We start from the raw sequence: 57,671 nt of genomic DNA, 5'->3' as shown, positions 1-57,671 counted from the left end.
AAAGAAGCCGAAATCATTGCTCAGGCCGGTCGCCCAGGCGCGCTGACCATCGCCACCAACATGGCCGGTCGCGGTACCGACATTCTATTGGGCGGTAACTGGGAAGTCGAAGTGGCGGCCCTGGAAAACCCGACCGAAGAGCAGATCGCACAAATCAAGGCTGACTGGCACAAGCGTCACCAACTGGTGATCGAGTCCGGTGGGTTGCATGTAATCGCCTCCGAGCGTCACGAATCCCGTCGTATCGACAATCAGCTGCGTGGTCGTTCAGGCCGTCAGGGCGACCCGGGTTCCAGCCGTTTCTACCTGTCGCTGGAAGACAACCTGATGCGTATCTTCGCCTCCGACCGGGTGAAGAACTTCATGAAAGCGCTGGGCATGCAGTCCGGTGAAGCCATCGAACACCGCATGGTCAGCAACGCCATCGAGAAGGCCCAGCGCAAAGTGGAAGGCCGCAACTTCGACATGCGTAAGCAACTGCTCGAGTTTGACGACGTTGCCAACGAACAACGTAAAGTGATCTACCACATGCGCAACAGCCTGCTGGCTGCCAGCGACGTGGGTGACACCATCGCCGACTTCCGTCTGGAAGTGCTCGACAGCACCATCAACGCCCACATTCCGCCGCAATCGCTGCCAGAGCAGTGGGATGTTGCCGGTCTGGAAAGCGCGCTGTTCAACGATTTCAGCATCAAGTTGCCGATCCAGCAGTGGCTCGACGACGACGCCCAGCTCTACGAAGAGCCGCTGCGCGCCAAGATCCTCGAAGCGCTGCTGCTGGCCTACAACGAGAAAGAAGACGCCGCCAGCGCCGAGGCCCTGCGTACTTTCGAGAAGCAGATTCTGCTGCGCGTACTGGACGACCTGTGGAAAGACCACCTGTCGACCATGGACCACCTGCGCCACGGTATTCACCTGCGTGGTTACGCGCAGAAGAACCCGAAGCAGGAGTACAAGCGCGAGTCCTTCACCCTGTTCCAGGAGCTGCTGGACTCCATCAAGCGCGACACCATCCGCGTGCTGTCCCACGTTCAAGTGCGTCGCGAAGACCCGGTCGAAGAAGAGGCGCGCCTGCGCCAGGAAGCCGAAGCCCTGGCCGCTCGCATGCAGTTCGAACACGCCGAAGCCTCGGCGCTGGACGAGCCCGAGCTGGAGCCGGAAGGTGAGGTGGCTGTGGCCACTTACGCCCCGGTACGTAACGACCAGAAGATCGGCCGCAACGAACTCTGCTACTGCGGTTCGGGCAAGAAATACAAACACTGCCACGGCCAGATTTCTTAAGCCTGCAATGTAAAAACTGTGTGATAAAACGCCGTGAACGAATTGCCGTTCGCGGCGTTTTTGCTTGAATTTATGCTGCGCCGAACAGGCGCGGTCACTACTCGGTTTCTGCCAAGGAGCTCATCCCATGCCTGTTGGTCTCGGTCCTCTGCCTACGCTGCACCCTGTTACCGGTTTTGAATTGGGTATCTCGTCCGCCGGTATCAAGCGCGAAGGTCGCAAGGACGTGGTGGTGATGCGCTGTGCAGAAGGCTCCAGCGTTGCCGGGGTGTTCACCTTGAACGCGTTCTGCGCGGCACCGGTAATTCTGGCCAAGAAAAACGTGGTAGGCGAAGTGCGTTACCTGCTGACCAACACCGGCAACGCCAACGCCGGTACCGGCGAGCCCGGTCTGCAAGCCGCGGCCCGCACCTGCGCCAAACTCGCCGAGCTGACCGGTGTACCGGAAACCGCCGTACTGCCGTTTTCTACCGGCGTGATCGGTGAGCCGCTGCCGGTGGAAAAAATCGAAGGCGCGCTTGTCGCTGCCCTGGCCGACCTGTCTGTGGATAACTGGGCCGCTGCGGCTGCTGGCATCATGACCACCGACACCCAACCTAAAGGCGCGAGCCGTCAGTTCACCCACGACGGCGTCACCGTTACCGTCACCGGCATCAGTAAAGGCGCCGGCATGATCAAGCCGAACATGGCCACCATGTTGGGTTACATCGCCACCGATGCCAAAGTCTCCCAAGGCCTGCTGCAAGACCTGCTGCGTGACGCTGCGAACAAGTCGTTCAACCGCATCACCATCGACGGTGACACGTCCACCAACGACTGCTGCATGCTGATTGCCACTGGCCAGGCCGCGTTGCCGGAAATCACCCAGTCCAGCGGCGCACTGTTCGCCGAGTTGAAGCAGGCCGTGCTGGATGTGTCGATGGAGCTGGCGCAAGCCATCGTCCGTGACGGCGAAGGCGCCACCAAGTTCGTCACCGTGCAGGCCAATGGCGGCGCGACCCATCAGGAATGCCTGGACGTCGCCTACGCCGTTGCCCACTCGCCGCTGATCAAGACCGCGCTGTTTGCCTCCGACCCTAACTGGGGCCGCATTCTGGCCGCTGTGGGCCGTGCTGGCGTGGCGCAACTGGATGTAAGCAAGATCGACGTGTTCCTGGGTGACGTCTGCATCGCCAGCCGCGGCTGCCGCGCCACCACCTATACCGAAGAGCAGGGCGCTGCGGTGATGGCTAAGGAAGAGATTGGCATCCGTATCGAACTGGGCCGCGGCACGTGCAGCGAAACCATCTGGACCACCGACCTGTCCCACGAGTACGTGCGTATCAACGCTGAATATCGCTCCTGACACAGTGCATGTAAGCAACATCGGCCGCCGCGTCTGCGGCGGCCATTCCCCCGACTCATGGGGGCATGAACAATCGGAATTTGCCCTGAGCCCACGCGCTGCCTATTGTCGCAGTTCATCAATCGGGCTCAACAAAGGACGACGCACATGGCGCTCTCTCTGGTAATCGGCGACAAGACTTACTCCTCCTGGTCACTTCGCGCGGCGTTGGCGCTCGAACTCGCCGGCACACCCTATAGCGAGCAGGTCATTCGCCTGAATCAGCCCGATACCCGTGCGCGCATCCTCGAGCATTCGCCCACCGGCAAAGTGCCGCTGCTGAAAACCGCAGAGGGCTCGATCTGGGATTCCCTGGCCATTAGTGAATACCTCGCCGAAACCTTCCCTGAGGCTCATCTGTGGCCGCGCGGCGCCTATGCCCGCGCCATTGCCCGTAGTGTGTGCGCCGAGATGCACAGCAGCTTTGTGCCGCTGCGTACGGCAATGCCGATGGACTTGTCCCGGGACGAGGCGCTCGCTGAAGTGCCGGCGGACGTGCTGGCCGATATCGAACGCATCAGCGCCATCTGGGCACGCTGCCGCAGCGAGTTCGGCCAGGACGGCCCTTACCTGTTTGGCCACGTAAGCCTGGCCGACGCTTTTTTTGCCCCAGTCGCCGTGCGTTTTCGCGGCTACCGGGCGGCGCTGTCGGCCGAGGCCGCGGCCTATGTTGAAACCATCTACCAGTGGCCGGCGTTTCAGCGCTGGCAACAGGCAGCACGAGAGGAACACAGCGCGTGAAACGAGTGCATGTGGCGGCAGCCGTTATCCGAGGGGCCGATGGGCGCATTTTGCTGGCCCGTCGTCCAGACGATAAACACCAGGGTGGCCTGTGGGAGTTCCCCGGCGGCAAGGTCGAGGAGGGCGAGTCGGTACGCGCCGCCCTGGGCCGCGAGTTGGCCGAGGAATTGGGCATTCAGGTGACGGCCGCACGGCCACTGATTCAGGTGCGGCACGACTACCCGGACAAACACGTGTTGCTGGATGTCTGGGAAGTCCGCGACTTTACCGGCGAGCCCCACGGCGCCGAAGGTCAGCCGTTGGCGTGGGTCAGCAACCGGGAGCTGAGCGACTACGAGTTCCCGGCTGCCAACCGCCCCATCGTCGCGGCAGCACGCTTGCCTGAGCACTACCTGATTACGCCGGACAACCTTGAGCCTAAGGAACTGCTGCTAGGCCTCAAGGCCGCGTTGGAAAGCGGCATTCGCCTGGTGCAGCTACGTGCGCCGAATATGTACGACCCGCAGTACCGCGACCTGGCGGTGGATGCCGTCGGCCTGTGCGCCGGCCGTGCGCAACTGATGCTCAAAGGGCCGTTGGAGTGGCTAGGGGATTTTCCGGCTGCCGGTTGGCACCTGACGTCCACTCAGTTGCGCAAGTTGGTCAGCGGTGGTCGGCCGTTTCCGGCACATCGTTGGTTGGCGGCGTCCTGCCATAACGCTGAAGAGCTGGCGTTGGCAGCAGAGATGGGTGTGGACTTCGTTACCCTGTCGCCGGTGCAGGCGACCCAGACCCACCCCGAGGCGCAGCCGTTGGGATGGGGCGCGGCGCAGGAGATGATCGGCGCGTTCAATCAGCCGGTGTTTCTGCTCGGTGGCGTTGGGGCAGGGGATACCCAAAGGGCTTGGGAAATTGGGGCACAGGGTGTGGCGGGGATTCGGGCGTTTTGGCCTTCCGTCTAACCCTCACCCCAACCCTCTCCCGCACGCGGGAGAGGGAGCTGAAATGCATTGTGCTGGTCTCCCCTCGCCCGTTTGCGGGAGAGGGGCCGGGGGAGAGGGCCAGCCTCACTCCGGCTTCGGTGCCGCCTGCCACAGCACCTCATTAATCTGCATCCGCCGCCCAATCAAACGCGCGGCAACAAACAGCAGATCCGACAAGCGATTCACATACGCCAACCCCACCCCACCCAACGGCTCAATGGCATTCAACTGCTGACAGCGCCGCTCCGCAGCACGCGCCTGCGCCCGGCAAACATGGGCCTGGGCTACCAGCAATGAACCACCCGGTAGAATGAAATTTTCCAGCGGCCCCAGCTCTTCATTCCATAGATCGATGGCCGCTTCCAGGCGCGCTACCTCCGCCTGATTCAACGCCTGATACTGCGGCATCGCCAGCTCGCCACCGAGGTCGAACAAGCGGTGCTGGCAGGGCGTCAACACATCGATCACCTCACTCAACCCCGGCCACATCACTTCATGTTCAGCGAGGCCCGCCAGCAGCAAGCCGAGCTGGCTGTTCAGGCTATCCAGCTCGCCCATGGCTTCCACGCGCGGGTGGTCTTTGGGCACGCGGCGGCCGTCGGCCAGGCCGGTTTCGCCGGCGTCTCCCGTGCGCGTGTAAATCTTCGACAGGCGAAAACCCATGGTCAGCTCTCTTCGTGGGTGTCAGGGGGCGTTGCCAGCGGCAAGCGCAGGGTGAAGCAGGTGCCGTGGCCCAGCGCCGACTGCACCTCCATCTGCCCTTTGTGGTTGTTGGTGATGATGAAGTAGGAAACCGACAGGCCCAGGCCCGTGCCCTGGCCGACTTCCTTGGTGGTGAAAAACGGCTCGAAGATGCGCTTGCGCACCAGCTCCGGCATGCCGATACCGTTGTCTTCCACCTGAATCTCGGCCCACGGCTCAGCCAGTCGCGTGCGCAGCACAATACGCCCCGGCTCCAGCAGCGAGCCCGGTTTGGCTTCGCGCTGGTGAATGGCTTGCGCGGCGTTTTTCAACAGATTGAGCAGCACCTGTTCCAACTCGTTGGCGATGCCCGGCACCAGGCCGACCTGCGGGTCAAACTCGCGGTCGATATTCAAGCCTTTGAAGTCGAAGCCTTCGGTGAGGTCAAAGTCGTTGCCGGCGATTTCTACGGCCTGATCGAGCAGGGCGGGCAACTGGCAGGGCGCCAACTGGCGATTGCTCATGCGGCTGAAGCTGAGCATATGGGTAACGATCTTCGCTGCCCGCGAGCCGGCCTGGGCAATGCCGTCGAGCAACTGCGGTACTTCGCGGCCTTGCAGATATTGATTGACGGTTTGCAGCGACACACCGACGGCGTCGGCTACCTCCTGGTTGCGCGGCAGTTCGGTGGACAGGCGTCGGCGAATGTTCTGCACGTTATGCAGAATGGCACCCAGCGGGTTGTTGATTTCGTGCGCCATGCCGGCGGCCAGACCACCCACCGAGAGCATTTTTTCCGACTGCACCATCATTTCTTCCAGCGACAGGCGTTGGGTGATGTCGTCGATACGGATTACCACGCCGCGACCCGCGCCGCCCATCAAGGGGTAGAAGGTCAGCGCGTAGTGGAATTTGCTATCGCCGCGGGTCCAGGTCACCCGTTCGATTTTTTCCACCGTATGCCGCTCGGCTGTGCGCTTGAGCTGCGGCAAGTAGGGTTTGAGTGGCGGAAAGGCGAGAAATACCGGCTGGTTCAACGCTTCGTCCAGGCGCGTGCCGGACAGGGCGCTGGCCTCCTGATTCCACTGGCTGACGTACAACTGCTCATCGAGGGCGATAAGTGCCGACGGCATGGAGTCGATGATGCTGTTGAGGTAGTTCTGAAAGCCGGTGAGCTTTTTCTCGATCTTGCTGCGTACCTGCACTTCCAGCTCGAGTTTACGGTTGGAGTGGCGGGTTTCTTCGGCCAGGTGCTGGGCCTGGTCAAACGACATCTGCGCGTCATCGCGAGCGCGTTTGAGCTGCTGCTCACGGGCTTCGATACGCGACAGCATGGTATTCACCGCTTCGGCCAGGCTGCCGATTTCATCCTGGTTCCCGCGCTCGGCGCGCAGGGCGTAGTTCTCTTCCCGGGTTACCTGGCGCGAGAGCTCTTCCAGGCGGCGAATCGGGCGCGTAACCAGACGGCGAATCTGCCGCGCCACCAGCGACCAGAGCAGTACGCTGCAGGCCAGAATCACCAGGCTGGCGGTCAGGGTGCCGGTGTAAAAGGCGCCGGGCAGTTCGCTGGACGCCACCAGCAACAGGTGGCCTGGCGGCTTGCCTTCTTGCGGCAACTCGAACAGTTGGTTAGTGCGAAATTCGCCGTAACGCCAGGTGGAAAGCTGCTCGATACGCCGCGGTAAATGCAGTTTTTCGCCGTGCTCCAATTGCGCCAGGCGCCGGCCATCGCTGCCATACAGGGCGGCGGCGCGCAGCGGGCTGTAGCTGTCCAGGCGTTGTAGCAAGTCTTCGGCAGTGGCGCGCGAGCTGAGCGCTTCATTACTCAAAGCCGGGGTTGAGAGCAGGCGGCCCACGGTCTGCAGGGCCTGTGGCGCCATGTTCTCTTGGGAAATCCAGTATGCGGCGCTGATAAACGCCAGGTTAGCCACCAGCAGCACGGTGGTCAGTAACGCCAACAGAGCGGCCAACAGTTTGCGGCCGACCGACAGGTTTTCCAGGCTGGTGCGCAGGGACATAGGCAAGGTAAGACCTTTCTAGAGAGGTTGGCAGGGTAACGCCCTGGCCGGGGATAGCTCAACGATCTTCACCGGGGCGTGCGGTGCATTGACGGTGTGCCCTGCGCATCACGGCGCCTTCTGGAGATTCTGGGTGCGCGCCTGCGCGGGGACGACGGAGACTTCTCAGCTACTACCGTCATTCCCGCGCAGGCGGGAATCCAGAAGTTACCAGCGAGCGGGGTTGGAGCAGACACCACGCCCTAGGTGGTCGGCAGGCCCTTTAGCGCCAGTTCGGCCTGCAAGCGCTCCAGCAACACCTGCAAATGCGGCACCGCGCAATTGTGCCGCTGCGCCACTGCGCAGGCATGGCCGATCAGGTAGCTGATTTCCGTGCGCCGCCCCTGCGCCACGTCCTGATGCATGGAGGAATAATTGGCGGCGGTGGCCTTGATCACCCGCTGCACTTCCTCCGCCAGATGTTCGGCCGCAGCCGGTTGCCCGCAGACGCAGAGCAGCTCGCTCAATTCCGCGCACAGGGTGGTCACTTGCGCGGGGTGCGCCTGCAGACCGCCGTTGCGGCAGTCGTGCAGCACGGTCAGCGGGTTGATGGCGCAGTTGAGCGCCAGCTTGCGCCACAAACGGCTAAGGATATCGGGCGTCCATTCGTGGGAGATACCGGCGCTTTGCAGGTCTTCCAGCCATTCAGGTGAGGTCGGATTTAGCGGGTCGCCCAGCCAGGTGTGGCCATGGCCGGCAAACACCACGCGAAAATCGCCGTCGCGAAAGGCGCCTTCAGTGCTGGAGGCCGGTATGCAGCGGGCTCGTGGCAGGCGCGCGGCTACCGCGTCCTGGCTGCCCAGGCCGTTTTGCAGCAGCACCACGTGGGCATCAGGCGTCAGACGATGGGCCACGCTCGCGGCGGCAGCCTCGGCGTCGTAGGCCTTGCAAGCCAGCAGCAGCAAGCGGATGGAGCTGGTGTCGTCGACGCTTTGCGCGGGCACCGGATACAGGCTGGCCTGGCCCTGTTCAACCAGCGTCAGGCCGCCGAGAAGGCGGTAACTGGCCAGGCGTTGACGGTCACGCAGCAGCAGGGTGACCGGTACGCCGGAGCGGGCCAGACGGGCGGCCCAGAGGGTGCCCAGACTGCCAGCGCCCAGCACGTGCCAGTGCATTTACTTGTACAGCGGCAGACGTACCGCAGCGACGCGCCCACTTCCATAGGCTTCAGGTAGCAACGTGGCCGCCTGGTCGATCAGCGCTTGCGGCTGGATAGGCAGTGCCTTGGCGTCCATGCCCACCAGGCTGATGCCGGCCTTGAGGGTGATAAAGCCTTCGCTGGTCTTGAAGGCTTTGAGGTTGAGGCCTTCGTGCAGGCGTTTGAAGCTACTCGGTGAGCACTCTTGAAGGTCTTCGAGCAGGGTCAGCAGGCCGAAGTGGTGGTCGTCCAGGCGCACCAGCACGTCCAGTGGCCGCACCAATTGCTGCAGACGGCGGGCGACGCCATGCAGTAACTCGTTGTAGAACGCTTCGCCGTATTGCTGGCGAAGGTTGGGCGCGTCTTGCAGGCCAATCAGCAGGTAGCACACGGCACCGCCACGGGACTCCACCTGGCGGATGCTGTCCAGCAGCATCTGGTGCAGGTAGCGCGGGTTGCCCAGGCCGGTCAGGGGGTCGACCAGGTTGCGCTGTTCCAGGCTGGAAATGTTCTGCGTGAGCATGCGGTTTTCCTGCAACAGGCGCTGCAGCGTGTTGCATAGACGGTCCGCGGCGTACACGCGCGGCACCAGTTGCTCGCTCATGGCCGACTTGCTGACAAAGTCATCGACGCCACGGTCGAAGGCTTCGCTCAGCACGTTCTCGCCTTCCTTGCCGGTGAGCAGCATCACGTAGGTGTAGTGGTCAGCCATTTCGTCGAGCTGGCGCACGCGGCCGGTCAACTCCAGGCCGTCGATTTCCGGCATGAGCCAATCGGCCAGCAGTACGCTGGCGGGGCGTTGTTCCAACAGCGTCAAGGCCTCCAGCGCGCTGCTGGCAAAGCGCACGTCGAGGTAACCGGCTTGGCTCAGGGCGCGGCCGATCATGGCGCTGGAGAACTTGGCGTCGTCCACCACCAGGATGCTGAGATGGGGGTTGGGCATTGGCAGACTCGAGAGAAATAATGATGGCGCTGGCGGTTCGCCGGGCGGTGTTTGTATCGGCAGATATATAATGATCCGGCATTTTAACCGTCAAGCTTGGCGTGCGTTGTCTGTAAGACTATTCGCGCCGTCTATCTGGAGAATTCCCATGCCCTCGTTCGACGTGGTGTCCGAACTGGACAAACACGAAGTAACCAATGCCGTCGACAACGCCGTCAAAGAGCTGGAGCGTCGCTACGACCTGCGTGGCAAAGGCACTTTCGAGTTCAAGGAACTGACCATCAACATCACCGCTGACGCCGAGTTCCAACTGGAACAGATGGTGGAGATTCTCAGACTCAGCCTAGTCAAGCGCAAGATCGATGTGCAGTGTCTTGAGCTCAAAGATGCTTATCCATCGGGCAAGAGTGTGAAGCAGGAAGCAGTTCTGCGCGAAGGTATTGATAAGGAGCTGGCCAAGAAAATCGTGGCCCATATCAAGGACGCCAAACTCAAGGTGCAGGCCGCCATTCAGGGCGAGCAGGTGCGGGTGACTGGCAAGAAGCGTGATGACCTGCAAGAGGCCATCGCGGCGCTTCGGGCGAAAGAGTTTGGCATGCCCCTTCAATTCAACAATTTCCGCGATTAAAGCAACCGCGCTCGGCTATCGGGCGTTGGAAACAGGTTAAAAAATGCTCATTGGCTACGGCAACTCCGCCTTTTTCACCTGTTTCCGCCTTGCCTCTCCTTCGCTCGCTACGTTCTAAAAAAACCGTGTTCACACGGGCGTGGGCGGGTAACTGATGGGAACCATCCCACCTACAAGACGTCGCAACCTACATCAGCTGCTTTTCATGACCGGCGTACGGGCGGTCAGGCAGCGGGGGAGTGGGTTATGGATTTCGACGCACAAGTGGATCACCTGATTGACGCTTCACAGGCCTGGCTGCCGGTCATCATGGCCTACAGCGGCCGAGTGTTGTTGGCCGTTGTGGTATTGGCAATCGGCTGGTGGCTGATCAACCGCCTCACGCAAAACCTCAGCGCGCTGATTGGCAAACGCCTGGGCGACCCCGCCTTGCAGGGCTTCATCGGCACCCTGGCCAATATCATTCTCAAAGTGCTGCTGGTGATCAGCGCCGCCTCCATGATCGGCGTTGAGACCACATCGTTTATCGCCGCCATTGGTGCAGCCGGTCTGGCCATCGGCCTGGCGTTGCAGGGCAGCCTGGCCAATTTTGCTGGTGGGGTGCTGATTCTGCTGTTCCGCCCGTTTCGCATTGGCGACGTGATTGAAGCGCAGGGTGTAACGGGGACTGTGGATAACATCCAGATTTTCCACACCGTGCTGCGTACCGGCGACAACAAGACGGTAATCATGCCCAACGGCGGCCTGTCCAACGGTATCATCACCAACTACAACCGTCAGGCCACGCGGCAGGTGGTGTTCGATATCGGCATCAACTACGACGCCGACCTGCAGGCGGCCAAACAGGTGCTGATGGATATGGCCGAGGACGAGCGCGTACTCAAAGACCCGGCGCCAGCCGTGGTGGTGGCGTCGTTGGGCGATAGCTCAATCAAGATGAGTTTGCGCGTGTGGGTAAAAACCGCCGACTACTGGAGCCTGACGTTCAAGTTCAACGAAGAGATTCGGGACCGGTTGCAGGAAGCGGGCATTGCCATTCCGTTCCCGCAGCGGGTGATTCGCATGGTGCAAGAACAACCGGCCTGATGCCTTAAAAAGCGAAGCTCTAAAAAAGCCGGCGATTGCCGGCTTTTTTGTGCTCAGACCTGTTCAGTCCGCGCTTTTTCCTCGGTCACCGCCACAGGCGGTTCTTCAGCCGGAGCCGCCGGCTGGCTCGCCATCCGCTGCCATTGCCAGCAAATCAGAATCAGCGTCGGAATGCCCAGCAGCGCGGTGATCAGGAAGAACTTGTGATACCCGACGTTCTCCACCATCACGCCCGAATAACCGCCAATCAGGCGCGGTAGCAGCAGCATGATCGAGCTCAGCAGGGCGTACTGGGTGGCAGAGAATTTCAGGTTGGTCAGGCTCGACAGGTAGGCGACGAAGGCCGATGTGGCCAAGCCTGCGCTGAAGTTATCGGCCGAAATGGTCAGGATAAGCATGTCCAGGTTGGCGCCCATGTCGCTCAGCCACATGAACATGAGGTTGGTCGCCGCCGACAGCACGCCACCAATCAGCAGAATCGGCATGATGCCGAACCGCACAATCAGCAACCCACCAGCACCCGCACCGAGCAAGGTCATGATCAGGCCAAACAGCTTGCTCACGCTGGCAATCTGCTCCTTGGTAAAACCCTGGTCGATGTAGAACACGTTGGCCATCACGCCCATCACGGTATCGGACATACGATAGGTCGCGATCAGGCCCAGCAGCAGCAGCGCCTGCCAGCGGTAGCGCTGCACAAACTCACTGATGGGCGTAACCACCGGCGCCATCAACAGGCGGCCCGGCGCCGACAAACAGGCCAGCGCAATCAGCACATACATGGTGCCGCGCGGCCAGGCGCCGCTGTTGAACGCTTTGGCGGCGGCCGCTGCCGTGACCAAGATGATGATCAGCACAATCATCGACACGGCCTGGTGCACGAAGTCGAAGTTGGGGATCACCTTGCCACGGGCGGCGACGATCAATTGCTTGCGCTGCTGGCTGAGCAGGTCGCGTACCGGGGCAATGAGCCGGCGGCCGGCGGGCATCAGGCAGGCACCGAGGAAAATCGCGTATAGCGCGGCGCGCGGCCAGGCGCGGTCGAGCAGGCCGGTGATCATGGCAGGCAGCGAAATCAGCATCACCAACAGAATCAGCACCGAGTACAACTGATCCTTGAGCTTGAAACGCGAGGTGGTAGTTTGTACCGGCATGTCGACGTGGGGTTCGCGCATCCACAGCGAAGTCAGCAGCCCCGGCAGCATCATCACGGCAAACATCAGGTAGGTACTGGCCCAGGCGCCGAATTCGTAGGCGGTGGTGGTGGAACCGAACCATTCGGCGAAGTACAGGGCGCCGGCGGTGGCAAGCAGGGCGGCGACGCGGTAGCCGAGCATGTAACTGGCGGCGAGGGCGGCCTGGCGGGTGTCGTCGGCGATTTCCAGGCGGTAGGCGTCTACGGCAATGTCTTGAGTGGCGGAGGCGAAGGCGACCAGTACGGCAATGGCAATCAGCCAGGTCAGGTGCTCGCGCGGGTCGCACAGCGCCATGCCGATCAGGCCCATGGCAATCACGATCTGCGCCAGCACCAGCCAGGAGCGGCGCCGACCGAGGCGGCCCAGTAGCGGCAGACGCCATTGGTCGAGCAGGGGTGACCAGATCCATTTGAAGGCGTACGCCAGGCCGATCAGGCTGGCAAAGCCAATGGTTTCGCGCGACACGCCGGCCTCACGCAGCCACACCGACAACGTCGAGAACACCAGCATGTAAGGCAAGCCGGCGGCAAAGCCAAGCAGCAGCAAGGCCAGACTTGCCGGTGAAGCATAGGCGGCGAGCGCGGCACGCCAGGTTTTACGGGCCATTGGGCGGATTTCTGCCTGCAAATACGAGAACGTGAGTGACCCGGTCACAGGTGCCGACCGGATCGCAAAAAACAGGGCGCACTCTAACCGCTGTGCTCCATTGGGCGCCAGCCATGGCGCTTGATATCCACCCTTTGGTTGACCATACGCACTCCTTCGGCGCGCAGCCGTGCCCGCTGCTCCTCTCCAGACACCGTACCGGCCGCCAGACTCAGGCGGCCGCCGGCGGCCACCACGCGGTGCCAGGGCAGGGAACTGCCATCGGGCAACTGACTCAGGGTGCGGCCCACCCACCGAGCGGCGCGGCCCAACCCGGCCAATTCGGCCAACTGGCCATAGCTCACGACGCAGCCGCTGGGCACTTGCGCCAGCGTCACGTACAGCGCTGTGCGCCGGGCCTCGATATCTTCGTGGCGGGTGGAGGCTGGGGCAGCTGTCTTGGGTTTGACGTCTTCGGCTGGCATGGTCTTCCTGTGGCGGCAGGTGCTGGTGACGAGTTGGCAGCTTAACCGAGCGAGGTTTTCGATCAAATGCCGGCTGCCCGCAGCGCCCGTATGGCGCTGGACAAAGCACAGCGGTTGGCGTTGGCTCAGCTCTTGCTGGGCAATTGCGTTGAACTTGAGGAGTTACCGTCGGTCACTCTTTCCAGTGTTTTTAGGTCTGCGGGTTTTTATCTTGGATAATGCCCGCCCTTCACCCTTACGGAGCGGTACATCTCCCCATGCGGTTATCCAACAAGCTTTCTCACGCCCTCTCCTGCGCTGCGCTGACGCTGGCGGCAACCCCTGCTCTGGCCGATACCGTTTGGTTGAAAAACGGCGACCGGCTGACCGGTACCATCAAGGTGTTCGATGGCGGAAAACTGGTGGTCGAGACCAGTTACGGCGGCACCATTCCGGTGGATTGGAAGCAGGTGAAAACCCTGGAAAGCGACCGCGAGTTGATGGTCAAGCAGGATGAGTTCACCGGCGAGCGCGCCAAGTCGCTGAAAGCGGCCGAAGACGGCAAGGTCACCCTTATAAATGGCGAAGCGCCGAAAACCGTCGAGCTGGCGAGCATCGAGCAGATCATCAAGCCCAAGCCGATTCTTGAAGACTTGGTGTGGAAGGGCAACGTGGACGTCGGCCTCGACTACAAACGCGCCGAAACCGATACCGATGACTACGACGTCGACTTCAAGACCACCGCCCGCCACGGCGCCTGGCGTCACAATGCCGAAGGCGGCTACAACCGCGAGTCGCAGGACGAGGTGACCACCACCAACAACTGGAACGCCGAATACGCGCTGGACCGCTTTCTGGATGAGCATTGGTTCTGGCAAGGCCGCGTGAGCTACACACGCGACCATATCGAAGACGTCTCCAGCCAACGCACCATCGGTACCGGTCCTGGTTACCAATTCTGGGACGACGAGCTGGGCGCTTTCTCCCTGGCGACCTTGGTCAACCAGAACGACTACGAATACAAAGATGGCGGCAGCGACAACTTCTATTCGCTGGGCCTGAAGTGGGACTACAACCGTTATCTGGTCGGCAAGACCTTCGAGCTGTTCAGCAACGGCGAATTGGGCAAGCCGATTGGCGGCGACAGCGAGTACGAACTCGATGCTGAAGCCGGTCTGCGCTACAAGGTTACCGATTGGGCTTCGCTCAATATGAAGGCCGAGAAAAACATCGTGAGCGGGGCCAAAGACGGCGAGATCGATGAGACCCGGTACAGCGTTGGTTTCGGCGTCGGCTGGTAAAAAACCGCACCGGGCCGGCTGCGCTTGTTCATGCTGCGTTGAGCTCAGGGTCGGGATGCTCATTGGCTTCAGCCAACTCCGCTCCCTCGTCCTGAGCTCGCCTTGCCTGACCTGCGCTCGCTCGGCCGGGAGTCGGTTTTTGCGGTCCCCAGAGAGCAATAAAAAGCCCCGCACTTGGCGGGGCTTTTTATTGGGCAGCGCTTTTACAGGCGCAGGCCGCCGTCGAGCTCCAGAATACGACCAGTGTAGTAGTCGTTTTCCAGAATATAAGCCACGGAGTGGGCGATCTCTTTCGGTTGGCCCAGACGCTTGAGCGGAATGCCTGAGGTCATTTTTTCCAGGGCTTCAGGCTTCATGCTGGCGACCATCTCGGTCTCGATAAAGCCCGGCGCCACGCCGGCAACGCGAATGCCGTAACGCGCCAGCTCTTTGGCCCAGACCACAGTGTCTGCCGCTACACCGGCCTTGGCGGCGGAGTAGTTGGCCTGGCCGATATTGCCGGCGCGGGAAATGGAGGAGATGTTGACGATCGCGCCCTGGTTTTTCAGCTCGATCATTTTTGCCGCTACTTCACGGGTGCACAGGAACACGCCGGTGAGGTTTACGTCGATCACCGATTGCCACTGGGCCAGGCTCAGTTTGGTCAGCTCCCCATCCTTTACCTTGATGGTCAGGCCGTCGCGCAGAATACCGGCATTGTTGACCAGGCCATTGATGGCGCCGAAGTCTTCGGCAATCTGGGCCACGGTGTGCACCACTTGCTCTTCGTTGGCCACGTTGCACAGGTAAGCGCGGGCGTCGCCGCCGGCTGCTTTACAGGCTGCTACCGTTTCATCCAGGCGTTCCTGGTTGAGGTCCACCAACGCCAGTTTGGCGCCGCGCGCGGCAAGGTATTCGCCCATGGCACGGCCAAGGCCCTGGCCGCCGCCGGTGATAACAATGACTTTGTCTTTGAGTTCCATAACCACATCCCCGAAAAGGTTGGCTGGGCGTAGGCGCTGTATCGGAAAGTACAGCTGGCACCAGCGGATACGTTGTTACCCCGTTGGCGCGCGCAACCGTTAAGCTGGGCACCTGTCCGTCTTCGAGACGAATTCTCAACAAGGAGTCATAAGGTGAGCGTGAAAGTCGGCAAGCATGCCCGAGAATTGCTACTCAAGGAATACCGTGGGGCGCTCTCCACATTGTCCAAGGCTATGCCCGGCTACCCGTTCGGCTCCGTGGTGCCGTACTGCCTGGACGCCAACGGCTACCCGCTTATTCTGATCAGCCGCATTGCTCAGCACACCCACAACCTGCAGGTGGACTCCAAGTGTTCGCTGCTGGTGGGCGAGCGCGGTGCCGAAGACGTTCAAGCCGTTGGTCGCCTGACGGTGCTGGCGCAGGCACGCAAGATCACCGACCAAGCGGCTATCGCGGTCGCGGCCGAACGCTACTACCGCTATTTCCCCGAATCCGAAGGCTATCACCAGGCGCATGACTTCGATTTCTGGGTGTTGGAGCCGGTGCGCTCGCGTTATATCGGTGGCTTTGGCGCCATTCACTGGGTCGATCAGGTCAGCCTGGCGAACCCGTTTTTCGGCGAATCCGAAGCGAGCATGGTCGAGCACATGAACAGCGACCACGCCAACGCTATTGCCCATTACGTGGAACTGGCTGGTCTACCGACCCATGCGCCGGCTGAATTGGTGGGCATCGACAGCGAAGGTTTCCATCTGCGCATTGGTGTTGGCCTGCATTGGCTGGCGTTTCCAACATCCTGTAACACTGCCTTGGAAGTGCGTCAGGCCCTGGTAGCGCTGGCGCGGGCGCAAACCTGGCCCTCCGTCGGTGAAGTACCTGCTTGAATTCACACACCTTCAACGCCACGTAGCATTCAATGGACGTGCATTCCGCACCGAGGAAACCGATAGATGCGTGTTTTTCTGTTTTTGTTTCTGTTGTTCCCGATCATTGAGCTGGCGGTGTTGATCAAAGTGGGCAGCGCCATTGGTGTGCTGCCTACATTGCTGCTGGTTATCGGTAGCGCCGTGTTAGGTAGTGTGTTGCTGCGCGTGGCCGGTGTGGCCACCGCCTGGCGGGCGCGTGAACGTCTGGCCCGTGGCGAGTTGCCGGAACAGGAAATGCTCGAAGGGTTGTTGATTGCCGTGGGCGGTGGCCTGTTGCTGCTGCCAGGCTTTATCAGCGACATCTTCGGCCTGCTGTGCCTGCTGCCGTTCACCCGTCGCCTAATCGTCGGCAAACTGCGCAAGCGTGCCGCCGAGCAGGCCTTGCGCCAGCGCGCGTTTGCCGACGACCTGGCCGCCCGCTCCGGACAGAGTCGGCCAAATGTGATCGAAGGCGAGTTCGAACACCGCGACCCGCAATAAGCCCGCAGGGCTGATGAGGGCTCTGCTGGAGCCTTTATCAGCGTCCCTGGTGCGGTAAAAAATTTTCACCGCCCGCCCTTGTAATCCAAATCCCTGCCCCTATGTAGTGGTCACCGCAAGGTCTCTGTGGTTTTCCACAGTCAGTCTTCCGCGTTGCCGCCCTGCGGCGCGCGACCGGCCACGCCGGATAGCAATCAACCAGCCGGCAGATAAGCCGGCGGCTTTAAACAACTTACTTGGGAGAGATCGACAATGAAGCTTCGTCCTCTGCATGACCGCGTCGTCATCCGTCGCAGTGAAGAAGAAACCAAAACCGCTGGTGGCATCGTTCTGCCAGGCTCGGCTGCTGAAAAGCCGAACCGTGGCGAAATCCTCGCTGTAGGTGCCGGCCGCGTGCTGGACAACGGTGAAGTGCGCCCACTGGCCGTTAAAGTCGGCGACAAAGTGGTGTTTGGCCCGTACTCGGGCAGCAACACCATCAAGGTTGATGGCGAAGACCTGCTGGTCATGAGCGAGAACGAAATCCTGGCCGTTGTTGAAGGCTGATTTCCGCTCTACGAATTCCGCGCTACCGAAACGAATTTGAGGAATAACGATCATGGCTGCAAAAGAAGTTAAATTCGGCGACTCCGCCCGTAAAAAAATGCTGGCTGGCGTAAACGTCCTGGCTGACGCAGTAAAAGCGACCCTCGGCCCGAAAGGCCGTAACGTGATCATCGAGAAGAGCTACGGCGCTCCGACCATCACCAAAGACGGCGTTTCCGTTGCCAAAGAAATCGAGCTGAAAGACCGCTTCGAGAACATGGGCGCGCAGCTGGTTAAAGACGTTGCCTCCCGTGCCAACGATGACGCCGGTGACGGCACCACCACCGCCACCGTTCTGGCTCAGTCGATCGTCAACGAGGGCCTGAAAGCCGTCGCTGCCGGCATGAACCCGATGGACCTGAAGCGCGGCATCGACAAGGCGACCATCGCCATCGTTGCTCAGCTCAAAGCCCAGTCCAAGCCATGCGCTGACACCAAAGCCATCGCCCAGGTAGGCACCATCTCCGCCAACTCCGATAGCTCCATCGGAGACATCATTGCCCAGGCAATGGAAAAAGTTGGTAAAGAAGGCGTGATCACCGTTGAAGAAGGTTCGGGCCTGGAAAACGAACTGTCGGTTGTAGAAGGTATGCAGTTCGACCGTGGCTACCTGTCCCCGTACTTCATCAACAAGCCGGACACCATGGTTGCCGAGCTGGACAGCCCGCTGATCCTGCTGGTCGACAAAAAGATCTCCAACATCCGCGAAATGCTGCCGGTGCTGGAAGCCGTTGCAAAAGCTGGCCGTCCGCTGCTGATCGTGGCTGAAGACGTTGAAGGCGAAGCCCTGGCTACCCTGGTTGTGAACAACATGCGCGGCATCGTTAAAGTTGCTGCTGTCAAAGCACCAGGCTTCGGCGACCGCCGCAAAGCCATGCTGCAAGACATCGCCGTTCTGACTGGCGGTACCGTGATTTCCGAAGAAATCGGTCTGAGCCTGGAAGGCGCTACCCTGGAGCACCTGGGTAATGCCAAACGCGTCATCCTCAGCAAAGAAAACACCACCGTTATCGACGGTGCTGGCGTTCAGGCTGACATCGAAGGCCGCGTTGCTCAGATCCGCAAACAAGTTGAAGACACCTCGTCCGACTACGACCGTGAAAAACTGCAAGAGCGTCTGGCCAAACTGGCTGGCGGTGTTGCCGTGATCAAGGTTGGCGCCGGTTCCGAAGTGGAAATGAAAGAGAAGAAAGCCCGCGTTGAAGACGCCCTGCACGCTACCCGTGCAGCCGTTGAAGAAGGCGTGGTACCTGGCGGTGGCGTGGCACTGGTTCGCGCTCTGCAAGCTATCAGCGAACTGAAAGGCGACAACGCCGATCAGAACGTCGGTATCGCTCTGCTGCGTCGCGCTGTTGAGGCTCCGCTGCGTCAGATCGTTTCCAACTCCGGCGACGAGCCAAGCGTTGTAGTCGACAAGGTCAAGCAGGGTTCCGGTAACTTCGGTTACAACGCTGCCACCGGCGAATACGGCGACATGATCGAAATGGGTATCCTCGACCCGGCCAAAGTGACCCGTTCTGCTCTGCAGGCCGCGGCCTCTATCGCCAGCTTGATGATCACCACTGAAGCGATGATTGCTGAAATCGTGGAAGACAAGCCTGCAGCTGGCGGCGGTATGCCAGATATGGGTGGCATGGGCGGCATGGGCGGCATGATGTAATTGTCGTTAGCGCCATAAAAGAGCCCCGCTTAGTGCGGGGCTTTTTTTATGGCTGAGCGATCGGCTGCGCGTCGGCGATGCTGCGTTGCGTCCTCGCTTTTAATGCTCACGTACTGCAGTACGCTGCGCTTAAAAGCTGAGGGGCGCCTTGCCTCACCTAGCTCGCTCGATCTCGGTTTGTAGCGCGGCTGGTATCGCAAAGATCAATTGCAAGGGCTCGGTTCGCTCTTGATCTCGTAGGGTGTGCTTCGCGCACCAGGCGGTCTGCGTTCCTATCAAACGGCAACGGACTCACGCTGTGCGGCCGGCTCTGGCCGATACAACACAGCCCAATACGACCCCAAACAAATCAACCAACAAAACACCGCCGTCCACAGGTTGTGTGAGAAGAAGTGCGCGCCCTGCAGCATGCGGCTGACGGAGAACAGGGTGCCCAGCGTCAGGGCAAAGACGAAGCCGGCGCGGGCCCAGCGTGGTTTGCGGTCACGCCAGACGAAGTACAGGGCAAACAGGGTAAAGCCCGCCGCCGCATGTCCGCCGGGCCAGCAACGTCCGGGTTTGTCGGTGGCAGGGCGGTGGCTGAGCAGCGGGCTGTAGGTTTCCTGGCCACCAAATTGACTTAGGCTCCATGGGCATTGCACGGCAGTCACGGCTTTCATGGGCGTGACGAAGCTGGTGGACACGCCCATGGCCAGTACCAGGTAGCCCAGCTGCCGTTTTATCGGCTTGAGGCGTTGGATAAAGAAGCTCGCTATAAAGCCTGCGATGGACAGCACGCCGAACACAATCACAGCTTGCTTGGCGCGGTCGTGCAGGACGTCTTCCAGAAATGCGCTGTGTTTACCCACAAACCCAACCCCGGGCGTGTACATCAGATTGGCCAGCGCGAAGTCCAGCCGCGTGGGCTCGATCAGCAACAGCAATGCCGCAATCGCCAATGGAAGGCCCAGGGTCAGCGGCAGGTTCAGGGGCTGTGAATAACTTGAATGCGGATTCGACGACATACAGGGACCAGACGCTTGTGCAGGAGCGTGCATGCTCGTCCGACCCCTGTCAGCAGGGCGTTAAGTAAGTGTGAAAAAAAGGTGAAAGACGCTTCAATCAACCAATGTTCGGGTAATGTCGCGCAGCGAGACGTACCGTCACACGCTGGCCGCCGTACCTGCCCAAGGAATATCCATGCGAATTCTGATCGTTGAAGACAACCGCGACATCCTCGCCAACCTGGCCGATTACCTGGGTATGAAGGGTTACAGCGTGGACTGCGCCCAGGATGGTTTGTCCGGCTTGCACCTGGCGGCCACCGAGCATTACGACCTGATCGTGCTCGACATCATGATGCCGGGCATGGACGGCTACACCCTGTGCAAGCGCCTGCGTGAAGACGCCCGGCGGGATACCCCGGTGATTATGCTGACCGCCCGCGACCAGCTTGATGACCGCTTGCAGGGCTTTCGCTCCGGCGCCGACGATTACCTGCTCAAGCCGTTCGCCCTGTCGGAACTGGCCGCCCGTATCGAGGCGGTGCTGCGCCGCAGCCAGGGCGGCGGTCGGCGCATTCTGCAGGTGGCCGACCTCTCTTACGACCTCGACACCCTGCAAGTCAGCCGCGGCACCAAGGCGCTGAAGCTCAATCCCATCGGTCTCAAATTGCTGGCCGCGTTGATGCAGAAAAGCCCCCATGTACTGCGCCGCGAAGTGCTGGAAGAGGCACTGTGGGGCGACGACTGCCCCGACAGCGACAGCCTGCGCAGCCACGTCCACCAATTACGCCAGGTGATCGACAAACCTTTTGCTACCCCGCTGCTGCAAACCGTGCACGGCGTGGGGTATCGCCTGGCGGAAGTGACCGATGGAGTTTAAGCAAAGCCTGTCACGCCGCATCGTTATCGGTTTTGTGTTGATGACAACCCTGGTGGCGGCGGCATTTGCCTCCGGCATTTATCTGGCCGTGCATATGCTGGAAGAAAAGCTCATTTCCGGCGTGCTCAGTGGCGATCTGGATCGTCTGCTGCACATGGACAACATGGACGAGTGGCGTACTCGTCCTGAACCCGATCAGTTGTTTTATTTCTCCGGCGGTCATGGCGATTTTGAGTTGCCCGATTACCTCAAGGGCATGGAACCGGGCTTTCACGAGATTTTTCGCGGCGACCTCTCGTACCACGCGTTTGTGCGCATCGTTGCCGGCCAGGAATACGTGCTGCTGCAAGACCAGAGCGAGTTTGAAGAGCGTGAGCGCACGCTGTACACCACGGTATGGATAGGCTTTGTGCTGTGTGTAGCATTGGCCGTTTTCCTCGGTCAGTTTCTGGCGCGCAAAGTGATCGAACCGGTGGTGCGCCTGTCACGCCAGGTGCGCCATCGCGATCAGTTGCTGGCCATGGCGCCACCGCTGGCCCCGGATTATGCCGCCGACGAGGTGGGCCAACTGGCCGCCGCGTTCGACACCACCCTCGGCCTGCTGCGCCACGCGCTGACCCGCGAGCGCCTGTTTACCAGTGACGTCAGCCACGAACTGCGCACGCCCCTGATGGTGTTGGCCAGTTCCTGCGAGCTGCTGCTGGAAAACCCCAATCTCGATGACCGTGCCCGCGCGCAGGTACAGCGAATTTCCCGGGCATGCGAAGACATGCGGGCACTGGTGCAAACCTTCTTCCTGCTGGCCCGTGCGCAAAACACCGACGCCTCTCACGTGCCCACCGTTACCCTCGAGAGTGCGGCCCACGAATTGGTCGAGCAGTGGCGCGGGCCTATCCAGAGCAAGGGGCTGCAACTGCTGTACCGGGTCGAAGCCGTCATGCCAGGGCGCTTTAACGGCACGTTCTTGCATTCGGTCATGGGCAACCTGTTGCGCAACGCGCAGCACTACACCGACAGCGGGCATATCACCCTGACGCTGGTAGCCGACGGTTTTATGGTGGAGGACACCGGTGTGGGCATTCCTGAGAACGAGCGCGAAGCCATGTTCCAGCCGTTTGTGCGCGGCGACAGCCAGCGGGGCGATGGTTTGGGGCTCGGTCTGTCCCTGGTGCAACGTATTTGTGCGAGCCAGGGCTGGGAAGTGAGCCTAAGTGCCGCAGAGCCAAGCGGCTGCCGCTTCAAGGTCGTGTTGTCAGAGGGCGCGAACTAGATGGGTTGCGAAGGATATCGGTGAATTGGCCGACGTTTGGTAGGAATTTTCGGAACTTGGCCTCCATTGTGCAGACAAAGGCTGCTACATTCCTCGTCGGTCGAGCTCTTACAAAAACTCTCTCGACTGCGTCTGAGCCTTCCCGGGCCTTTAAAGGGATATCGCCACCGTCATCGGTTGGTAGCTTTATATCTTCTGCACAGGACATACACGCATGACTGCAGCGCTGCACTCGCCGGCTCCCGGCCTGTTTGAACAATGGTGGCAACAACAGGGCGAATGGGTGGAAGAACCCAATAGCAGGCGCGGCGGTACCAGTGGTGTACAGCGTATCCGTAACAACGAAGGCAGCTTGCTGTATGCCAAGCGCCAGGTCGGGCATATCTACCACAGCGTCCTGCACCCCTTTGGGCGTCCCACGGTTTTGCGTGAGCTCAATGCCCTGAAGCATTTCAGTCGCCTGGGTATCAATGTGCCGCAAGTGGTGTACTGCGGTGCCGAACGCGACGCCGACCACACCTGGCGCGCCCTGTTGGTTACCGCCGAGCTCAAAGGCTTTATCGAAATCGATCAGTGGCACGCTGCTGGCGGTCGCGAGCGTCATGGTGAGGCGTTTCACCAGAAAGTGATGCAGGCGGTCGGCGCGATGATTGCGCGTATGAACAACGCGCGCTGGCAGCACAACTGCCTGTACTCCAAGCACGTCTTTATCCGTGTGGAAGGCGAGGGGGCTGCGGCCACGTTCGACGTGGGCATGCTGGATCTGGAAAAGTCCCGCCGTCGGCTCACCCGCAAACAAGCCGCTCGTCACGATCTGCGTCAATTGCGCCGCCATTCGTCGTGGAGCGAAGCAGACTGGCAACAAGTTATCTATGGTCATTCCACAGCGTTTGGCAGCGCTATCAAAGGGTTGTGACATGAAGCTAGATATTGCACGAGGTGTATTCCTCATCGGCGCGTTGGGCGTGGCCTCATTGGCGGCGGCGGCCTGGCATGAGCCGGGCCCTTCGGTGCTGCATTCGGTGTCAGCCAGGAACCAGTGTTCGATGCCACCCAATCTCAAAGCCAAGATTGCCGTTCGGCCCGACCAGGACTTACTGCTGTTGATGTTTGGGCTCGCTCAGGGCGGCACGCGCTAATATCTCCCCACCCGAAGAGCCGCCCGCGTGGCGGCGTTCGCCTCGCTTCTGCACGCGAAAACCCAGGTCGCGCTCGTTTCTTCCCTGGCTTATCATTAGCCCCCTAACGACACCCGCCTGGTTCTGCTTCCCATGTTCGCGATCATCGCCGCCACCTTCGGCATTACCATGCCGGTGTTTGCCATGCTGTTTCTGGGCGTTTTCCTCAAACGCCTGGCATTGATCGACGGTGCGTTTATCAACACCGCTTCGGGCCTGGTGTTCAACGTCAGTATGCCGGTCATGCTGTTTCTGGCGATTATTCACGCCGACCTGCGCACCGCTATGCAGCCCGCCGTGCTTGGCTACTTTGTGCTGGCGACGGTGGTGGGCTTTGGGCTGGTTTGGGCGTGGGCTATCTGGCGCGTGCCTCTGGCTGACCGTGGCGTGTACACCCAGGGCGCCTTTCGCGGCAACAACGGCATCATCGGGCTGGCGTTGGCCACCAGCTTGTACGGTGACTACGGTCTGTCGCTGGGCGGCATTCTTGCCGGCGTGGTGATCCTTTCTTACAACAGCCTGTCGGCCATCGTGTTGGCCATCTACAGCCCGAGCGCCAAGTCGGATGTGTGGAGCATCAGCAAAAGCATCATCTGTAACCCGCTCATCATCGGTGTGCTGTCGGCTATTCCCTTCGCTTACTGGCAGATTCCGCTGCCGGCCTGGCTGAACACGTCCGGCGAATACCTGGCACAACTGACCATGCCGCTAGCGCTGATCTGCATCGGCGGCACCTTGTCGCTCGCCTCGTTGCGCAAGAGTGGGGCGCTGGCGGTGAGTGCGAGCCTGATGAAGATGGTCTGGCTTCCGATCATCTCTACAGCCGGGGCCTTCGCGTTTGGTTTTCGTGGCGCCGATCTGGGCGTGCTGTTCCTGTACTTCGCCAGCCCAACGGCGGCCGCCAGTTTTGTCATGGCCAAGGCGGCCAACGGCAACCACGAGCTGGCGGCGGCCATCATTGTCATCACCACGCTGGTGGCGGCCATCACCACCAATATCGGCATCGTGTTCCTGCAATGGGGCGGCTGGATGTAAGCGCTGTGGCCTGGGCGTTGTGAGCCACTTGGTAACTCTTGCAAATTGTGTCGAACGGTCATTGTCAGGCTTCTGAGCTAGGGATACCTTTGCCGGCTCTCGCGCGTCTAAAGGATTATGCATGCGCTCCGTGTTGTTGTTTTGCCTGGCCGCGCTGTGCGCCAACGCCATGGCCGAGCCCGCTGTTGATCTGCAAGGACCGGTCGCCGGCTGGCGTTATTCCGGCCTGCTTGATCGCGCCGACGACGCCCGCGTCACCTACCCGACTCCGCCCATCGACCGCGGCGCCCAGCGCGGCCGCAGCCTGATCGAAGGCTCCCTGAAAAACCTGCAAGGCACCCGCCAGCCCCATCGCCTCGTCGTCAACGGCAACCCGCTGCCGCTGTACACCGACGAGCAAGGCCGTTTCGTGCGCCCCTACAACTTCGGCGCCGGCTCCAACAGCGTGGAAGTGGTCAGCGGCGACGGCCAGTCGCTCAAGCGCGTGCAGTTCTATGAAGCCAATTTCAACAAGACCCCGGCGCGGGTGCGCATCGTGCTCGGCTGGGACGACCCCAAAGCCGAGCTCGACCTGCATGTGGTCACCCCCGATGGCCAGCACGCCTTCTGGGCTGACCCTGTGATGAGCAACGGCGGCGGCCTGGATACTGACAGCGTCGACGGCCCCGGCCCCGAGATGTTCACCATGACCGCGCCGCTGCACGGTCGCTACCTGGTGTTCGTCAACTATTGGGGCAACCTCAACAGCCAGGGTTACAACTTCACCGAAGGCAGCAACCAGAACGAGGTGATCACCGCGCAAATCAGCCTGGTGTTCAACGAAAACACGCCGAACGAAAAACGCGAGACCTTTATCGTGCCCTTGCGCGGTATCGGTGACTTACAACTGATCAAGTCTTTCAACTATTGATTCAACGCGGTAGCACGGACGAATTGGGGTTTGCATACATGAGCGAGAACACCACCCAAAGCGGGGAAGCCCTTCCCTTGGAAGGCAAGGCCGGGCGCAAGCGTCGCGCATTGATCGCCGTCGCCATTGCCGTGCCGCTGGTGGCCGGCGCCGGCGTGCTCGCCTGGTGGCAGCAGCATATGGCGCCGCCGCGCACCCTGGCCGAAAGCAGTGAGCTGCAGTTGGACCTGCAGCGCCCGCAAGTGCTGATCGAAAGCGAATCCCTGGCCCGCTTGCCCAAAGACCTGTTGGCCGTGCCGCTGCTGCGTGACACCCTCACTGAAGACCTGGTGTTCTATTACGAGTCCAATCCGGATCGCCTGGGCATCACCGGCAGCCTGCGGCGCATCATCTACGAGCACGACCTCAAGCTGCAGGACAGCCTGATCGAGCAACTGCTCGACCAGCCCGCACAGGTCGCCCTGTGGCGCGGTGCCGATGGCAAGCTGAAGAACTTTATGGTGCTGATGGAGCGCGGCGGCCTGGCCCGTCTGCTGGAGCCGCTGGCCCATATCGCCACCGATGATACCCAACTGCGCCAGGTGGCCGAACTCAACGTGGACGGCGACGCCGTGCCGCTGTACCGCCTGCGCTACAACGGCGAGCGGGCGCTGCTGTTCGCCAGCTACGGCGACAAGCTGGTCATGCTCTCCAGCCCCGGCATGCTGCTCGATAGCGACAGTGACGGCGCGCAACTGGGCGAGGGCGCCACCGAGGCCGTGGAAGCCATGCTCAATGGCGACGCCGCCTTTGCCGAAGGCTTTGGCCTCAAAGAGCGCGGCGACGTCAAGCAGCGGATTTCGCTGGGCAGCGACTACGTTGCCATGGGCTACCAGCGCTTTATCCCCAGCTTCGCCGGCCTGCGCTTTGAAATGGACGGTGCCGGCTGGCACAGCTACCTGGCCCTGAACGATAGCGGCGACAAAACCAACCTCGACTTCAGCCCCATCTGGCGCGCCATGCCCATGGGCGCCAGCGCCTGCGTCGCCCTGCCAGTGGCGCCGGCGGTGCACGAAAAAATGCTCGCCAAAGTAGGTGCTGAGCCGGCCGTGGCCAAGCAGCTGAGCGAACACCTGACCGGCGCCGCCGGCCTGTGCTGGTACCCCAACTCGCGCCTGCACAGCCCATTGCTGGTCGGCCAGTTGGACGACAAGGCCGGCAGCGACCTGGATGCCAACCTTGGCAAACTGTTTGGCTCGGTAGTCGGCGCCTGGGAATCCAACGTTGAGGGCGGCATCTTTCCCGTGAAGGACGAAACGCGCGACGACGGCCATGTCTGGCAACGCGAAGTCAGCTCCAACTTCGGCCAATACCCCATCAGCGAAGCGGACGTGCCCGATGCCATGCTCACCACCGGTTTCTTTCGCGTGAGCCTGGTGCGCAAAGGCTCGACTTTGCTCTTCTCCCTGGACGATGCCCTGGTTGCCAAAGGCCTCGACGCCCTGGACAAACGCTTCCCGCCGCTGGCCGACGTGCTGCCCAAAGACGCGGTCGTGCCGGCCTACCTGGCGCCGTCCACGCTCTCCACGCTGTTTGAACAAGAAACCCTGGATGCGCTGCCCAGCGACATGGAGCCGGTGTTCCGCAACGCCGCGCAAACCCTGTTGCTGCCCAAGCTCAAAGCCTTGGCCGGGCACAACAACTACGCGCTGACCCTGCCAGCCGACGCTGCGCCGGATTCCAACTGGCAATGGCTGCCGCTGGAGTGGCGTTCACTGTGAGATCACGCGCGGCCATGACGCTGGTGCTGCTGGGTAGCCTGTTGCTGCCCACGCTCGCCTGCGCCACTGCAGCGGCCATTGCTCCGCTGGACGCCGAGCAGTCCCAGGTGTTTCGTGCCTGGTTCGTGCGCATTGCCCAGGAGCAACTGCGCCAGGGCCCGAGCCCGCGCTGGCACCAGCAAGACTGTGCCGGCCTGGTACGGTTTGCGGCCAACGAAGCGCTGAAAGTGCACGACGCCAAGTGGCTGCGCGCCAATGGCCTGAGCAACCGCTACCTGCCGCCGGAGCTGCAACTGCAAGACGCCCAACGCAGCCTGGCCCAGCAGTGGCAGCAAGGTGGCGGCAAGGTCGGCCCGTACGTCAACGCGATCAAACTTATTCAGTACAACAGCCAATTTCTGGGCCGCGACCTCAACCAGGCGCGGCCCGGCGATCTGATTTTTTTCGACCAGGGCGATGAGCAACATCTGATGATCTGGATGGGCCGCGAAATCGCATACCACACAGGCACCACCACACCGACCGATAACGGCATGCGTTCGGTCAGCGTGCAACAACTCATGACATGGAAGGACACCCGATGGATACCCGACGAATCCAATCCCAACTTTATAGGCATTTATCGTCTGCAATTTCTTGCTCGATGATTTCCCGTAAAGCGGGTGTGCGTCGCCTGGGCCTGGCCCTTCTGGCCAGCGTATTGCTGCCGCTCGCCAGCCTGCACGCCGAAGACAGCGTGAACCCCAGCGGTTACACGCCCATGGCCGGCGAGTCGTTCTTCCTGTTGGCAGACTCGAGTTTTGCCACCGACGAAGTGGCCCAGGTGCGCCTTGAAGCGCCCGGCCGCGATTACCGTCGCTACACCATGGAACCCTACGGTGGCGTGGACATGCGCGTGTACCGCATCGACCAGCCGCTGGAATTTTTGAAGCGCCAGAAAAACCTGCACCGCGTGGTCGCCGAAGGTGAGTTCAAAGGCGAAGGCCTGGCCAATACCCTGTCGTACCTGTGGGACAACTGGTACCGCAAATCCCGTCGCGTGATGCAGCGCGCGTTCTCCTACGAGTCGCGCAAGAATGTCACCGAAGAAGCGCCAGAACTGAAAATGGGCACGGCCATCGCCACGCCGACCCAATACGAAAACACCCCGCAATTCGCGCCCATGAAGGGCCTGCCGCTGGTGGCGCAATTCCGCTATCCGCTGTGGGACGCCAAAGCCATCCAGCCGCCCAAGGGCGTGGAACTGGCCGGTTCGTCCAGCGACTTTGTCACCGTTAACCCGGGCAACGTCTATATCCCGCTGGGCAAGTTGAAACCCGGCCTGTACCTGGTGGAAGCGCTGGTGGGTAAATACCGCGCCACCACCATGGTGTTCGTCTCCAACACCATGGCCGTCAGCAAAATTGCCGGCGACGAGTTGCTGGTGTGGACCGCGCGCAAACACGAAGGCAGCGTAGTACCCAAAGCCAAGGTGCTGTGGAGCGACGGCCTGGGCGTGATGAGCAGCGGCACCACCGATGACCAGGGCCTGCTGCGCCTGAAACACGCCAGCCCCGAGCGTTCGTACGTACTGGGTGAAGACAGCGAAGGCGGCGTGTTCGTCTCCGAGAACTTCTATTACGACAGCGAAATTTACGACACCAAGCTCTACGCCTTCACCGACCGTCCGCTGTACCGCCCAGGCGACTGGGTGGAAGTGAAAATCCTCGGCCGTGAATTCAAGAACGCCCGTGATTCGGTAGCCCCCACCAGCGCCCCGGTGAAACTCACCGTGCTGGACGCCAACGGCACCGCCCTGCAAACCCTCGACCTGAACATGGACAGCAAGGCCGGTAGCCAAGGCCGTTTCCAGTTGCCGAACAACGCCGTGGCCGGTGGTTACGAACTGCGTTTCGGCTACCGCGACCAGCAATACAGCAGCGCCTTCCGCGTCGCCGACTACATCAAACCGCACTTCGAAATCGCCCTGGACCTGGCCAAGCCAGACTTCCGCACCGGTGAAGAAGTGAAGGGCAATCTGGTGCTCGTTTACCCCGACGGCAAGCCGGTGCAGAACGCCAAGGTGCAGCTGACCCTGCGCGCGCAACAGCTGTCGATGATCGACAACGAGCTGCAATACCTCGGTCAATTCCCGGTTGAGCTGGCCACCACCGAAATCACCACCGACAGCCAGGGCCGTGCCGAACTGAAACTGCCGGCCGCCGACAAGCCGAGCCGTTACCTGCTGACCGTATTCGCCAGCGATGGCGCGGCGTACCGGGTGAAAACCAGCAAGGAAATTCTGATCGAGCGCGGTGCCGCCCGTTACCGCCTGAGCGCCCCGCAGCGCTTCAGTGCCGCCAACGAAAAGGTGCATTTCACCTACCGCAGCGAAACCGCCCAAGGGCAGAAAAAAGAAAGCCATAAACCGGCGCACTACGAGTGGGTACGCCTGGAGGACCAAAGCAAAGACGAAGGCAGTCTGGCGGCCGATGCCGACGGTTTCGACCTGAGCTTCGAGCGCCCCGGTTCCTACAGCATCACCATCAAGGACGACCACGGCCTGATCCTCGGCGCCACCGGCCATTCGGTGAGCGGCGAAGGCGTGAAAGCCGTCGCCGGCACCATCGAGATCGTGCTGGATAAACCCGACTACAAAGCCGGCGACGAAGCCCTGGCGCTGATCACCTTCCCAGAGCCGGTAGGCGATGCCCTGCTGACCCTGGAGCGTGATTCGGTGGAAGCCACCGCGCTGCTATCCAAAGGCGCCGACTGGCTGAAACTGGAAAAACTCAGTGACACCCAATACCGCGCGCGCATCCCGGTTACCGAGCAGTTCTCGCCGAACCTGACCTTCTCCGCCCTGTACACAAAAGGCGGCGACTACAGCTTCCAGAACGCCGGCATCAAAGTGGCCGCGCCGCAGATCGACATCGCCATCGCCGCCGACAAAGAGCAATACCAACCGGGCGAACTGGTGACCATCGACCTCAGCACCCAGTTCGCCGGCAAGCCGGTGGGCACGCGGCTGACCGTCAGCGTGGTGGATGAAATGATCTACGCCCTGCAGCCAGAAATTGCGCCGAGCATCGACCAGTTCTTCTACCACCCGCGCCGCAACAACGTGCGCACCAGTGCCAGCCTGTCGTTTATCAGCTACGACGTGGCCTTGCCGGGTTCGCCCACGGCGCCGGGCAAAGCCAACCGCAGCGACCGCAGCGTAAAAGTGCTGGAGCGCCCGCGTCGCGAAGAAGTCGACACCGCTGCCTGGCAGCCCGACCTGGTGACCGATGCCACCGGCCACGCGAAAATCACCTTCCGCATGCCCGACTCGCTCACCCGCTGGCGCATCACCGCCCGCGCGGTCAGCGACGCCGGCACCGTGGGGCAGAAGAAACAATTTATCCGCTCGGAAAAACCGCTGTACCTGAAGTGGAGCGGCCCGACCCAGTTCCGTACCGACGATCAACCGGCCATGGGCGTATTTGTCTTTAACCAAGGCGAGCAAGCGACCAAAGCCGAGCTGGTCAGCCACTTCAACGGCCAGGAAAAACGCACCACCATCGACCTGGACAAAGGCATCAACTACCTGCCGCTGCCCAAGGTGCCGGTGGTTGGCGGTGAATGGAAAGCCGAGCTGCTGCTCGATGGCAAACCGGTGGATGCCCTGAGCGTGACGCTGCGTAGCGTCGGCAAAGGTTGGCAAGACCTGCAAACCCAGCGTATCGAAGCCAATGCCGGCGCCAATGCGCTGCAACTGCCGAGCGATGCCACTGACATCAGCGTACGTCTGGACGACAGCGCGCAAGCCCTGTTCAACAGCAACCTTGATGACCTGCTGGAGTACCCGTATGGCTGCGTGGAGCAAACCGCCAGCCGCCTGCTGCCGCTGAGCCTGGCGTATCCATTGCTGAGCAAAGCCGAGGTGGGCAATGCCGACGGCGGCCGGGTTGAAAAACGCGTCACCGACCGCCTGCGCCTGATCATGCAGAACAGCCGTCTGCGTCTGGTGCAAATGGCCGGACCCGAAGCGTTGTTCACTTGGTGGGGCCAGGGCGCTGAGCCGGATGCCTTCCTGACCGCTTACGCCTACTACGCCGACTGGTACGCCAGCCAGGCGCTTGAGCTGAGCCTGCCGGCCGATCATTGGCAGCGCGTAATGGATATCTACGCCAAGCAGGCGAGCACTACACCGCTGCTGCAACGGGCGCTGATTCTGGCTTTCGCCAAGGACATGCAACTGCCGATCAATACCCTGGTGGACGGCCTGATGACCGATCTGGCCAACCACGACGCCCAGGCCAAGGCCGATGCTGAGGTGGCGGCGAAAGTTGAAGCGGCCACTGACGGTGAAGCGGCTGCCGAGGCACCGCGTACCGATGTCGCGAGCGTGCAGCCAGCGGAGGAAGAAACGCCCAGCGATGACGGCCAGACCAGCCTGATTCTTGCCGCGCCAAACTCCAAACTGGGCCTGGCCGTTGCCCGCGTGCTGACGGCCGACCTGGCGAAACACAGCAAGGTGAATCAGCCGGCTGCATTCAGTGCGCAGTTGGCCGAGGCGCAAGCGCTGGTGAACGCCAGCGAGCATCCGTTCGTTGCCAGCCTCAAGGCCAAGTTGGCCGGTGTTGACCAAGCTCAGGCCAAGGCATTGCTGCAACGCCTGGCGCCGGAACAGTCGACCCTCGAACGCGCCCTGGCGCTGACCTGGCTGCAAGCGGCCAGCCAGCAAAAAACCGCACCTAGCGAACTGCAACCGGGTGAAGGCTGGCAAGCCCAGCAACGCCCAAGCGGTGAAAGCCAGTGGGTATGGACCGGCAAAGGCGTGCCGAGCGCGCTCGACTTGCCGGCCTCGATTACTGAGCCGGTAAACGTCGCCCTCAGCTACCGCAGCGCCCAGAGCAAACCGGGCGTGCTGCCGGTGACCCTGAGCCGTCGTCTGCTGCGTCTGGTGCCGGGTGATACCGCGTTCGAATTCAGCGTGAAGGAAGTGGGGGAGGGTGATGCCATTTCCGGCGACGACCTGTACCTGGACGAAGTGAACCTCAGCAGCGAAGACACCCGCGCCCTGCGCTATGGCCTGCTGGAAGTGCCGCTGCCGCCGGGTGCCGACGTGGAGCGCACCACCTGGGGTATTCAGGTAAGCGGTCTGGACTCCGAAGAAGCTGCCCCGCTGGAAAAAGCCCGCCACGAAGACGGCCAGCTGCTGTACGCCGTGCCGGTGGACAGCCTGCAAGGCGGCCTGACCGTGCGCCACCTGGTGCGCTTCTCGCAGAAAGGCGAATTCTCCCTGCCGCCGGCGCGTTACGTGCGCATGTACGCCCCGCAGGATCAGGCGCTGGAAAGCGAACCTAGCTACGGCAGCCTGAAGGTCGAATAAACCGTGCGCCTGGGCTGGTTGTGCATTGCGCTGCTACCCCTGCTCGTTCGAGCTGGGGAAGCACCGCTGCAACTGGCCATCGGCGCGCCGCCGGCCACCCAACTGCTGCAACTCAACCACCAGAACGTACTCAGTCGCGGGCCTTTGCCGAGTGATCTCAGCGCGTCCCTGGGCAGCCTGTGGAAACTGTTCGTTTACGCCTACCTGGTCGACACCGGCAAACCCGAGGTCGGCTACACCTGCAAAGGCCAGGACCGTGACGAGGTGTACTGCTGCAAAGCCGGTGAACGCATCGAACGCGACCAGGCGCTGACGCAAAGTTGCGGCCTGTATTTCTCCCCCGCCAACCTCAAGCTCAATGCCGCCGATTGGCACGGCTACTGGCAGCAACGCCAGGCGCCGCTGTGGATAAGTGACATGGCCAGGCTACAGCCGCAGCAACGCGTGCCGGTGGCCGAACTGCTGCAACAGCTCGGCAGCCTGCCAGCGCAGGAACAGGCACGGCGGGTGCTGCTTGATGTGATGCTGCATGCACCTGAAGGCATCACTTTGGGCGCCCTTGGCGGTCGGCTGCGGGTGAAAACCTGGAGCTGGTTGGCCGACCACGATGCCAAGGCGCGCCAAGGTGGTTTCGCCGGCTGGCTGGTGGACGGCACGCCGGTGTGGGCCGGCGGCACGGGCACCAGTCAACGCATTCTCAAGGACTACGCCCAAGCACTTGGCAGCGCATTGCCCGCCGCTGCACCCAAGGACGCGGGGCAATGCGTACAAGTGCAATTGTTCGCCCGTTACCCGGTGCGCCAGGTGCGCCACAAAGGCACCGGACAACTGGTGGGCGCGGGGGCTTTGCGCGGCGACTACGAGGTGCAATTTGCCAACGGCAATCGCCTGCCCATTACCAGCGAAGGTGAGTTGTTTGTCGGCGCCGACGGCCAGCTTACGGCACGCCTGAGCCGCGAAGACTACGTCGCCCGCGTGCTCGACCGCGAAGCCTCGGCACAACCGGTCGAAGCCGCCAAAGCCCTGGCCATCACCATCCGCACCTACCTGCTGCAAAGCGCCACCCGCAGCGGCGAGTGCCTGAGCATTGCCGACAGCAGCGCCAGTCAACGCGTGGCGCCGCGCCCGGCCAGCGACGGCGCGCGGCAGATTGCCGCCTGGACCAGCGACCTGGTGCTGGCCGGCAGCCCGGTGAACTACCACAGCGACAAGGCCGGGCCCGACCGTTTAGCCTGGCAGAGCGCCGTGGAACAAGCGGGGCAGGGGCTGCGTTACGACGCCATTCTTGCCCGCGCCTTTCCACGCGCCAGCTTGAGCCGCTGGGACCAACCCATCGCCGCCTGCCAAGCCCTGGCCAACGCCGAAACCTGGCTGAAAAAACAACAACCCGGCTGGCGCGAACGCCTGCAAGGCGAACTCGGGTATGTGGAGACCAGCGACTTTGCCGTATGCCAATTGAACGGCGGCAAACCCCATGTCGACCGTGAACGCCAACGTATTTTTGTGCGCGGCCTGTACTCATTGCAGGACCGCCTCGACCTGACCCACGAATACCTGCACCTGGCCTTTGCCGCACACCCCAACGGCCAGGATGAAACCTATATCGAAGGCCTCGCCCGCCACCTACTTCTGGAATAGCCCCATGCGTGTACGCCTGACTGAAATCGCCCTGTTCCTCGCCTGCCTGCCACTGGCTGCGGCCTATGCCACCGACGGCGTGCAAATCGACACGCCCGTCGGCGGCTGGCGCAAAGGCTCGGACGAGGGCGCGCACTTTATGCAGGAAGTGAACTACCCGGCTTCCTCCGTAAACAGCGCTACCGACCAGGCCAATACCGCGCGCATCGCCGGCCAGATCAAGGCCACGCCCAAGGATGCCGGCAAGCCTGCGCGATTGATCGTCAATGGCATCAGCATGCCGCTCAAGGTGCAGGAAGACGGCAGCTTTGATCGCCCGTTCGTGTTTCCCTCGGGCAGCAACAGCGTGGAAGTGCGCAATGCCGAGGGCACGGCCAAACACCGGGTGCAGTTCTACAACCGCGGCAGTGGCGAGACAGCGGCGAAACTGCGGGTAGTGCTGTCGTGGGACAGCGACAACACCGACCTGGATTTGCACGTGGTGACGCCTGACGGCGGGCATATCTGGTACGGGGATCGCTCGTCCGCCAATGGCGGCGCGCTGGATGTGGACGTGACGACCGGGTTCGGGCCGGAGATGTTTGCATCGCCTACGCCGCTGGCCGGTGAGTACTTGGTGTATGTGAACTACTTTGGTGGCGGGTCGAGTGAGGATGAAGAGGGCGCCCAGACGCCGGCGCAGATTCTGACCACGGCGCAGGTGACGGTGATTACTCAGGAAGGCACGGCCAATGAAAAGCAGGAGTCGTTTATTGTGCCGATGCGGGCTACTGGGGAGCTGACGATGGTTAAGAAGTTTAGTTATCCGTGAATGTCTGCTTTCGTTTTGTGTAGGTCTTCATTACCGCGTCTGCGGGGAGTTTTGTTTCGCGCCTTACGCGCGAGTTTCTTTTTCCAGTCGTCGGAATGCCGCACCATAAAAAAGAAACCAAAAAATCTGCCCCCACCTTGGGTTTTCACTGCGTGAAACTACCCTCGTTACATCGCCGCTCCGGGGCACGCCACGACGAGCCGTCCCTGGCCCATCGTGCCTCTCGCGGCATCCATGCCGCTAAACCCCATCCACGACGACTCCACTCGGCCTGGCGCTCAAGGGGCGGGTAGATCAAAAGCCAGATCAAAAGCAGATCAAGTGCCCCTCACCCCAGCCCTCTCCCGCACGCGGGAGAGGGGGGCAGTACTTCGTAGGAGCCAGCTTGCTGGCGAATCCTGCAAACGCAGGTCGCGAATCACCTTTTCCAGGGTTCGCCAGCAAGCTGGCTCCTACGCGATCGAGACCAAACGTCACCCCTCGCCCGCTAGGCCGGCCGGGCAGGCGAGAGGGGCCGGGGGTGAGGGGCTGTTGATCTGGCTTTTGATCTATCGCTTGTGATCTACCCGCCCCTTGAGCGCCAGGCCGAGTGGAGTCGTTGCGTAAGGGGTCGTAGCGGCCGGGAGCCGCGGAGAGGGATGAGGGCCATGGATGGCCCTTCAGCCCGGCCCCTGGAGCGACGATGCAGCGAGGGAACCCGAAGCGCAGCGTAGGGCCCAGGTAGGGGCAAGATTTTTTGGTTTCTTTTTCATCGACTGGAAAAAGAAACTCGCGCGTAAGGCGCGAAAAAAAACGTTCAGCACGCGCGGTAATGAAGAAAATCACCGCCCGCCAGGAGAACGAAAAGGTGCGCACAGCACACCCTACAAAAACAGTGTGGCGTTACAACTTCCCCGCCAACCCAAACTTCTTCTTCAACACCCACTCCAACACCCCCTGCGGCACCAACGCCGCCAACAACGGCAACGCCCGCCCGCCATTGCCCACCCGCACCAACCGCGGTGGCGTGGCCCGTTGCACCGCAGCGAGAATCTCCTGCGCCACCTCGCTGGCCGGCGTCGGATTGTCTTGCGAGGCCCGTGCCCGGGCCCGAATACCTTCACGAATCGGCCACCATGGCGAATCCTCGGCAATCAACTGCTCCGCCTCACGCGTGGCATTGGCACCAAAGCTCGACGCAATCGCCCCCGGCTGCACCTCCAGTACCCGTACACCAAAGGGCGCCAGCTCCATACGCAAGCCATTGCTCAGGGCATGCACGGCGGCCTTTGAGGCGCAGTAGGCAGCAGCAAACGGCGTGACCAACACGCCCGACACGCTGCCAATATTCACCACCACACCCCGGCTGCGACGCAACAGGGGGAACAACGCGCGGGTCACGTCGAGCAGGGCAAATACGTTGGTGTCGAATTGGCGTTGCAGCGCCTCGCGCCCGCCGTCCAGCAGCGGACCCATGGCGCCGTAACCGGCGTTGTTGATCAACACATCCAGGCCACCGATTTCAGCGCTCAAGCGCTCGGCTAATTGAGTAACGGCGGCGCTGTCGTTGACGTCCAGTTCCACGGCGGTAAAGCCGGCGGCGGTGAGCGCGGCGAGGTCCGCGGCTTTGCGCGCGGTCGCCCATACGCGGTAGCCGGCGGCCTGAAAGGCGTCAGCCAGGGCGCGGCCAATGCCGCTGGAGCAGCCGGTGATCAGAACGGTGTTGGACATGGGGGCATCCTTGTTTTGTCGGCGCTATGGGGCGGCCATCCGAGTGTTCGCCAATGGGGTAGTAGAGCAAATTGCAGAAGTACGGGGGAAGATCAAAAGCTTCGCCAGCAAGCTGGCTCCTACCTACTAAAGCTCGCGATCGGCGCAAAAAAAGCCCCGCAGAAGCGGGGCTTTAAAGCTTAGGAAATCAGCGGTTGCGTCGGCCCGCTGTCCTGGACCGCCACCGGCTCGGCTTCGGTTTTGGCATCCGGCTTGGCCAGCAAGCTGTACACGCACGGCAGCACGAACAGGGTGAACAGCGTGCCCACCGACATCCCGGTGGCAATCACCAAACCGATATCGAAGCGACTTACCGCGCCGGCGCCGGTGGCGAGAATCAACGGCACCATGCCGAATACCATGGCGGCAGTGGTCATCAGCACTGGGCGCAGACGAATCGCCGCCGCTTCTTCAATGGCGGCGCGACGGGACAGACCCTGCTCACGGCGCAACTGGTTGGCGAACTCGACGATCAGAATGCCGTGCTTGGTGATCAGACCAATCAGCGTCACCAGGCCGACCTGGGTATAGATGTTCATGCTTGAGTAGCCGAGGAACAACGGAATCAACGCCCCGCAAATCGACAGTGGCACCGTGACCATGATCACCAGCGGGTCGCGGAAGCTTTCGAATTGCGCCGCCAGCACCAGGAAGATCAGCGCCAGCGCCAGCGCGAAGGTCACGTACAACGCGCTGCCTTCCTGCACGTATTGGCGCGAGGCACCGGCGAAGTCAAAGGCAAAACCGCGTGGCGCTTCTTCCTGGGCAATCTGGCGCACGGTGTCGATGGCTTCGCCCATGCTGACAATCGGGAAACCCTGGATGATTGCCGAGTTCAATTGCTGGAACTGGTTGAGCTGGGTGGGGCGGGCGCGGTCGTGAATGGTGATCAGGGTTGCCAGCGGCACCATCTGGCCGGCGCTGTTTTTCACGTAGTAGTTGCTGAGCCAGCCCGGGTTGTCGCGGTAGGCACGTTCGACCTGCGCGATCACCTTGTAGCTACGGCCGTCGATGGTGAAGCGGTTGATTTCGCCTTCGCCCAGCAAGGTGGACAGGGTGCCGCCCAGGTCTTCCATGTCCACGCCCATCAGCGCGGCTTTGGCGCGGTCGATATCCACCACGATTTCCGGCTTGTCGAAGGCCAGGTCAACGTCGAGGAAAGCAAATTTGCCGGACTTCTGTACGCGCTCTTTGATCTTCTCGGTTACCTGCAGCAACGACTCATAGTCGTTGGGCGTGTTCACCACAAACTGGAATGGCAAGCCTTCACCGGTGCCCGGCAAGGAGGGCAGGTTAAAGCCGAAAATCTGCAGCCCCGGAATTTCGCCAAGCTTGCCTTGCACGTCATGCAGCAATTCCATCTGCGTGCGTGAGCGCTCGCTCCAGGGCTTGAGCAGGAAGCCGCCGATGCCGCTCTGCACGCCATTGATCCCGTTGATCTGGAACGAGGAGTAGTACTCGGGGAACTCCTTGAAGATTTTCGGGAACTGCTGGGTGTAGGCATTGAGGTAATTCAGGTTGGTCGGCTGCGGCGCGCTGGCCATCATGAATACGATGCCCTGGTCCTCGTCCGGCGCCAGTTCGCTCTTGATCATTTTCAGCATGATCGGAATCAGGCACAGCACCACGATGGCGACAAATACCACTACCGGGCGAGTGTTGAGGGTGCCGTGCAGCACGCGTTGGTAACGCACTTTCAGGCTGTCGAAAATGCTGTCGAGCTTGTGCGCCAGGCCGCTGGGGTTTTCTTCGTGGCGTAGCAGTTTGGAGCACATCATCGGCGACAGGGTCAGGGCCACGATGCCGGAGATGATGACCGCCCCGGCCAGTGTCAGGGCGAACTCTTTGAACAGTGCGCCGGTAAGGCCGTCGAGAAAGCCGATGGGCGCATAGACCGCGGCCAGGGTGATGGTCATGGAAATCACCGGCACGGCGATTTCACGGGCGCCATCGATGGCCGCATTGAACGGCGTTTTACCGTCTTCGATATGCCGGTGAATGTTCTCCACCACCACAATGGCGTCGTCCACCACCAGGCCGATGGCGAGCACCATTGCCAGCAGGGTGAGCAGGTTGATGGAGTAGCCCATCAGTTGCATAAAGAACATCACGCCGATCATCGACAACGGAATGGTGATGACCGGAATAAGCACAGAGCGGAAGGCGCCGAGGAACAGGAACACGACGACGATTACGATCAGCACGGCTTCGAACAGGGTTTTGACCACCTCATCGATGGACGCCTGGATAAACAGGGTGGCGTCGTAGGCGATGGACACTTTCAGGTTCGGCGGCAGCTGCGCTTCCAGCTCGGGCATGGCGGCGCGCACATGCTTGATCACCTCCAGCGGGTTGGCGCTGGGGGTGGCCTTGATGCCGATATAGACCGAGGGCGTGCCGTCGAAGGAGCTGATGGAGTCGTAGTTTTCCGCGCCCATTTCCACCCGGGCGACGTCTTTCAACAGCACCCGGCTGTCGCCGACGGTTTTCACCGGGATGGCGGCGAAGGCTTCGGTGGATTTGAGGTCGGTGGTGGCGTTGACGCTGGTGACCACGTACTCGCCCTTGGTTTCACCGGCAGCGGAGAGGAAGTTGTTTTTGCGTACTGCGTCGTTCACTTCCTGGGTGGTGATGCCGTAGGCGGCGAGGCGCACCGGGTCCAGCCAGATGCGCATGGCGAACACCTGGTTACCGAGAATTTCCGCTTCGGCCATGCCGGGCAGGGTGGCGAGCTTGGGCTGGATGACCCGCGACAGGTAGTCGGTGATCTGCGGGTTGCTTAGCTCATCGCTGTAGAAACTCACGTACATCAGCGCCGAGGCGTCAGCCGCTTCTTTGCTCAATACCGGGTCTTCGGCATTTTGCGGCAGTTGGTTTTTCACCTCGTTGGCTTTGGCCAACAGCTCGGTAAACAGGCGATCGCTGTCGGAGCCGATGCGCGCGTAAATCGAGATCACCGAATAGTTCTGGCGACTGACTGAGGTCATGTAGTCGATGCCTTCGGCGCTTGCCAAGGCTTGCTGCAACGGCTGGGTGATATAGCCCTGGATGGTCTCGGCGTTGGCGCCGGGGTAGGCGGTGGTCACCTGGATCAGGGCGTTTTCCATCTTCGGGTATTGGCGGATGGTCAGTTTGCTGAAGGCCTGAAAGCCAAGCAGGATAATCAGCAGGCTGACCACGGTGGCCAGCACCGGGCGACGGATAAAGGGATCGGTAAAAGCCATAGCGGTGCTTCCTTTCGCCAGCAGGGTTTACTTGCCGGTCGGACTGTTCAGGAGTGCCTTGTCGTCGACGATGGTCACGTGGGCGCCGTTATCCAGCTTGAGCTGGCCGGCAGTCACCACCTGTTCGTCTTTTTGCAGGCCCTTGAGAATCACCACCTGGCCATCGCGGCGCTCACCGGTTTCGACGAAGCGGCGCTCCACTTGCAGGAACGCCTGGCCCTTGTCGTCTTTGACGTCCTGGCCTTGCTCATCTTTCTTCACGTTGACCACGTACACCGAGTTGCCATAGAGCGTGTAGGTGATGGCGGTTTCCGGCACCACCACGCGCAGGGCCTGCTCGGGCAGTAGCACTTCCAGATTGGCGAACATGCCGGGCAGCAGCTTGCTGTCGGGGTTGCTCAGCACGGCGCGGATCTGCACGTTACGGGTGGCGTTATCCACCTTGGGGTTGATGGCGTTGATCTCGCCTTCAAAGCTTTCCTTGGGGTAGGCCGCCACCACAAAACGTACGCGCTGGCCGAGCTTGAGCAGGGGCACCGATTGTTCGGGCAGGAAGAAGTCGACGTACAGGCTGCTGACGTCCTGCAACGTGGCGATGATGGTGCCGCTGGAAACGAAGTCGCCGACGTCTACCTGACGAATACCGATGGTGCCGGCAAACGGCGCGATGATGCGCTTCTTGGCCAGGATGGCTTTGAGCTGGGCGACACGGGTGTTGGATTTTTGCAATTCGGCCGACAGGCGATCGTATTCACTTTTGGACAGCGCTTGGCGGCTGACCAGGCTGCGGGCCCGTTCAAATTCAAGCTGGGCCAGACCGCGTTCGGCTTCGGAGGTGGCCAGGGTGGCCTGTTCCACTTCGCTGTCCAGTTGCACGATTGGCTGGTGCAGCTCGACCTTTTCCCCGGAACGGAACAGCACGTCGCGCACGGTGCCGCTGGACTCCACTGTCAGGTCCACGCCTTGCAGGGCTTTCAGGGTGCCAATGGCGGGCAAACGGCTTTGCCACTGCAGCTCACCACTGCGGGCGGCAGACACGCTGATAGCCGGTTTGGGTGCAGTGAATTGGGCGATCTGGGTTTGCAGGTGAGTCCACCAGCCATAGCCGAGCGCGGCAATAACCAGTGCCATCACCACGAGGGTGATGATAAAGCGGCGGAGCAACATATTCCGGTTCCTTGGCAGGGAAAATGGGCCTGTGGAATAGGCAAGGCGCGTACCTTAGTCCCAGTGCGGCGGCCAAGTCAAAAACCGGGGTTTGCAAATGATTGCCGGGGGAAGGACCAACAAGTCCATGTAGGAGCCAGCTTGCTGGCGAACCCTGCAAGCACCGCTCGCGAGGGTCGTTTCCAGGATTCGCCAGCAAGCTGGCTCCTACACATGGAGCGCCTTAAGCGCTTAGACGCTGGGTCACATCACTCAACTGCCCGGACAGACCACGCAGGTTCACGCTGGCCGTTTCGGTGCGCACCACGTTCTCCTGGTTGGTGGTGGCAATGGCGGTGATTTCGGTGAGGTTGCGCGAGATGTCTTCGGCCACCGAGGTTTGCTCTTCGGCGGCTGTGGCGATCTGTCGGTTCATATCGCGAATGGCTTCTACCGCCTGGGTGATGTTGTGCAGCATGTTCCCGGCCTCGGTCACTTGCTGTAGCCCTTCCTCGCTGCGGTTCTGCCCGCTCTCGATGGCTTTCACTGCGTTCAGCGCACCGGTTTGTACGGTGTCGATGATCTGATGAATTTCGGCGGTGGACTGCGCCGTACGCTGGGCCAGCGTGCGCACTTCATCGGCCACCACGGCAAACCCACGGCCGGCCTCACCGGCACGCGCGGCTTCGATGGCGGCGTTCAGAGCCAGCAGGTTGGTCTGGTCGGCAATGCCGCGGATCACTTCCAGCACCTTGCCGATACGGCCACTGTCGGTTTCCAGGCGGCGGATGACGTCTGCCGTGTTGGCAATTTCACCGCTCATGGCGGTAATGGTCTGGATGGTGGCGCCCATCACCTTGCTGCCTTGTTGCGAAGAATGGTCGGCATCGTCAGCGGCGCGGGCGGCGTCGGCGGCGTGGCGGGCCACTTCCTGCGCGGTGGCCGACATTTCGTGCATGGCGGTGGCCACCTGGTCGGTACGCGAGAATTGCTCGGCAGTGCCCTGGGCCATCAGGGTGGCGATGGCGTTCAGTTCGCCGCTGGCGCTGTCCAGTTCGCTGGTGCTGCGTTGCAGGCGGGTGAAGGTGTCGGCGAGAAAATCGCGCAGGGTGTTGGCGGCTACGGCCAGGTTGCCCAATTCGTCGCGGCGGCTGGTGTCGACGCGCTGGCCGAAGTTGCCTTGGCTGAGACGGCCAATGTGCTCGATCAGGCTTTTGATGGGGGTAATCAGGTTGCGGTTGACCAGCCATAGGCTGAGCAGGGCAATGAGCACACTGGCACCCAGCAGCACGGCGGTGCCGAGCCACACGGTACGGTCAGCGCTGGCGCTGATGGCTTTGGCCTGTTCTTCACTGCGCTGATGCAGTTGGGTCACCAGCGCGCCCATCTGGTCGCTGGTGGCGCGGTCGATACCTTGCACGGCCTTGTCGCCGGCGGTGGGGTCGGCGCCAGCGGCGACAAAAGCGGCTTTGCCTTTGCGGTAAGCCGCACCGAGGGCTTGGTGCTCGCTGCGCAGTTTTTCAACCTGGCTTTTCAGCGCCGCGTCATCGCCGGTCTCGGCAACCAGTTTGCCGAGAATGTCCTGCACCTTGCGTTCCTGGTCCTCGAACTGGCCCCAGTACTTGTCTTGCGCGGCCTGGTCTTTGCCCCGCAGCAGCACGTTTTTCCATTCCTGCACCTGGGATTTGAATTCGATATTGGCCTGGTCGACCAGTTGCGATTCCTGCAGCGGGCCATCGAGCAGGCCGCGGTAGTTCTGGATGCCGCCGGAAAGAAAGCTGAAGCAGGCCAGCGCAATGACGACCGTGAGCAGCAGGCTGCCGCCCAACAGGGCAAGAATCTGCGCACGCAGGGAGTTTTGTAGAAACATGGGTAACGCCTCTCGGGGACGGTAATGACTAAACACCGGTTGGCTCTAGGTGCGAGGCGTCTTAACTTCCATGTAGCTCACTGACGACAGGACACGTTGAAACTGTCCGCCGAGCTTGATGGCCTGGAGCGCACAGGTGTTGTCTCAATATAGTCGGCTGCAAGCGTTTGTACTTAAGCGCCGCGGGGGAATTCTGGCGAATGGCCATGATGGATGCGCTGAGCGTCGGAGGTGACGGTTTGGAACCCGATCAAGCCAGCTTAAGGTGCAGGTGGTTGTCCCACAGCCCGGCCGGCAGATCGAGCGGCTGCGCGCTGATGCTGGCGCTGCGGCAGTCGTACAAACGGCAGCGACCCTGGCCGGAGGTGACCACGAAGCCGTCTTTTACCGCACCCACACCCGCACAATCCGGCAACGGCGCATCCAGACGAACGGCACCGGTGTCCAGGTCCCATATAAAGAAGCGGTTGCCACGCGGCGCGGTCAGCGCCACCAGGCGCAGGTCGTTGTGCACCGCGACGCTGGCGGTGTAGTGGGCCATGGCGTCGCGCTGCTCGGCCTCCAGCGGGAACGCCTGGAAGGGTTGCCCCGGGCGTTTGATGGCGAGCAGTTCGGCCGGCTCATGGGCGTCGCCCATAAATTGCTGGCCGGCGACGATGGTGCCGTCGCTGGCAATGGCCAGGTGACGCACGCTGTTCATCGGCTGGCTCAGGGTTTCCTTGGAGATCAGCGTGCCGTCGCGCTTTAGCAGCACCAGGCTGGGTTCCATGGCGTGCAGATTCATTTCCTTGCGGCTTTCGGCTTCGGTGCGAATGCCGCCGTTGGCGATCACAAAGGTTTCGCCGTCTGGCATCCACGACACCTGGTGCGGGCCCAACCCGTGGGTGCTGAGCTCGCCGCTGTGGTGCAGCTGGCCGTTCTCGTAGCGGTACACGGTGAGCAGGCCACGGCCGGGGTCGGTGGTGTCGTTGTCGGTGGTGTACAGCCACTCGCCACTTTTATGGAATACGCCATGGCCGTAGAAGTGCCGATTGGGCTGCGACTTCACGGTCTGCAGCAAACGGCCGTCACGCAAGTCGATCAGGTAGCTTTCGGTGCCGGGGCGACGCGCCACAAACAGGGCAATCGGCTCGCTTGGGTGTTCGACCACGTCGTGGCAGCGCTGGCCGACTTCGGTGGCGAACACCTGGGTGCCGTCCAGGCGATAACCGACGGCGTAGTGTTTGCCGTTGCTGTCATCACGGGCGGAGAGCACCAGCGGGTTTTTACCGTTGCGGCTTACGGTCCAGCCGCCGAGCGTCAGTGCGCCGAGCAGCAGGCTGCCGAGGCCCAGGACATGGCGGCGGAGCATGTTAGTCACCATCGTTGGCGTTGAAGCCAAGTTGAATGTTGAGGGCTTTGGCCAGCTCGCTTTCGTGCAGGCGATGAACCACGTTGAGGCTGTCGTAGAAGTCGTTCAGGGCCTTGCGCCCGGCTTCGTCGGCGAGCAGTTCGGTGAGCGGGCGGTCGAGGGCGGCAAGCTGACGCTTGGATTCCCCATAGGCCGCGTCGATCTTGGCCGCCAGGTCTTTCTGCTCGGCCGGCAGCAGGCCACGGATACCGTGGTTATCCACACCCTGCCACAGGGTTTCGGCGCTTGCCAGGCTGGCGCCAATGGCTTTAAGCGAGGTGTTGCTGCGCCAGCCTTCGGCCTGGAAGGGCTGGGGCAGGTTTTTGGTTTGTCGACCCAGCGGCGCGCCGAGTTTTTTCTTCAGCGAGTCGAGGCTGGTGACCTGCACGCGCAGCAGCTCGGCAATCGCCTCGTGGGAGTCGGCATAACGCTGGTTGGGGAATTTGCTCAACTGCTCGACCATGCCGTCCTTGTTGTTCCAGCGGCCGAGAATTTCTTCAGCCAGGCTCTGCTGACGCTGGCCGATGGCTTCCAGCAGCGGGCAGTAGCGCGCTTTGGTTTCGGCGTTGGCCAAATCCAGTTTGCTGTCATAGAGGATGTATTCGTAAGCCGACAGGCCTTGCACCACCACACTGGATTTGGCCAGGGTGGTCGCGTCGATATTCGGCTGGGCTTTGACCAACTGCTCGACCTGACGGCCGACCAGGTCTTTCTTGTCGGGCCAGAACTGTACCTGCCAGGCCCGGTTGCCTTCGGCCAGTGGGCCGATCATCAGCGGCTGCAATTCAGCCCAGGCTTTTTGCGCGGCGAGGAAATCGGCGCGGGCTTTTTCCAGGTCGGCTTTGCCGGAGCAGAAGGCCAGGGCGCTGGCGGCCAACGCGCGGTCGGCTTCTACCCAGCGGCTGTAGGTCGGCAGAATCACTTGCTTGGCCAGCGCCGTGGAAATTTCCGCTTGCTGGTCAGCCGGCGAGCAGGCGCCCAGAGCGAGGGCGGCGATGCTGGTGAACAGCAGTTTTGTACGGAATTTGTTCTTTGCGAACATTTTTTTTCCAAGCATGGGCGATGGGCTCCTTTAGAGGGAATTCAGGAAAGCCAGCAGCGCAGCGCGCTGCCCGGCATCGTAAGCGAGAACCTGCTGTTTTGCTGCCTGCGCTTCACCGCCGTGCCAGAGAATGGCTTCCAGCAGGTTACGCGCGCGGCCATCGTGCAGAAATTGGGTGTGGCCACTCACCGTTTGCGTCAGGCCAATGCCCCATAGCGGCGGCGTGCGCCACTGGCTGCCGCTGGCTTTGTATTCCGGGCGGTTGTCAGCCAGGTCCGCGCCCATGTCGTGCAGCAACAGGTCGGTGTAGGGGCGGATGACCTGGTTGGCCAATTCCGGCTCGGCGGCGTCGCTACGGGTGGTGTATTGCGGGGTGTGGCATTGCTGGCAGCCGGCTTGGTGGAACAGGCCTTTACCCTCGAGTACTTGCGGGTCTGCCACCTGGCGGCGCGCCGGCACGGCGAGGTTGCGGGTGTAGAACAGCACCTGGCTGAGCAGGTGGTCACTCACTTCCGGCGCGCCGCCGCTGGGGGCCGCCTTGCAGGCGGTTTGCGCGGCGGTGCATTCGTCGAACGGGCGCAGGCTGGTGGTCAGGCCCATGTCGGACGAGAAGGCGTGTACGTTCTGCTGGTTGAGGGTCGGTTGCCCGGCTTTCCAGCCAAAGCGGCCCAGCACGGTTTTCTGTTGAACGTCGTCCCACACGTAGTTGGGCTGGCCGTTGATGCCGTTGTTGGCCGCTTTCTGCGCGCTGGCGTTGGCCAGTAGTGCTTCATCGGGAATGGCCTCGAGCAAGCCCAGGCCAATCATCGGCGGCGCCACCCGTGGGGAAAATTGCGCAGCGGGGCTGATCGGTCCGTAGCCCCAGTTGCTGAGCTTGAGTAGCGGTTTGCGCAGCTCCACCTGGGTGCCGTCTTTGAAGCTCACCTGGCTGGTTTCGTAGTCCATGCGCACGCGCACTTCGGGAGCTACGCCCGGGATGGCCATGTCTTGCAGCTGGGTGCCATAAACCGGCTCGGGCACTACGCCGACCTTTTCAATCACCTGGGCCATCTGCGCGCTCGGCGGCAGCGACACTCGCACCAGCATCGACACCGCGCTCACATCGTCGTCGCCCTCAGGCGGATGGCCGCGGCCGTCTTTGATATGGCAGTTCTGGCAAGCGTTGGTGTTCATCAACGGGCCCAGGCCGTCGCGCGCGGTGGTGGTGGAGGGGGCGATAACCCAGGGGCTTCTGAAAAAGCTATTGCCCACGGCAAAGTCCAGTTGGCGCTCGTGGGAGAGGTTCTCCGACGGCCGCATAAAGGCTTCACGGCTCTGCGTGCTCGTGGTGGTTTGCCCGCCGGATTGGGCTTCACCCGGTTCGGCCTGGGTAAAACGCGGCGAGTCGTCACAGGCGCTCAGGGCAACCAGGCTCAGGGCAAGCAGCAGGGGGAGGCGCGCGCGGGGCATCAAGGGTGTTCCAGACCACGAAAACAAGCGCGCAAGCTTAGCAGCATGGGCCATTTCAAATAAGAGGGATTAGCGTTTGCCGGAGAGGTTAATTGTCACACGGTCAAAAAGTTGTGAAAGGCGGGGGTAAAAAACAGGCAAAAAAAAACGGATGCGCTTTGTGGGCGCATCCGTTTCCAGTTCAGTGAGCCAGATTTTGGCGATTAGAACTGGTGATCAGCGTTGTCTGGCTTGAGGTCGTTGATGCCCAGTTTGGCAGCAGCTTGCTCGATAGCTCCGGTCTGTTTCACCAGGGAAGCGATGGCGTCGCGAACGATCTGGTTGCCGGCGGCGTTATCGGCAGCAATAAGCTGGTCGAAGTGCACGCCTTTGTTGGCGCTGTCGACCAACGCTTGCAGTTTGGCTTCGGTGGCGGCCAGGTCATCTTTAACGGTGGTGTCGGTCGCGGCGTCAGCCTTGGCTACCAGAGACGACAGGCTCGGGCCGGTCAGGGTGGTGCCGTCGACTTTCTTGTACTCGCCCAGGTAGACGTTACGAATACCTTTGCCGTTGTAGAAGTGCGAGTTGTGGGTGTTGTCGCTGAAGCAGTCGTGTTCGTCTTCGGTGGAGTTGGCTTCCAGCGCCACTTTCATACGCTCGCCAGCCAGCTCGCCGAGCGACAGCGAACCCATGCCGAACAGCATTTTGCGCAGGCCGTTTTCCGGGGCCTCAGCCACCAGGGTGGCGCGGTAGTTGTCGGCAACGCCGGCTTTCCACTGCTCAACCATGCTGTCCAGGTCTTTGACCAGCAGAGCGGTTGCCGCTTTCAGGTACTCAGCGCGACGGTCGCAGTTGCCGTGGGTGCACGCTGCGCCTTTGGCGTAGTCGGTAGCCGGACGCTCGCCGGCACCTGGGCCGGTGCCGTGCAGGTCTTGGCCCCACAGCAGGAATTCGATGGCGTGGTAACCGGTTGCCACGTTGGCTTCGGAACCGCCCAGCTCGTTCAGGCTTGCCAGTTTTTCGCCGGTGATTTCGGAAACGTCGATTTTGTCATCGCCAACCTGGATGGTTTTGTTGGCGATGATATTGGCGGTGGCAGCCGGGTTGCCCTGGGCAGCCGGGGTGTCAGCAGCCACGTAGTCGATCAGGCCTTCGTCCAGCGGCCAGGCGTTCAGTTGACCTTCCCAGTCATCCACCACGGCGTTGCCGAAACGGAACACTTCGCTCTGCATGTACGGAACGCGAGCGGCCAGCCAGGCATCTTGCGCGGCTTTCTGGGTGGTGGCCGACGGCGCGGCGATAAAGGCGTCAACGGCCTTCTGCAGGGCGTGGCCCGTGGTGGCGGCGTCAGTGAACACAGCCAGGGCGAGATCAGCGTAATGGTTGACGACGGCCTTGGCGGCAGCCTCATCGACTTTGCCAGTAGCGGCAGCAGCAGGAGCGGCGGTGCTGGCAGCAGGAGCGGCTGCTTGGGTGGCTTGCTCTTTCTTGTCGTCGCCGCAACCGGCGAGGGAAATAGCGATGGCCAGCAGACTGGCGGTAGCCAGAGGCATACGAATCATGGCGGGGTCCTTTGCATCGTGAGGTGAGTAACAGGCAGCCTGTCTCGGCTGCAAAACTCACACATAATGCGAAAGATTTGCATTTTGTGCAAAGGCCTTATGCCATAACTTTATGTTTTAGCCGTGCGTCAGTTCTGCTTTGCAACAGGGTTACTGGCTAGAATGGAAGCTCTGCGTACTGCTTGGATGGGAGATCCTGCTATGAGCGTGACGGCCGTTGTCACTTTGGTGGTGCTGTTCTTTATCGCGGTGTATGCCGTGTCGGTTTACAACGCGCTGGTGCGCGTCAAGCACGGCGTTACCAAGGCCTGGTCGAACATCGATGTGCTGCTCAAGCAACGCCACGATGAATTGCCCAAGCTGGTGGAAACCTGCAAGCAGTACATGGCCCACGAGCGCAATACGCTTGAGCAGGTGATCAGCGCGCGCAACGCTGTTGGCACTGCCCGCGAGCGCGGCGATGTCAATGCCGTTGGCCAAGCCGAAAGCGGCCTGCGTGCCGGCCTCGGGCAGCTCTTCGCCCTGGCGGAAAATTACCCGCAACTCAAAGCCAACGAGAGTTTCCAGTTTCTTCAGCAGCGTATCAGCGGCCTCGAAAACGGCATTGCCGACCGCCGCGAGCTCTACAACGAAGCGGTGAATATCAACAACGTGCGCATCGAGCAGTTCCCCGATGTGATCGTCGCCCGCGCGTTCAACTTCAAGCCTGCCGACCTGCTGGTATTCAGCGACGCGGAAAAGGCCGACGTCGACGTCAAAGCCCTATTTAATTAAGCGCTGCGCCGTGGATATTCAGCAGTTCATTTTCCTTATGTGCTTTGCCGTGGCCGGGTGTGGCGGCGGCGCCTGGTGGTGCATCAATCGCCTCAGCGAAGCGCGCCATATGCTCGATACACCCACCTCGAAAATTCGCTCGGCCGCCCAGGGCTATGTCGAGTTTTATGGTGTGTTGCAGGAAGTGCCCACGGTGCCGCAAATCATTGCACCGCTCACCGGTACGCCGTGCCTGTGGTGGCGCATTAAGGTCGAGGAGTCGCGCAGCAATGGCAAGAGCCGGAGTTGGAGCGTGGTCGACAGCCGCACCAGCGAAGGCTGGCTGCAATTGAGCGATGCCACCGGCCACTGCCTGATCGACCCCAGTGGCGCGCAGGTGCGGCCCTCCACCCGCAAGGTTTGGTACGGCAATACGCGCCATCCGATGGGGCCGGCGCAGAGCAGTTTTTTGGCCTTGCTGCTGAACCAGGAAGACGGCTATCGCTATACGGAAGAACGCCTGCATGTGGGCCAGCCGCTGTACGCCATTGGAGACTTCAAAACCACCGGCGGCGGCCGTCAGGGCCTGGACGTAAACGCCGCGCAGGGCGAAGTGATTCGTGAATGGAAGGGCGACTTCGCAGGCTTGATGCAGCGCTTTGACAGCAACGGCGATGGCCAGCTCGACGAGCAAGAGTGGAACCGCGTGCGCTTGGCGGCGCAGTTGGAAGCCGAGGACCGCCACCGGCAAACCAGTGCGCGGCCGGCGACCAACTTTATGGGCCGACCGCAAACATCGCAGCCCTTTATTCTTTCCAATGCCGGGGAAGATGAATTGGCGCGGGCGTTTTATTGGCAGGCGGCTGCGGGGGCGGTGGTGTGTTTGCTGGGGGCGTTGGCGATTAACTGGTTGCTGCAGAATTACCACGGCTAACCTCGACGTAGGGTGTGCTGTGCGCACCGTTGCGTTCTCCGATGAAACGCCTGGTGCGCACAACACGCCCTACAAAAATAGAAACGCCCGCAGCAATCGCGGGCGTTTTTTATCGGGGCTGGTTTACAGCGTCGTACTGGCGTTACTGATTCGCCGCGACTGCTTCAGGAACAACGTCAGCTCCCGCGCCGGCAGCGGCTTGCTGTACAGGTAGCCCTGACCCTCATGGCAGCCCTGGGCAATGATGTAGGCCTCTTGCTCCAGCGTTTCCACGCCTTCTGCAATCACCTGCATGCCCAGGCTCTTACCGAGCTGAATAATGGCGCGCACGATGGTGGCGTCGTCTTCGTCGTCGAGCAGGTCTTGCACGAAGCTCTTGTCGATCTTGATTTTGTCCAGCGGCAAGCTTTTCAGGTAGCTCAGCGAGGAGTAGCCGGTTCCAAAGTCGTCAATGGCAATCAGTGCGCCGGAGCGGCGCAGGCTGAGCAGGTGCTGGGCGGCGGTGGTGATGTCTTCCATCAGGCCGGTTTCGGTCACTTCCAGTTCCAGGCTGCGCGGCGGCAGGCGGTACACCTGCATCAGGTTGTTCACCACCCGCGGCAACTCGGCGTGGTGCAGCTGCACGGTAGACAGGTTGATGGCCATGCGCAGGTCGGTAAAGCCCTGGTCGTGCCATTCGCGCAGCTGGCGGCAGGTCTGGTCGAGAATCCATTCGCCAATCGGGATGATGCTGCCGTTCTGTTCGGCCAGCGGAATGAAGGTGTCCGGCGGCACCAGGCCGTGTTGCGGATGCTGCCAGCGCAACAGCGCTTCGACGCCGACGATGCGGTGGTCGCGGTAGTCCACTTGCGGTTGGTAGACCAGGTGCAGCTGGCCTTGGGTCAGGGCTTCGCGCAGGTCTTTTTCCAGCTCGCGGCGGCGGCGCATTTCGCTGTCGACGCTGGCGATATAGAACTGGTAGCGGTTGCGCGAACGGCTCTTGGCCAGGGTCATGGTCTGTTCGGCTTTTTGCAGCAGCTTCTCGGTGCTGTCGCCGTCTTCAGGGAACAGGGTGATGCCGATGGTGGCGCGCAGCATCACTTCCTGCTGGTCGAGCAAAAACGGTGCTTCCAGGTCGTCGAGCACGCTTTGCGCAAGCTCAGCGGCTTCGTAGGGTTGTTCGATATCGGCTTGTACCAGGGCAAACTGGTCGCCACCCAGACGGGCCAGCGCCCCGAGGCGGCCACTGTGGCTGCGCAGGCGATCGGACAGGGCCAGCAGCAACTGGTCGCCGGTCTGGTAACTGAATTGCTCGTTGATGCCTTTGAAGTCGTCCAGGCCCACGCACAGCACCGCCACGCGGCGTTGCAGGCGGCCGGCGTCACCCAAAATCTGGTCCAGCTGGGTTTGCAGTTGCTGGCGGTTGGGCAAGCCGGTGAGGAAATCGTACTGGGCCATGCGCAGCAGGCTGTCTTCGGCTTCGCGGCGTAAATGGGTATTGCGTTCGATGGAGGCGAGCAACTGGTTGGCCGTGTTGATCCACAGGCCCAGTTCGTTTTTCTCATTGCCGCGCAGCATCGGCAGCTTGTGCTCGCTGGGGCGGTCGGGGTTGATGTTGGTGAGGTGCTCGATGATTTTCGAGAGCGGCTTGGTCAGCAGCCAGTGATAGACCAGGTACAGCACCAGGCCCATGGCCAGGGCTCGCAACACGCCGGAGACGAAAATAATCACCGAACTGGTGATGAAGTCTTGGCCGTAGCGCGCGGTATCGAGGGTGATGGCGAGGTCGCCGTAGTATTCGCTGTACGGGCCACGGCCAACCAGTTGGGTGGTAAAGGTGGCTTCGTCGCCAAGAATGGGATCGGTCAGCCAGCGGGTGGCACGCACCATCGGCTCGCGGGATTTTTCCGCCAGCATCGGCTCGTTAGGATGGCCAATGGAAGCGACGCGCACGGACTCGTTCTGGAACAGACCCTCGATAACCTGCATGCCCATTTCCCGGTCCAGGCTGTAAACGGCCTGGGTGGATGGGTCGCGAAACATATCCAGAATACGGTGGGCGTCATCGGCGATCGCTTGTCGCGTCTTGTAGACGTCGAACATGATCTGCGCACAGCTCAACAGCACCCCGACCACTAGCGCTGACAACAACACCACGCGCAGTAGTTTCAGCGACAGGCTGTGTTTGAGTTCCAGCTTCAAATGACCATTCCTTAATCGAGACCACAGGCGTCATACCGACGGAGTATTAGCAATCGTGAGGAAGCAGTCAAAGGGCCATCACGGTGGAAAATATCAAAGAGCGACTGCGGGCGGCCAGCGCTTTTTTCAACCCTGCGCTCGGTATATGGGCGCAATGAAACTGTGTCGTCGGAGCTGTCCACAACTTTAGACCGCTGAGCATATTTCCTGCAGCCAGCGGCGCAGATTGCGATAAATGGCCCCGATCCGTAAACCGCTGGGTAGCAGACTTTAGCGTCGGTTAAAAAAACGGAGTGTTTTGCCGGCAGTTGTGCGGACCAGCGCTTGCTGCACCTTGCGCTCAGCAATCTTGCCTGGATGGAGGGCGGTTGCCAGCTTGTAAGCATTTCCTTGCAGGACTTGAAATTGGCTCTGATCAGTCTATCTGACGGCGCGAAGGAGAATTTGGTTATCCCGGGCTAGCAGTTCAGCCCATGGGTTTCTCCTTCTCCGAACGCAGGTTAGATTTATGAGCCGTTTATCCACTCCATTGTTTCGTCGCTCAGCGCTTGCCGTTTGCTTGTCCATTGGGGCTAGCGCAGCGGCTGAAACACAAAGTTCCGAAGCATCCCCCTCCGCAGGTCGCTTGACCAGCGCCGTTGAGCAAATGATTCAAGATTTGCCCGCCACCGCGGCAGGACAAAGCCAATCCCAGGCTATGCAGGAGCGCGTACAAAAGACTATCGAGGCGCGCACAAAACTGCTGACTACTTTGTATAAAGATCAGAATTCTGCGTATCTCCCTGGTACTGGTAGCCAGTGGATTATGCCTGGCGATCCTGGCACCAGCTTTCCCCTGATTGTCGGTGACAAGGGTTACCCGCTGGTGAGCATCAGTACTCAGGGCGGTGGCCGCGCCATTGCGTATGGCATCAACCTGCTAAGGGCTTTGCCAAGCACTGCCCAGGAGCATATTCCGCTGTTCAAGCGTGCTTTTCAGTGGCTGATGACCGGTTCAGCCGATGGCCGTGTAAACGAGAATTTCAGGATCAGCTTCGTTGGCCCCAACGTTTCCGCTTCCCTGACCGGGTTGAAGGCAGCCGGATTTTCGGGGGTTAACGCCAATTGCAATGCCATCCTTGATTCAAGCTGTGCCAGCAGCATTCAGCTGCTGTTGATCGATAACGAAATCGCCAGTGACCCTCTGCTATCGGAAAAGATCAAGGCGCTGATGTTGGCTGGGGTTCCTGTGCTTTATCTGAATGACCTCGGCAGTAGCCGTGGCGCCATGGGAGGGCCGATCCTTCGCGGTTTGGGTCTTCAGCATGGCCCAACCCTTGGTAACAGCTTTGACAATGATCAGGTACCCAGCACGCGAGACTGGAGCCAGTCGGTCAACCTGGCGGCCCAGTATGGCTTGCCCCAGCAAGTGCAGCCGATTTTGGAAGCGCGCAACACGTTGCTGACTGATCTGTACAAGGATCAGGAATCCGTCTATCAGCCAGGGGCCGGTAGCCAGTGGATTATTCCTGGCTCCCCAGCCACCAGTTTTCCGTTGATTGTCGGTGATAAGGGTTACCCGCTGGTGAGCATCAGTACTCAGGGCGGTGGCCGCGCCATTGCGTATGGCATCAACCTGCTAAGGGCGTTACCAAGCACTGCCAAGGAACACATTCCGCTGTTCAAGCGTGCTTTTCAGTGGCTGATCACCGGTTCCGCCGATGGCCGTGTAGACGAGAATTTCAGAATCAGCTTCGTTGGCCCCAACGTATCTGCCTCCCTGACTGGGTTGAAGGCAGCCGGATTTTCGGGGGCCAACGCCAATTGCAATGCCATCCTTGATTCGAGCTGTGCCAGCAGCATTCAGCTGCTGTTGATCGATAACGAAATCGCCAGTGACCCTCTGCTATCGGAAAAGATCAAGGCGCTGATGTTGGCTGGGGTTCCTGTGCTTTATGTGAATGACGAGGGCAGCGGCGCTGCCTCCACGACGGGGCAGATTCTTCGCGGTTTGGGCCTTCAGCAGGGCCCGACCGGTGGCAACAGCTTTGACAATGATCAGGTACCCAGCACGCGAGACTGGAGCCAGTCGGTCAACCTGGCAACCCGTTACGGCTTGCCGCGGGAGTTGACTCCTGAAGAGGCTCAGGCTGAGGCGGATGCAGCGGCAGCAGAGGCAGCAGAGGCGGCAGCAGCGGAGGCAGCGGCGGCAGAGGCAGCGGCAGCAGAGGCGGCAGCAGCGGAGGCAGCGGCGGCAGAGGCAGCGGCAGCAGAGGCAGCGGCAGCAGAGGCTGCGCAGAAAAACGCTCTCGACGCTGCGCTGGTCAGCGGGGATGCCGCGCAACTGACCAACAGCAAACTGGTGGCAGAGCGTTTACTTAAACACGTCGAAGGGGTCTCTCTGGCCCGCAAGCAACTGCTTGAAGGCCTGTATGAGGGCGTAAGCTCCGCATTCAACCCGGGCGCTTCCAGTCAGTTCGTGCTTCCTCTCTCTCCGGACAACGCCTTTCCGCTGATAATCGGCAACGGTGGTAACCCTCTGGCAAGCATCAGTCAGCTCGATGGTGGGCGGGCAGTTGCGTATGGCAACAACCTTCTAAGGGTGTTGCCGACTACCCTTGCCGAGCACACGCCTCTGTTCAAGCGTGTCGTGCAGTGGCTGGTTACCGGCAGTCCAGCAGGCACGGTACCTGAGAATTTCAATGTCAGCATAGTAGGGCCCAATGCCACAGCAAGCCTTTCAGCGCTGCGTCTGGCAGGGTTTTCGCCGGTCAATGCAAACTGTAATGCGCTATCGGATGCCAGTTGTGCGGGACGCGTCCAATTGCTGTTGCTGGACAACGCAGGCCGCGGCGATGGTTCTCTGTCCCAGTCGGTCAGATCGGCGATGAAAGCCGGGGTGCCGATTATGTATCTCAACGACAGTGGGTGGGGGGCACCCGCTAGCGCGGAGCAGATCTTTGAAGGGCTTGGGTTTGTCACAGGAGCCTACCCAGGTAACTATTGGGCGGGGGATCTGGTGCCGCCCACGCGCACGGCGGCAGACTCTATCCGCTTGGCTACTAATTATGCGCAGGACGCGGATTTCGTCAGGATGATCGCCGAGGGTAATTGGTCTACCGATCCCAACTGGTCGGATACCAACCTGCCGAGTGCGCAGGCGTTCTTTGCGCAGGTAAAAGCGTTGTCGGCAGGTATTAATAGATTCAACGCCAATGGGGTAAACCTGTTTTCTACCCCCGGTACTACTAGCCTGCGACTGTGGACGCTATGGGCCGACACAGTGCGCAAGGGTATTAGTTATCCGATGGACAAGAGCAAGGACCCGGCCAAATTTCAGGAAGCCTATATCGCGGACAATCTGATTGCTTATGCGCGCACTGTGGGTACGGCGCAGAAGGATCTGGGTACTTACGCTACCGCCCGCCACTCGTCTATGCCTACTTCCATTTCGCAGGAGACCTTGACCCTTACCCTGCCTCAGGAAAGTGGATTTACCGCCATCGGCCGTATGGCCGTGCCAGGGAAACGCCTGCTCGTAAGCGCCGAGACTGATGCGGGTACCTCACTGAGCGTTGCCGTCAATACTCAGTGGCCTGAATCGACGCGACTGTGGGAGACCAACGGATACGTGCGTCCGTTTTACCTGAAAAGCCCTCCAATCCGTATTCAGCCGGGAATGCCTATGGCTCTCGTAACTCCATACGGTGGTCCATTACAGCTGCACTACAGCGGCGCGAAGCCGGGGCAACAGGTCACTGTCAAAATAGTCGGTGTGGCCCAGCATCCGTTCCTCGATATCCGTTGGGGGGAAGACAATAGCCAGGCCATTGCTGATTTCACTCAAGTCTGGAGCATGGATAAATTTGACTGGATGGAGATACGTAGTGGTTCGGTGGAGGTCCACGCGAAGGCCAGTATGGTGGCCAACGCCTTGAAAAATGGTGTCCAGAACTTTATTGACGAGTTCGACGACTTGTTTGTCCGCGGGGCCTACAAGCTCGCCGGTTTTGCCATGCCGGGATACCCACTGAGTCCGGCGATTGTTCAGGCGTGCCAAGCGCTTGGGTGGGACTGCACAAACGAGACACTGCACAGAATGCCGGGGACCCAGCACATCAACGTCGACTCGAGAGCTCGTTGTGGCGATGGCTGCAGCGGCAACCCTTACGACCAGAGCACGAGTTTGAATCCTCGCGGTTGGATGGAAAGCCATGAGCTGGGGCATAACCTGCAGGTGTCACGTATGCAAGTGTACGGCGCCATTTCTGGCGAGGTGTTCAATCAGATTTTCCCCCTGCAGAAAAACTGGCGGATCTTTAATGAGTATGGGGCGAATCAATCGCCTCGGGTTGTCAATTACCGCTCCGCGTTCGATCTGATTAACGCTGGCCGCACCGAGGCAGACCCTGTCGAGGGTGTGTACAAACGACTCTGGGTGAACACCGCCTATCAGGCTCAAAATGGTGAACGCATGGCGTTCTATACCCAGTGGGCGCATTACTGGGCCGACATGAAGTCGAATCCAGCGCAAGCTTGGGATGTCTGGACGCTGATGTATCTACATCACCGCCTGTTGGGCGATGGGGACTGGGACAGCAACAAGGCCAAACTTGGCTATAGCACTTACGCGTCACGCCCTGGAAGTAGTGCCAACGACAATTTGCTGATCGGCATGTCTTGGTTGACCAAGCGAGATCAACGCCCAACCTTTGCGATGTGGGGTATCAAAACCAGCGAAGCTGCTCAGCAACAGGTCGCGGCGTACAATTTTCCAGCGCAGCCGGCGTTTTTCTATGCCAACAATACGACCAACAACTACAGCACGGCTATTCGTCTGGATATGAGTGCGGGTGCGCCTGCATGGCCATTCCCTTAAATCATAATCGTCAATAAAAAAGGCCGGCCCTTCAGGGGGTCGGCCTTTTTTGCTTCATGGAGCGTGTTACTTAGGCAGCGAAGTTTTTCGCGACGAAGTCCCAGTTAACCAGGTTCCAGAACGCCTCAACATACTTTGGACGCAGGTTGCGGTAGTCGATGTAGTAAGCGTGTTCCCAGACGTCGCAGGTCAGCAGCGGGGTGTCGCCGCTGGTCAGCGGGCAGCCGGCGCCGATGGTGCTGGCCAGGGCCAGGGAACCGTCAGCTTTCTTCACCAGCCAGCCCCAGCCGGAGCCGAAGGTGCCAATGGAAGTCTTGCTGAATTCTTCTTTGAATTTGTCGAACGAACCGAAAGCAGCGTTGATGGCATCGGCCAGAGCGCCAGTCGGTTGGCCGCCGGCGTTAGGTGCCAGGCAGTTCCAGTAGAAGGTGTGGTTCCACACTTGAGCGGCGTTGTTGAAGATGCCGCCCGAGGAAGTCTTGACGATTTCTTCCAGGGTTTTGCCTTCGAACTCGGTGCCAGGCACCAGGTTGTTCAGGTTTACGACGTAGGTGTTGTGGTGTTTGTCGTGGTGGAATTCCAAGGTTTCCTTGGAGATGTGCGGCTGCAGCGCGTCGTGGGCATACGGCAGCGGAGGCAATTCGAAAGCCAT

At 61.0% G+C, this 57,671-nt stretch carries 42 protein-coding genes and 1 pseudogene (1 of these 43 cut by a window edge); 25 read left to right on the top strand and 18 right to left on the bottom strand.

Annotation, left to right across the window (positions count from 1 at the left end; genetic code table 11):
* The 4 genes from secA to PKE98_RS11130 form a co-directional block, all read left to right on the top strand.
* On the top strand, positions 1-1,281 hold the 3' portion of the coding sequence (gene secA, locus PKE98_RS11145; protein ID WP_271195361.1) for a preprotein translocase subunit SecA. Its footprint begins 1,455 nt before the window's first position; only the last 1,281 of its 2,736 coding nucleotides appear in the window; its start codon lies beyond the left edge, outside the window; the stop codon is at positions 1,279-1,281.
* A 127-nt stretch (positions 1,282-1,408) separates the two neighbouring features.
* Positions 1,409-2,626: a bifunctional glutamate N-acetyltransferase/amino-acid acetyltransferase ArgJ gene (argJ, locus tag PKE98_RS11140; RefSeq protein ID WP_271195360.1), complete on the top strand. Its 1,218-nt coding sequence runs from the start codon at positions 1,409-1,411 to the stop codon at positions 2,624-2,626.
* 147 nt (positions 2,627-2,773) lie between these two features.
* On the top strand, positions 2,774-3,406 hold the full coding sequence (locus PKE98_RS11135) for a glutathione S-transferase (RefSeq protein WP_271195359.1): 633 nt from the start codon (positions 2,774-2,776) through the stop codon (positions 3,404-3,406).
* Positions 3,403-4,347, top strand: coding sequence for a Nudix family hydrolase (locus PKE98_RS11130; RefSeq protein WP_271195358.1), 945 nt, complete (start codon positions 3,403-3,405; stop codon positions 4,345-4,347). Before PKE98_RS11135 ends, PKE98_RS11130 begins: the two co-directional genes overlap by 4 nt.
* Positions 4,348-4,452: 105 nt before the next feature.
* Here the strand turns inward: PKE98_RS11130 and PKE98_RS11125 are convergent, their stop codons facing one another.
* The 4 genes and pseudogenes from PKE98_RS11125 to PKE98_RS11110 form a co-directional block, all read right to left on the bottom strand.
* The gene (locus PKE98_RS11125) at positions 4,453-5,031 is read right to left on the bottom strand and encodes a cob(I)yrinic acid a,c-diamide adenosyltransferase (RefSeq protein ID WP_271195357.1); all 579 of its coding nucleotides are present in this window, start codon (positions 5,029-5,031) and stop codon (positions 4,453-4,455) included.
* 2 nt (positions 5,032-5,033) lie between these two features.
* Complete coding sequence (locus PKE98_RS11120; RefSeq protein WP_271195356.1) at positions 5,034-7,067, bottom strand: sensor histidine kinase; 2,034 nt, start codon at positions 7,065-7,067, stop codon at positions 5,034-5,036.
* A gap of 242 nt (positions 7,068-7,309) precedes the next feature.
* Positions 7,310-8,221: a putative 2-dehydropantoate 2-reductase gene (locus PKE98_RS11115; RefSeq protein ID WP_271195355.1), complete on the bottom strand. Its 912-nt coding sequence runs from the start codon at positions 8,219-8,221 to the stop codon at positions 7,310-7,312.
* A pseudogene (locus PKE98_RS11110) lies at positions 8,222-9,229 on the bottom strand (response regulator); the annotation flags it as partial.
* Positions 9,230-9,335: 106 nt separating this feature from the next.
* Here PKE98_RS11110 and PKE98_RS11105 point away from each other — a divergent pair.
* The gene (locus PKE98_RS11105) at positions 9,336-9,815 is read left to right on the top strand and encodes a YajQ family cyclic di-GMP-binding protein (RefSeq protein WP_271195354.1); all 480 of its coding nucleotides are present in this window, start codon (positions 9,336-9,338) and stop codon (positions 9,813-9,815) included.
* 246 nt (positions 9,816-10,061) lie between these two features.
* The gene (locus PKE98_RS11100; RefSeq protein ID WP_271195353.1) at positions 10,062-10,901 is read left to right on the top strand and encodes a mechanosensitive ion channel family protein; all 840 of its coding nucleotides are present in this window, start codon (positions 10,062-10,064) and stop codon (positions 10,899-10,901) included.
* A 53-nt stretch (positions 10,902-10,954) separates the two neighbouring features.
* Here the strand turns inward: PKE98_RS11100 and PKE98_RS11095 are convergent, their stop codons facing one another.
* The gene (locus PKE98_RS11095) at positions 10,955-12,703 is read right to left on the bottom strand and encodes an AmpG family muropeptide MFS transporter (RefSeq protein WP_271195352.1); all 1,749 of its coding nucleotides are present in this window, start codon (positions 12,701-12,703) and stop codon (positions 10,955-10,957) included.
* Positions 12,704-12,786: 83 nt separating this feature from the next.
* Positions 12,787-13,167: an MGMT family protein gene (locus tag PKE98_RS11090; RefSeq protein WP_271195351.1), complete on the bottom strand. Its 381-nt coding sequence runs from the start codon at positions 13,165-13,167 to the stop codon at positions 12,787-12,789.
* 257 nt (positions 13,168-13,424) lie between these two features.
* Here PKE98_RS11090 and PKE98_RS11085 point away from each other — a divergent pair, with 257 nt between their 5' ends.
* Entirely contained in the window at positions 13,425-14,447 is a 1,023-nt protein-coding gene (locus PKE98_RS11085) for a DUF481 domain-containing protein (protein WP_271195350.1), read from the top strand.
* 203 nt (positions 14,448-14,650) lie between these two features.
* Here PKE98_RS11085 and PKE98_RS11080 read toward each other — a convergent pair whose 3' ends face one another.
* Positions 14,651-15,409 (bottom strand): SDR family oxidoreductase, encoded by a 759-nt coding sequence (locus tag PKE98_RS11080; RefSeq protein WP_271195349.1) that lies wholly within the window; start codon positions 15,407-15,409, stop codon positions 14,651-14,653.
* Between the two features lie 153 nt (positions 15,410-15,562).
* Here PKE98_RS11080 and PKE98_RS11075 point away from each other — a divergent pair, with 153 nt between their 5' ends.
* The 4 genes from PKE98_RS11075 (at position 15,563) to groL (ending at position 19,061) form a co-directional block, all read left to right on the top strand.
* A complete protein-coding gene (locus PKE98_RS11075; protein WP_271195348.1) occupies positions 15,563-16,294 on the top strand; it encodes a HugZ family pyridoxamine 5'-phosphate oxidase in 732 nt (243 codons plus the stop codon).
* Positions 16,295-16,360: 66 nt separating this feature from the next.
* Positions 16,361-16,816, top strand: coding sequence for an FxsA family protein (locus PKE98_RS11070; RefSeq protein ID WP_271195347.1), 456 nt, complete (start codon positions 16,361-16,363; stop codon positions 16,814-16,816).
* 252 nt (positions 16,817-17,068) lie between these two features.
* Positions 17,069-17,362: a co-chaperone GroES gene (locus PKE98_RS11065; RefSeq protein ID WP_108098537.1), complete on the top strand. Its 294-nt coding sequence runs from the start codon at positions 17,069-17,071 to the stop codon at positions 17,360-17,362.
* Between the two features lie 52 nt (positions 17,363-17,414).
* Positions 17,415-19,061, top strand: a complete 1,647-nt coding sequence (gene groL / locus PKE98_RS11060) for a chaperonin GroEL (protein ID WP_271195345.1) — start codon at positions 17,415-17,417, stop codon at positions 19,059-19,061.
* A gap of 275 nt (positions 19,062-19,336) precedes the next feature.
* On the opposite strand, the gene PKE98_RS11055 is transcribed toward groL, so the two are convergent.
* Positions 19,337-20,065 carry a phosphatase PAP2 family protein gene (locus PKE98_RS11055; protein ID WP_271195344.1) on the bottom strand — a complete coding sequence of 243 codons (729 nt, stop codon included), beginning with the start codon at positions 20,063-20,065 and terminating at the stop codon, positions 19,337-19,339.
* A 175-nt stretch (positions 20,066-20,240) separates the two neighbouring features.
* Between PKE98_RS11055 and PKE98_RS11050 the strand changes: the two genes are divergently transcribed.
* The 11 genes from PKE98_RS11050 (at position 20,241) to PKE98_RS11000 (ending at position 34,882) form a co-directional block, all read left to right on the top strand.
* A complete protein-coding gene (locus tag PKE98_RS11050; protein WP_271195343.1) occupies positions 20,241-20,924 on the top strand; it encodes a response regulator transcription factor in 684 nt (227 codons plus the stop codon).
* Positions 20,914-22,194: a sensor histidine kinase gene (locus PKE98_RS11045; protein WP_271195342.1), complete on the top strand. Its 1,281-nt coding sequence runs from the start codon at positions 20,914-20,916 to the stop codon at positions 22,192-22,194. The genes PKE98_RS11050 and PKE98_RS11045 overlap by 11 nt, the downstream gene beginning before the upstream one ends.
* 214 nt (positions 22,195-22,408) lie before the next feature.
* A complete protein-coding gene (locus PKE98_RS11040) occupies positions 22,409-23,110 on the top strand; it encodes a lipopolysaccharide kinase InaA family protein (protein WP_271195341.1) in 702 nt (233 codons plus the stop codon).
* A 1-nt stretch (position 23,111) separates the two neighbouring features.
* Positions 23,112-23,333 carry a hypothetical protein gene (locus PKE98_RS11035; RefSeq protein WP_271195340.1) on the top strand — a complete coding sequence of 74 codons (222 nt, stop codon included), beginning with the start codon at positions 23,112-23,114 and terminating at the stop codon, positions 23,331-23,333.
* 132 nt (positions 23,334-23,465) lie between these two features.
* Positions 23,466-24,407: an AEC family transporter gene (locus PKE98_RS11030; RefSeq protein WP_271195339.1), complete on the top strand. Its 942-nt coding sequence runs from the start codon at positions 23,466-23,468 to the stop codon at positions 24,405-24,407.
* 121 nt (positions 24,408-24,528) lie between these two features.
* Positions 24,529-25,317 (top strand): YfaP family protein, encoded by a 789-nt coding sequence (locus PKE98_RS11025; RefSeq protein WP_271195338.1) that lies wholly within the window; start codon positions 24,529-24,531, stop codon positions 25,315-25,317.
* 38 nt (positions 25,318-25,355) lie between these two features.
* Positions 25,356-27,077: a DUF2138 domain-containing protein gene (locus PKE98_RS11020; protein ID WP_271195337.1), complete on the top strand. Its 1,722-nt coding sequence runs from the start codon at positions 25,356-25,358 to the stop codon at positions 27,075-27,077.
* 14 nt (positions 27,078-27,091) lie between these two features.
* On the top strand, positions 27,092-27,724 hold the full coding sequence (locus tag PKE98_RS11015) for a DUF1175 domain-containing protein (protein WP_271195336.1): 633 nt from the start codon (positions 27,092-27,094) through the stop codon (positions 27,722-27,724).
* Positions 27,721-32,433, top strand: coding sequence for an alpha-2-macroglobulin family protein (locus PKE98_RS11010; protein ID WP_271195335.1), 4,713 nt, complete (start codon positions 27,721-27,723; stop codon positions 32,431-32,433). The genes PKE98_RS11015 and PKE98_RS11010 overlap by 4 nt, the downstream gene beginning before the upstream one ends.
* A 9-nt stretch (positions 32,434-32,442) precedes the next feature.
* Entirely contained in the window at positions 32,443-34,071 is a 1,629-nt protein-coding gene (locus PKE98_RS11005) for a DUF2300 domain-containing protein (protein WP_271195529.1), read from the top strand.
* Between the two features lie 4 nt (positions 34,072-34,075).
* The gene (locus tag PKE98_RS11000; protein ID WP_271195334.1) at positions 34,076-34,882 is read left to right on the top strand and encodes a YfaP family protein; all 807 of its coding nucleotides are present in this window, start codon (positions 34,076-34,078) and stop codon (positions 34,880-34,882) included.
* An 882-nt stretch (positions 34,883-35,764) separates the two neighbouring features.
* On the opposite strand, the gene PKE98_RS10995 is transcribed toward PKE98_RS11000, so the two are convergent.
* From PKE98_RS10995 to PKE98_RS10960, 8 genes are all read right to left on the bottom strand, one after another.
* Positions 35,765-36,592 (bottom strand): SDR family oxidoreductase, encoded by an 828-nt coding sequence (locus PKE98_RS10995; RefSeq protein WP_271195333.1) that lies wholly within the window; start codon positions 36,590-36,592, stop codon positions 35,765-35,767.
* A 179-nt stretch (positions 36,593-36,771) separates the two neighbouring features.
* Positions 36,772-39,855, bottom strand: coding sequence for a multidrug efflux RND transporter permease subunit (locus tag PKE98_RS10990; RefSeq protein ID WP_271195332.1), 3,084 nt, complete (start codon positions 39,853-39,855; stop codon positions 36,772-36,774).
* 27 nt (positions 39,856-39,882) lie between these two features.
* Positions 39,883-41,022 carry an efflux RND transporter periplasmic adaptor subunit gene (locus PKE98_RS10985; RefSeq protein WP_271195331.1) on the bottom strand — a complete coding sequence of 380 codons (1,140 nt, stop codon included), beginning with the start codon at positions 41,020-41,022 and terminating at the stop codon, positions 39,883-39,885.
* Positions 41,023-41,245: 223 nt separating this feature from the next.
* Positions 41,246-42,871 (bottom strand): methyl-accepting chemotaxis protein, encoded by a 1,626-nt coding sequence (locus PKE98_RS27310; protein WP_271195330.1) that lies wholly within the window; start codon positions 42,869-42,871, stop codon positions 41,246-41,248.
* Between the two features lie 250 nt (positions 42,872-43,121).
* Entirely contained in the window at positions 43,122-44,222 is a 1,101-nt protein-coding gene (locus PKE98_RS10975; RefSeq protein ID WP_271195329.1) for a DUF1513 domain-containing protein, read from the bottom strand.
* A 1-nt stretch (position 44,223) separates the two neighbouring features.
* Complete coding sequence (locus PKE98_RS10970; RefSeq protein WP_271195328.1) at positions 44,224-45,303, bottom strand: imelysin family protein; 1,080 nt, start codon at positions 45,301-45,303, stop codon at positions 44,224-44,226.
* 30 nt (positions 45,304-45,333) lie between these two features.
* Positions 45,334-46,752: a di-heme oxidoreductase family protein gene (locus PKE98_RS10965; protein WP_271195327.1), complete on the bottom strand. Its 1,419-nt coding sequence runs from the start codon at positions 46,750-46,752 to the stop codon at positions 45,334-45,336.
* A gap of 203 nt (positions 46,753-46,955) precedes the next feature.
* Positions 46,956-48,293: an imelysin family protein gene (locus PKE98_RS10960; protein ID WP_271195326.1), complete on the bottom strand. Its 1,338-nt coding sequence runs from the start codon at positions 48,291-48,293 to the stop codon at positions 46,956-46,958.
* A gap of 201 nt (positions 48,294-48,494) precedes the next feature.
* Between PKE98_RS10960 and PKE98_RS10955 the strand changes: the two genes are divergently transcribed.
* The gene (locus tag PKE98_RS10955) at positions 48,495-49,067 is read left to right on the top strand and encodes a LemA family protein (protein ID WP_271195325.1); all 573 of its coding nucleotides are present in this window, start codon (positions 48,495-48,497) and stop codon (positions 49,065-49,067) included.
* 37 nt (positions 49,068-49,104) lie between these two features.
* Positions 49,105-49,980 (top strand): GIDE domain-containing protein, encoded by an 876-nt coding sequence (locus PKE98_RS10950; RefSeq protein WP_271195528.1) that lies wholly within the window; start codon positions 49,105-49,107, stop codon positions 49,978-49,980.
* 123 nt (positions 49,981-50,103) lie between these two features.
* On the opposite strand, the gene PKE98_RS10945 is transcribed toward PKE98_RS10950, so the two are convergent.
* Positions 50,104-52,161, bottom strand: a complete 2,058-nt coding sequence (locus PKE98_RS10945) for a putative bifunctional diguanylate cyclase/phosphodiesterase (protein ID WP_271195324.1) — start codon at positions 52,159-52,161, stop codon at positions 50,104-50,106.
* A 508-nt stretch (positions 52,162-52,669) separates the two neighbouring features.
* On the opposite strand from PKE98_RS10945, the gene PKE98_RS10940 reads away from it, so the two are divergent.
* Complete coding sequence (locus PKE98_RS10940; protein WP_271195323.1) at positions 52,670-57,019, top strand: ImpA family metalloprotease; 4,350 nt, start codon at positions 52,670-52,672, stop codon at positions 57,017-57,019.
* 70 nt (positions 57,020-57,089) lie between these two features.
* Here the strand turns inward: PKE98_RS10940 and PKE98_RS10935 are convergent, their stop codons facing one another.
* A complete protein-coding gene (locus tag PKE98_RS10935; RefSeq protein ID WP_110616015.1) occupies positions 57,090-57,671 on the bottom strand; it encodes a superoxide dismutase in 582 nt (193 codons plus the stop codon).

This window comes from Pseudomonas turukhanskensis, from assembly GCF_027922365.1.
GTDB lineage: Bacteria > Pseudomonadota > Gammaproteobacteria > Pseudomonadales > Pseudomonadaceae > Aquipseudomonas > Aquipseudomonas turukhanskensis.
This window is presented reverse-complemented; position numbering and strand designations above follow the sequence as displayed.

Excerpts from the sequence above, each read along its gene's own strand:
- argJ (WP_271195360.1), top strand. The coding sequence starts at position 1,409 with ATGCCTGTTGGTCTCGGTCCTCTGCCTACGCTGCACCCTGTTACCGGT.
- PKE98_RS11135 (WP_271195359.1), top strand. The coding sequence starts at position 2,774 with ATGGCGCTCTCTCTGGTAATCGGCGACAAGACTTACTCCTCCTGGTCA.
- PKE98_RS11125 (WP_271195357.1), bottom strand. The coding sequence starts at position 5,031 with ATGGGTTTTCGCCTGTCGAAGATTTACACGCGCACGGGAGACGCCGGC.
- PKE98_RS11120 (WP_271195356.1), bottom strand. The coding sequence starts at position 7,067 with ATGTCCCTGCGCACCAGCCTGGAAAACCTGTCGGTCGGCCGCAAACTG.
- PKE98_RS11115 (WP_271195355.1), bottom strand. The coding sequence starts at position 8,221 with ATGCACTGGCACGTGCTGGGCGCTGGCAGTCTGGGCACCCTCTGGGCC.
- PKE98_RS11105 (WP_271195354.1), top strand. The coding sequence starts at position 9,336 with ATGCCCTCGTTCGACGTGGTGTCCGAACTGGACAAACACGAAGTAACC.
- PKE98_RS11100 (WP_271195353.1), top strand. The coding sequence starts at position 10,062 with ATGGATTTCGACGCACAAGTGGATCACCTGATTGACGCTTCACAGGCC.
- PKE98_RS11095 (WP_271195352.1), bottom strand. The coding sequence starts at position 12,703 with ATGGCCCGTAAAACCTGGCGTGCCGCGCTCGCCGCCTATGCTTCACCG.
- PKE98_RS11090 (WP_271195351.1), bottom strand. The coding sequence starts at position 13,167 with ATGCCAGCCGAAGACGTCAAACCCAAGACAGCTGCCCCAGCCTCCACC.
- PKE98_RS11085 (WP_271195350.1), top strand. The coding sequence starts at position 13,425 with ATGCGGTTATCCAACAAGCTTTCTCACGCCCTCTCCTGCGCTGCGCTG.
- PKE98_RS11080 (WP_271195349.1), bottom strand. The coding sequence starts at position 15,409 with ATGGAACTCAAAGACAAAGTCATTGTTATCACCGGCGGCGGCCAGGGC.
- PKE98_RS11070 (WP_271195347.1), top strand. The coding sequence starts at position 16,361 with ATGCGTGTTTTTCTGTTTTTGTTTCTGTTGTTCCCGATCATTGAGCTG.
- PKE98_RS11065 (WP_108098537.1), top strand. The coding sequence starts at position 17,069 with ATGAAGCTTCGTCCTCTGCATGACCGCGTCGTCATCCGTCGCAGTGAA.
- groL (WP_271195345.1), top strand. The coding sequence starts at position 17,415 with ATGGCTGCAAAAGAAGTTAAATTCGGCGACTCCGCCCGTAAAAAAATG.
- PKE98_RS11055 (WP_271195344.1), bottom strand. The coding sequence starts at position 20,065 with ATGTCGTCGAATCCGCATTCAAGTTATTCACAGCCCCTGAACCTGCCG.
- PKE98_RS11050 (WP_271195343.1), top strand. The coding sequence starts at position 20,241 with ATGCGAATTCTGATCGTTGAAGACAACCGCGACATCCTCGCCAACCTG.
- PKE98_RS11045 (WP_271195342.1), top strand. The coding sequence starts at position 20,914 with ATGGAGTTTAAGCAAAGCCTGTCACGCCGCATCGTTATCGGTTTTGTG.
- PKE98_RS11040 (WP_271195341.1), top strand. The coding sequence starts at position 22,409 with ATGACTGCAGCGCTGCACTCGCCGGCTCCCGGCCTGTTTGAACAATGG.
- PKE98_RS11035 (WP_271195340.1), top strand. The coding sequence starts at position 23,112 with ATGAAGCTAGATATTGCACGAGGTGTATTCCTCATCGGCGCGTTGGGC.
- PKE98_RS11030 (WP_271195339.1), top strand. The coding sequence starts at position 23,466 with ATGTTCGCGATCATCGCCGCCACCTTCGGCATTACCATGCCGGTGTTT.
- PKE98_RS11025 (WP_271195338.1), top strand. The coding sequence starts at position 24,529 with ATGCGCTCCGTGTTGTTGTTTTGCCTGGCCGCGCTGTGCGCCAACGCC.
- PKE98_RS11020 (WP_271195337.1), top strand. The coding sequence starts at position 25,356 with ATGAGCGAGAACACCACCCAAAGCGGGGAAGCCCTTCCCTTGGAAGGC.
- PKE98_RS11015 (WP_271195336.1), top strand. The coding sequence starts at position 27,092 with ATGACGCTGGTGCTGCTGGGTAGCCTGTTGCTGCCCACGCTCGCCTGC.
- PKE98_RS11010 (WP_271195335.1), top strand. The coding sequence starts at position 27,721 with ATGATTTCCCGTAAAGCGGGTGTGCGTCGCCTGGGCCTGGCCCTTCTG.
- PKE98_RS11000 (WP_271195334.1), top strand. The coding sequence starts at position 34,076 with ATGCGTGTACGCCTGACTGAAATCGCCCTGTTCCTCGCCTGCCTGCCA.
- PKE98_RS10995 (WP_271195333.1), bottom strand. The coding sequence starts at position 36,592 with ATGTCCAACACCGTTCTGATCACCGGCTGCTCCAGCGGCATTGGCCGC.
- PKE98_RS10990 (WP_271195332.1), bottom strand. The coding sequence starts at position 39,855 with ATGGCTTTTACCGATCCCTTTATCCGTCGCCCGGTGCTGGCCACCGTG.
- PKE98_RS10985 (WP_271195331.1), bottom strand. The coding sequence starts at position 41,022 with ATGTTGCTCCGCCGCTTTATCATCACCCTCGTGGTGATGGCACTGGTT.
- PKE98_RS27310 (WP_271195330.1), bottom strand. The coding sequence starts at position 42,871 with ATGTTTCTACAAAACTCCCTGCGTGCGCAGATTCTTGCCCTGTTGGGC.
- PKE98_RS10975 (WP_271195329.1), bottom strand. The coding sequence starts at position 44,222 with ATGCTCCGCCGCCATGTCCTGGGCCTCGGCAGCCTGCTGCTCGGCGCA.
- PKE98_RS10970 (WP_271195328.1), bottom strand. The coding sequence starts at position 45,303 with ATGTTCGCAAAGAACAAATTCCGTACAAAACTGCTGTTCACCAGCATC.
- PKE98_RS10965 (WP_271195327.1), bottom strand. The coding sequence starts at position 46,752 with ATGCCCCGCGCGCGCCTCCCCCTGCTGCTTGCCCTGAGCCTGGTTGCC.
- PKE98_RS10960 (WP_271195326.1), bottom strand. The coding sequence starts at position 48,293 with ATGATTCGTATGCCTCTGGCTACCGCCAGTCTGCTGGCCATCGCTATT.
- PKE98_RS10955 (WP_271195325.1), top strand. The coding sequence starts at position 48,495 with ATGAGCGTGACGGCCGTTGTCACTTTGGTGGTGCTGTTCTTTATCGCG.
- PKE98_RS10950 (WP_271195528.1), top strand. The coding sequence starts at position 49,105 with ATGTGCTTTGCCGTGGCCGGGTGTGGCGGCGGCGCCTGGTGGTGCATC.
- PKE98_RS10940 (WP_271195323.1), top strand. The coding sequence starts at position 52,670 with ATGAGCCGTTTATCCACTCCATTGTTTCGTCGCTCAGCGCTTGCCGTT.
- PKE98_RS10935 (WP_110616015.1), bottom strand. The coding sequence starts at position 57,671 with ATGGCTTTCGAATTGCCTCCGCTGCCGTATGCCCACGACGCGCTGCAG.